This window comes from Acidovorax sp. (genome assembly GCF_016783915.1).
Taxonomy (GTDB): domain Bacteria; phylum Pseudomonadota; class Gammaproteobacteria; order Burkholderiales; family Burkholderiaceae_C; genus Acidovorax.
On record NZ_JADHVT010000009.1, the window covers coordinates 1 to 54,728 of the forward strand.

The following is a 54,728-nucleotide window of genomic DNA, read 5'->3' on the forward strand; positions in this document are numbered from 1 at the left end:
CCCTTGAAGTAGGCGCCGAAGGCCCGGTCGAACTTGTCGTAGTGCTTCTCGTCCTTGACCAGCGTGAGGCGCGAGAGGTTGTAGAAGTCGTCCAGGCTCCACGCGTCATCCGACTTGGGGCCCACCACACCGGCCTGCAGGGCTTCGAGCAGGGTGAGGTATTCCTTGACCGACACGGGCAACTTTGCCGAGCGCAGGGTGTAGAAGAAGTCGATGAGCATGATTTGGGCCTCTGGCGCTAGTGCTTATTGCGCGTGACGCTCTAAAAGATATAGCAACTGTGCCTTGGCCTCGGGCCATTCGCCGGCACGCATGCTGTACATCACCGTGTCGCGGATGGTGCCGTCGCGGCGCAGCGCGTGGCCGCGCAGCACGCCATCCTTCTTGGCGCCCAGGCGCTCGATGGCGCGTTGCGATGCAAAGTTGTAGTTGTCGGTGCGCCAGCCCACCACATGGCAGCCCAGCGTGTTGAACGCGTGGCCCATCATCAGCAGCTTGGCGGTGGTGTTGACGTGGGTGCGCTGCACACTTTGGCGGTACCAGGTCCAGCCAATTTCCACGCGCTTCACTGCGGGCACGATGTCGTGATAGCTGGTAGAGCCCAGCACCTTGCCAGTGGCATCTTCGACCACGGCAAAGGCAAAGCGGTTGCCGTCTTCGCGCATCTTGAGCGCTGCTTCGATGTACGAACGGGTGTCCTGTGGCTCTGGCACCGAGGTGATGCGCAGCTTCCAAAGCTCGCCATCGGCGGCAGCGGCCCGCAGGCCGTCTTCATGTGCCAGAGCCAGCGGCTCCAGGCGGACGCCGCGATCGCGCAGGGTGACAGGTTCTACAAAAGCCATGGGTCTCTACCCTTCAGTCATCAATCCTTGGACGGCTGGCTGCGGCGGCTGTTCTGCCAGCGCCGGGCTGCATGCAGGCCCAGGCCACCACCGAAACCCACCAGGGCGATGCCAATCAGGCTGCCGGTGCCGTAGCCGGGCGCGAAGACGTCGAACCCCAGCAGCTTGCCCAGCCAGAAACCCAGCAGCGCGCCACCCACAAAGCCCACAGCATCTGCGACGCCGTTGACCAGCAGTTGACGGGTGTCGTTGTTGCCGTCGCTCACTCAGCGGTTCCTCTGGTTCATGAACACCAGCTTTTCGAACAGGCTCACGTCCTGTTCGTTCTTGAGCAGCGCACCCACCAGAGGCGGCACCGCCACCTTGTTGTCGGCGCTTTGCAAGGCGGTGAGCGGAATGTCTTCGGCCACCAGCAGCTTGAGCCAGTCGATCAGTTCGCTGGTCGATGGCTTCTTCTTGAGGCCGGGCAGGTTGCGCACGTCATAGAACGTCTTCATCGCCACGCTGAGCAGCTCGCTCTTGAGCGTGGGGAAGTGCACGTTGATGATCTGCCGCATGGTGTCGGCTTCGGGGAACTTAATGAAATGGAAGAAGCAGCGGCGCAGAAACGCGTCGGGCAGCTCCTTTTCGTTGTTCGACGTGATGAACACCAGGGGGCGGTGCTTGGCCTTGATGAGTTCGCGTGTTTCGTAGCAGTAGAACTCCATGCGGTCGATCTCGCGCAGCAGATCGTTCGGGAATTCGATGTCGGCCTTGTCGATCTCGTCGATCAGCAGCGCCACGGGGCGGTCGGCCGTGAAGGCCTGCCACAGCACGCCCTGAATGATGTAATTGCGGATGTTCTTCACGCGCTCGGCGCTGTCACCGTCGTTGAGCTGACTGTCCCGCAGGCGACTTACCGCGTCATATTCATACAGGCCCTGCTGGGCCTTGGTGGTGGACTTGATGTGCCACTGCAACAGCGGCATGTCCAGCGCCTGGGCCACTTCCTCGGCCAGCATCGTCTTGCCCGTGCCGGGCTCGCCCTTGATCAGCAGCGGCCGCTGCAGCGTGATGGCGGCATTGACGGCGAGCATCAGGTCTTGGGTGGCGACGTAGTTCTGGGAGCCTTGGAATTTCATGGGGGAAAACACCGGATCGTTGATGAATGGGCTTGACAGGGCGCTGGCTATAATCGGCGGCTGATCAGAGCCCAGAGCTGAACTTCCACGAGATTGTGCGCGCAAAATGAACAAAACGTTGACCACGCTATTTGCCCTGGCTGTCGCTTCCGTGACCGCCTTGTCCCACGCCCAGGAAGCCAAGGGCGACGTGGAAGCCGGCAAGCAAAAGATTGCCATGTGCATTGGTTGCCACGGCATCGTTGGCTACCAAGCCAGCTTCCCTGAGATCCATAAGGTGCCCATGATCTCTGGCCAAAGCGCCAAGTACATTGCGGCAGCGCTGGTCGCCTACCAGAAGGGTGAGCGCAAGCACCCCACCATGCGCGGCATCGCCGAGTCGTTGTCCGAGAAGGACATCGCTGACGTGTCAGCCTACTACGAACAGCATGGCAAGACCGGTGCCGAGCTACCCGCCAAGCCCTCGCGTGAACCCAGCGTGCAAGTGGCCGAGCTGCTGAAGAAGGGCGCCTGCGTTTCTTGCCACGGCGACAACTTCGCCAAGCCCATCGATCCCTCTTACCCCAAGATCGCAGGCCAGCACGCTGACTACCTGTTTGTGGCGCTCAAGTCCTACAAGGTCGAGAAGAACGCCAACGTGGGTCGTGGCAACGCCATCATGGGCGGTGTGGCCAAGCAGTTCACCAACGCTGAACTGAAGGCGCTGTCTAACTACATCAGCAGCATCGACGGCGATCTGCACACGGTGCCCCAGTCGCGTTTCCGCTAAGCGGCAGTCCACCGGTGATAAAAAGCCCGCTTCGGCGGGCTTTTTGCTGGGCCATCGAATCGTCAGCGGCTGGCAGCCATGGCGCCCACTGCCAGGCACACACAGGCCGTGATCGTCAGGCGCCAACGCAGTGGCAGGTACCACGCGGGCAACGATGTGCGTGCAGCCAGCCGATGGTCTTGCACCAGGTGGGCTGCAAAGCCTGCTATCAGCAACACGGCTCCTGCTGCAGGGGGCAATAGTGTGGCAGGCCAGGCCATCAGCGATGGCACTACGCTCCACACAAAGCAGTGCGTGCGCTCTGTGGCGCTCAGCCCGCTTTGTGCCATGGCGAAGCCCCAGTGCAGCGCTCCCACAAAACTCAGAATCACCGCGCCATAGGCCAGTAGCGCCGCGCTCCACCACGGCGTGCCGGGTGCCCACAGGCCCACAGCCGCCAGCGCCACAAACGGCAGCAGGCCCCCATAGCCCAGCCAAGCCACGGGCGATGGGATCGGCGCAGGGGGCGGTGAAGACAAGGGTGGTGCGGTTGGATGATGGTGCATGGGACCTCCAAGTGGGGTGCCTCCATTGTCTGGAAAGCGAGACTCCCGAGTGGGCTGCATGGTTGTGTGCGCCGTGCGCTGCGTGCAACGCGCGCTGCGCCTACACAGGGTCGCCGTAGTGCCACGGTAAAATCACAGATGGGTGTCGGCGCCATCGTGGCTCGGCAGGTTCATGCGCTGGTCGGGCCGCCGCGCGGTTTTTTTGCGACCCATGAACTCCTCTCCCACCCTGATCCAGGGGATTGGTGCAGTCCTGTTCGGCCTGGCCATCCTCCATACCTTCTCCACCAAGTACTTCGAACGTCTGGCGCACACGCAGCCCAAGCATGCGGGCATCTGGCATTTGCTGGGCGAGGTCGAGGTGGTCTTCGGCTTCTGGGCGCTGGTGCTCATGCTGTTCATGTTCACCATCAGCGGCAAGCAGGAGGCCACCGCCTACCTGGACTCGCGCAATTTCACCGAGCCGCTGTTCGTGTTCGCGATCATGGTGATTGCGGCTACTCGGCCGATTCTTCAGATGGCTGGCTCGGCGGTGCGGGTGTTGGCACGGTGTATGCCTTTTCAGCGCGGTGTGGCGATGTACTTTGTGGTGTTGTCGGCCGTTCCGCTGCTGGGCTCCTTCATCACCGAGCCTGCTGCGATGACGCTGGCGGCGCTGATGCTGCGTGACATCCTGTTTTCGCAGCCTTTGTCGAACAAGCTCAAGTATTCGACCATTGGTGTGCTGTTCGTCAACATCTCGATCGGCGGCACCCTCACGCCGTTCGCCGCGCCGCCGGTGCTCATGGTGGCGGCGCAGTGGAACTGGGACCTGTGGTTCATGGTGTCCAACTTTGGCTGGAAGGCGGCCGTCGCGGTGGTGGTCAACGCCGGTATCGCCACACTGCTGTTTCGCCACCAGGTGGGGCACATGGGACGCAAGATCACGACGGACGAGGTGCCCGTGCCTGTGTCTGTGATGCTGGTGCATCTGGTTTTCCTGGGGCTCGTCGTGCTGTTTGCGCACCACCCAGCAGTCTTCATGGGCCTGTTCCTGTTTTTCATGGGGTTCACCACGGCCTACCAGCGCCACCAGAACCCGCTGATCCTGCGCGAGGCCTTGCTCGTGGCTTTCTTCCTGGCCGGTCTGGTGGTGCTGGGTGGCGTGCAGCAGTGGTGGTTGCAGCCGGTGCTCATGAAGATGGATGCCAACGCCGTGTTCTTTGGTGCTGCGGCGCTCACGGCCTTCACGGACAACGCAGCGCTAACTTACCTGGGTTCTTTGGTCGAAGGCCTCAGCCATGAGTTCAAGGTGGCCTTGGTGGCAGGTGCGGTGACCGGCGGTGGCCTGACCGTGATCGCGAATGCGCCCAACCCGGCAGGCGCGGCGATCCTGAAAGAGAAGTTTGCTGACAACGCCATCCACCCGCTCGGACTGCTGCTCGGGGCTTTGCCGCCCACGCTGGTGGCGGTGATGGCGTTTCGGGTGTTGTAGTTGATGGGCGGTCAGCGATCTGCCAGCACCGCCTGGCTGGTCATGGCCTCGCAGATGGCGCGGATCTGCGGGCGCATGAGCCGGGCCACCTCGTCGCGCCGGTGCGACTCCAGCCGCCCCGAGATCGCGGCCACGCTGATGGCGGCGATCGGGTTGTCTGGCGGAAAAGCGATACCGATGGCTGCTGTACCTGGTGTGACCACGCTGTCCAGAAACGCATAGCCCTTCTCGCGTCCCACCTTGATCGCCTCGCGCAGGTAGGGGGCTGTGACGAATCCGTACTTCTCGTATTTGGGCGCGTTGGCATCGATGATGGATTCGGCCTCGTCGGGGGGTAGTGCGCACAGGATCGCCAGCCCGCCCGCACCCACGCCCAGCGGGCGGCGAATGCCCACGTCCAGCGCCAGCGATTTGATGGGGTAGTCGCCCAGTGCGCGGTGGGTGCATACGGCCTCCAGGCCGCTGCGCTCGCTCAGGTAGATGGTGTCCTGGGTGACTTCGGCCAGCTTTTGCAGCGCGCTGTCGCACAGCTCCGACAGCCGGTAGCGGGGGCGCGCGAGCAATCCCAGCTCGTACAGCAGCGGGCCCAGGTAGTACTTGCGTGTGTGGGCATCCCGGTCCACCAGGCCTTCGGCCTCCAGCCGGTGAAGCATGCGAAAGCAAGTGGACTGCGGCAGGCCGCTGGTGGCGGCGATCTCGCCGATGCGCATGCCACCTTTGCCACGAGACGCCACGATACGGAGCATCTGCACGACACGTTCGATGCTTTGAGTCCCTGTTTTCGAATTTCCACTATGTGGCGGTTTATTTGTCTCTGATGGGACTGTTATGGTGTTTTTATTCATGTTGTCTTTGTAGTTTGTATCCACATAGTGGGCAATCTAGGGTTTACCCAGGCGATTGAGCTGTCGTTTGATTTTTTAATAAGTAATCAAACGATTTTTCAACTTCCACATAGTGGATAACTGGGTGAAGCCACATGTCTTACACGATGACTGAAAAGATCCTCGCCCGGGTTGCAGGGGTGCCTGCAGTCCGGGCGGGCGACGAGATCCTGGCCAGGCCGGATTTCGTGATTGCCTATGACTTTCCGGGCTACACGGATGTGTTCTTCAAGGAGGCCAAGGAGGAGTTCGGTGTGGACAAGGTGCCCAGCCCCGAGCGCTTTGTGCTGTTCATTGACCACATGGTCCCGGCCGCCGCCCCCACGGAGGAAGAGCTGCACAAGGTCACCCGCGCCTGGGGCAAGGAGCAGGGCGTGCCCGTGCACGAGCGCGAGGGCATTGGCCACCAGGTGTCGGCCGAGCTGGGCTACGCCACGCCGGGTGCGTTTGCGGTGCATTTCGACGGGCATGTGAGCCAGCTGGGTGCGTTCGGCACGTTGGCCATTGGAGCGCGCAAGAGTGTGCTGGAGACCTTTGTCTCCGAGCGCATGGCGCTTGTGGTGCCGGGCACGGTCAAGATCGAAGTCACCGGTACGGTGCAGCCCGGTGTGATGGCGCGTGACATCTTCCACCACCTGGTGCGGGTGATGGGGCCTTCTTCCTGCCGCTTCAAGGTGGTCGAGCTGTGCGGCCCTGTGATTGACGCCATGAGCATCGAGGGCCGCCAGACGATCTGCGGCCAGGCCATGTTCCTGGGCGCGACCACGATGCTGATTGCCCCCGATGCCAAAACGCTGGAACACGCCAAGGGCCGCTCCAAGATCGCCCTGGACCCGGTCTACCCCGATGCCGATGCGCACTACGACCGTGTGGTGACCGTGGATGTGAGCGACCTGGCGCCCATCGTAGTGGCGCCACCCAGCCCCGCCAATACCCGGGACCTGACCGAATACGCAGGCCTGGAAGTGCACATGGGCTACCTGGGCAGCTGCGCGAGCGGCCGCCTGGAGGACTTGCGCATTGCCGCCCAGGTGCTCAAGGGCCGCAAGATCAAGCCGGGCTTCCAGCTGCATGTGGTGCCCACCTCCCAGGCCATCATGTCGCAGGCCGCCAGTGAAGGCCTGATCTCCACCCTGGTGGATGCAGGCGCGTTCATCAGCTCATCGAGCTGTGACTATTGCTACGGCCGCATTGCCACCATGACCGATGGCCAGCGCGCTGTGTCCACCGGCACGCTCAACACGCCCGGCCGCATGGGCAGTGCCGACTCCGAAATCTTCATCTGCAACGCTGCCGTGGTGGCGGCATCGGCCCTGGAAGGCTGCATCACCGACCCCCGGCCCTATCTCGCCAACACCGAAGGGAGCGCAGCATGACATTGCCAACCTTGCATGGCCGCGCGGCCTGGGTCTTCACCGAAGACGACTATGACATCGACCTGATTGTTGGCATCAAGAACATCAAGATCACCGACATCAATGAACTGGCGGCGGTCACCATGACCAGTTACGACCCTGGCTTTGCCCAATCCGTCGCCAAAGGTGATGTGCTGGTGGGCGGCCAGAACTTTGGCTATGGCCACCCGCATTACCCGGCCATGCGCGCCATGCGCCACCTCGGGGTGGCTGGCGTGATCGCCGAGTCTTTCTCGCCCGGCTTCTTTCGGGGGGAGATCAGCATGGGCTTCCCGCTGATCACCTGCCCGGGCATCCGTGCCGCCACGCAGCGCCGGGACACGCTGCGCGTGGACTGGGAGCGTGGTGTGGTTGTCAACGAGCGCACGGGCCAGGCGCTGCCGTTCGAGCCCTGGTCGTCCACCGAGCGCGCCACCATCGAGGCGGGCGGGTTCACGCCGTATCTCAAAGCCCGGCTGGCGCGCGAGCGTGCAGCCGCTGCGGCGACATGACGGGCAGGAGCGCACCATGTTGCAGATGATTGTGAGCGGCGTCGCCCTGGGCGCCATCTACGGGCTCATCGCCCTGGGCATCGTGATGGTGTTCAAGGCGACGGGCATCCTCAACTTCGCGCATGGCGAAGCGGCCATGCTCTCGGCCTTTGTGGCCTACACACTGTTCAAGCTGGGCCTGCCGCTGTGGGCGGTGGTGCCGCTCACGCTGCTCTTTGGCGCGGCGCTGGGCATGGCGATTGAACGGTTCATCATCCGCCGCTTCATCGGCAAGGCACTGCTGTCGTCTGCGATCTGCACACTGGGCCTGTTCCTGGTGTTTGGCGACCTGGCCATCTGGGTATGGGGCAAGGACACGCAGGAGCTGCCCAGCATCTTCCCGGCTGCTCCCATCGACATCGGCGGTGTGATCGTCTCGGGCATCGACCTGGGCATCGTGGCCGTATGCGCCACGCTGGCAGGTTTGCTGTTTGCGTTCTTTCGCTTCACGCGGCTGGGCATCGCCATGCAGGCCACGATGGAAAACCCCACGGCTGCGCGCCTCATGGGCATTCCGATCAAGCGCATCTATGCGCTGGCCTGGGCGCTGTCGCACGTGATCGCCGCCACGGCGGGCTTGCTGATTGCGCCGCTGACCTTCGTGCACTTTTCGATGATGCAGCACGCCCTGCACTTCGCGTTCGCCGCCGCGGTATTGGGCGGCATTGGCAGCATGCCGGGCGCGCTGCTGGGCGGCGTGATCATCGGCGTGTCGTCGAACCTCACGGGCGCCTATGTGTCCTCGGCCTGGAAGGACGCGGTGCCCTTCATCGTGATGCTGGTCATCCTGATCCTGCGCCCCCACGGTCTGCTGGCCCGCGCCCAGATCAAGAAGGTCTAAGGAGCCGCCATGACCAAAGTCTTTGACGCATACCCCTGGCTCGGCCCGCTGCTGTTCGTGCTGGCCTTCGTGCTGGCGCCGCTTGTGCCCGGTGGCTACGTGCTGTACATCTTCACGCTTGTCATCATCTATACGCTGGCCTCGTTTGGCACCAACATCCTCACGGGCTACACCAACCTGATCTCCATGGCGGGTGCCGTGTTCTTCGGCATCGGTGCTTATGGCTCGGCCATCCTGACCACGCACTTTGGTGTGCCGCTGGTGCTCTCGATGTTCATTGCAGCCAGCATCGCCACCGTGGTGGGCTTGCTGCTGGCGCTCCCCGTCCTGCGGTTGGAAGAGGTGTTCCTGGCGATCGCCACGCTGGGTTTCGTGATGATCTCGGTGGAGATCGCCAAGTCCAGCGGCGACATGTCGGGCGGCGAGAACGGCATGGGCGCGCCCGGCCCCACGCTGTTCAGCTGGGCGCTGGACGAGCGTGCGTACCACGTGTTCACCGCGGTGGTGCTGGCGGGTGCGCTGTGGGTGGCGCGCAACCTGGCGCGCAGCCGGTTTGGGCGTGGCTTTCTGGCCATCAAGGGCAGCGAGACAGCTGCTCGCGCTCTGGGCCTGAACACCACGGCGCTCAAGCTGGTGGCGTTTGGCGTCTGCGCCTTCTACACCGGCCTGTCGGGTGCGTTGTATGCACCGCTGGTGCGCTTCATCGACCCATCGCTGTTCAGCATCATGGTGTCGATCAGCTTCGTCTCGATGGTCATCGTGGGCGGTCTGGGCTCCATCCTTGGCTCGGTGCTGGGCGCGGTGTTCGTCATCGGTGCGCCGCAGTTGCTCACCTACCTGGGGTTTGATCAGTTCCAGCGCGCGCTGTACGGCGTGGCCATGATCCTGGCGCTGATGTTCCTGCCCGACGGGCTGGCCAGCCTCTTCAAGCGCAAGCGCCTGCCCGGCGCAGATGCAGCGCAAAGCGGGGTGGCGCGATGAGAGTTTTGGACGACAAGACATTGCCGTTGCAGGCAACTGTGTCGGCAGTACCCGGTCGGGCAACCCCATTGCTCAGCATCCAGGGCGTGCGCATGGCGTTCGGCGGCATTGTGGCCGTGCAGGACGTGAGCTTCGACGTGATGCCCGGTACGGTGCACGCATTGATCGGGCCCAACGGCGCTGGCAAGACGACGATGCTCAATTGCATCAGCCGCTTCTACACGCCCCAGCAAGGCTCCATGCGGTATCGCACGGCCGCAGGTGACGTGGAATTGCTGGGCTGCAAGGCGCACCAGGTGGCGCGCCTGGGCATTGCCCGCACCTTCCAGAACCTGGAGCTGTTTGCCGAACTGACCGTGTTTGACAACGTGCTGATTGCACGGTCGATGGCCATGCGCGCCACGCTGGTGGAAGCCCTGCTGGGCCTGCCACGTCAGCGCCGTGAGGAGCGCGAGGAACGTGAGCGTGTGGAGGCCGTGCTGGAGAAGCTCAACCTGCAAGCCCATGCCCATGCGGTGGTGCGCGACTTGCCTTATGGCACGCAGAAGCTGGTGGAGCTGGCCCGTGCCATGGCGCTGGAGCCACGCCTGATGCTGCTGGACGAGCCTGCAGCGGGCATGAACAACCGTGAGATCGATGCCCTGGGCGAAACACTCAAGCGGCTGCAGGCCAGCACGCAAGCGACCCTGCTGCTCATCGAGCACAGCATGCCGCTGGTGATGTCCATCTCGGACACGATCACCGTGATGCACAACGGCGCCTTCCTGGCGCAGGGCTCCCCCAGGGAGATCGAAAACCATCCCGCCGTGGTTGAGGCGTATCTCGGAGGAGGCAAGAGTGGCAAACGGCGTTGAACCATCCAGTGCGCCCGCACTGCTGAGCGTGGACAACCTGAGCGCGGGCTACGGCAAGATCCGCGCGCTGCACGGGGTGAGCCTGCGCGTACCGCAGGCCCGCATCGTGTGTGTGCTGGGCGCCAACGGCGCGGGCAAGACCACGCTGATGCGTGCACTCTCGGGGCTGCTGCCCGTCAGTGACGGGCAAGCCATTTTTGACGGCCAGTCCATCGCCAACGTGCCCGCCGAAGCGCTGGTGCGCCGAGGGATTGCCCATGTGCCGCAAGGCCGCATGGTGTTTGCGCAACTCACCGTGCGCGACAACCTGGTGCTGGGTGGATACACCCGCCCAGCAGCCGAGGTGCGCGACGACATCGACCGGGTGCTGGGTTATTTTCCCCGGCTCAAGGAACGCATCACGTCCCGCGCCGGCACGCTGTCGGGCGGCGAGCAGCAGATGCTGGCCATTGCCCGGGGCCTGCTGGCCAAGCCGCGCCTGCTGATGCTGGATGAGCCCTCCATGGGCGTGGCACCCATCCTGAAAGACGCGATCTTCGAGACGCTGCGCGACATCCGCGACCGCGAAAACCTCACGCTGCTGATCGTGGAGCAAGACGCCGACATTGCGCTCGACATTTCCGACGAGGGCTACGTCATCGAGACCGGCCGTGTCGTGATGCAAGGCCCTGCTTCGGAGCTGGCAGGCAACGAAGACATCCGCCGTGCCTACCTGGGCGGCTGACCGCAGGCTCGGCTTTGCAAGTTCCTTCCCCCATGTTCCCTTCCCACCGATAAACACAGGAGACAAACCATGACCCACCTCACCCCCCGCCGCACCCTGCTGGCCGCAGCAGCTGCCAGTCTGATGACCGCCACCCTGGGCGCGCATGCCTTCGAAAACAAGGAAGAGGGCGTGCTGACCCAGGAGATCGTGCTGGGCTCATCACAGCCGTTGTCTGGCATACTGGCCTACATGGGCAAGGCCGTGGACGAAGGCATGCGCACCTACTTCGACATGGTCAACGAACAGGGCGGCGTCAATGGCCGCAAGATCAAGCTCATCACCTATGACGACGAACTCAAGCCCGCCAAGTCGGTGGCCAACGCCAAGCTCCTGATCGAGCGCGACAAGGTGTTTGCCATGGTGGGCAACATCGGCCACGCCACCAACATCAGCGCCTACGAATACAGCTCTACCAAGAAGGTGCCCACCATTGGCGCGCTGAGCATCTCCGACCTGACCTCCAACCCGCCACGCGACCTGCTGTACGTGCTGCCGTCGCCCCAATCCACCGAGACGGCGGCCTACATCGACCATGCGGTCGAAGTGCTCAAGGCCAAGAAGATCGCAATGCTCTACCAGAACGACGGCTGGGGCAAACCGGCCTACGACATTGCCGTGCAGCGCATGGAAAAGCATGGCATGAAGCTGGTGGAGGCGCAGACCTTTGAGCGCTTCGCGACCGACCTGACCTCGCAGGTCTTCAAGCTCAAGCAGGCTGAGCCGGACGTGGTCATCGTCTACGCGCTGGGCCAGGAGGCGGTGCAGTTCTTCCGCGGTGCCGAAAAGCTGGGCTGGAAGCCCACGGTGTTTGGTGCGGGGGGGCTCAACGACCCCAAGTTCATCGAGCTGCTGGGCAAGACGCAGTCCAAGCTGTATGTGGCCTCGTACTACGACGCGGTGGATGGCAACAACCCAGCCATCCAGTCGTTCTTCCAGCGCTACACCAAGCTGTATCCCAAGTCGGCTCCCACCTCGATGGCGCTCATGGGCTATTCGTCGGCCGCCGTGACGGTCGAGGCCTTGAAGCGCACCGGCACCGAACCGAGCCGCGCCAAGGTGGTGGCCGAGCTGGATGGCATGAAGGACTTTGACCAGAAGATCGGCCCCAAGATCACCTTCCAGCCCATCAGTGCCGGTGGCTATGCGCGGCGCGGCCAGACGGGGGTGGCGCTGATGGAGCTCAAGGACCAGAAGTTCGTGTCCATGGGCAGCTACATCGACCCCGTGAAACGTTGAGGACACCCGCCATGACAACAAGCTTGCGACAACAGCTGCGTGCGCGCATCCAGTCGGGCCCTACCTTCTGGATGGCCGGTGCGCAGGACGCCCTCTCGGCCCTGCTGGTGGACCAGTCGGACTTTGACGGCATCTTCACCACGGGGTTTGGCATCTCGGCATCGCTGCTGGGCCAGCCAGACATGGAGGTCTACACACTCAGCGAAAACGTGGGGGTGGTGCACCACATCGTCAACGTGGTGAAAAAGCCTGTGTTTGCCGATGCCGACACCGGCTACGGCAATGTCATCAACGTGGCCCGCACCGTGCGCGAGTTCGAGAAGGCGGGCGTGGCCGCGATCTCGATCGAAGACCAGATCAGTCCCAAGCGCTGCCCGGCGGCGGCGGCGGTGACGCCTGTGGTGTCCATCCCCGATGCCGTGGCGCGCATCAAGGCGGCGGTGGATGCCCGCCAGGACCCGGACTTCCTCATCGTCGCACGCACCGATGTGGCCGACCCCGAGGAGGCCATCGAGCGAGCCGTGCGCTTTGCAGAGGCGGGGGCGGACCTGATCCAGCCTATCTCGCGCACTTTCAAGGGCTATGAAGACCTGGTGCGCTTGCGCAATGCCTCGGGCCGCCGCCTGTCGCTGCAGCTCATGCAAGGGCTGTGGATGTCGCGTCTCACGCGGTCGCAGATCGAAGAGGTGGCGGCTTTTGCGACTTATCCGGTGGTCACGCTGATGAGCACGGTGCACGCCTTGCAGAAGAACCTGGCCACGCTGTCGGCCCGCCGCACGGGCGATGTGGACGGCTTGCCCTGCGGACAGACCAGCATGGCCGACTTCAAGGAAGTGATCGGCTGGAAGGCGATGGAAGAGCGCCAGGCGCACTACGAGGCGGGTTGATCGCCACACGCCCGAAAGGGCCGTGGTGTTGATGCAGGCCAGTGCCCTCGACGGGTGCTGGCCTTTTTTGTTGCCTGGACTGACTTTCGGGCGCTGGGCTGCACCTTCAGTCGCGCGCCGCGCGCCGCTGCACGCAGGCGATGTAGGCGTCGCCATCAGGCGGGCGGCCTGCGCGCTGGCTCTCCCATAGCATCTCGCCCAGGCAGTCCATGGCGGCGTGGTGGGCATCGTGCAAGGAGTCGAGCCGCGCCGTCAGCAGCTCCACCGCCTGGCGGATGCCACGGGGCTGGTCGATGCTGCACTGCTCGCTGATGGACAGGTGCATCGACAGGTGCAGGAAGGGGTTGGTCTGCCCCGGTGTTTCGTCGTAGTTGCGGGCCACGGCCGCATCGGCGTCGGACAGGTCGGCGTGGTACTCGGGGTGCTCGGCGATCCACAGGCTGGCCAGCGTCTCGATGGCTTCCATGGGGGCGCCGCTCTGGGTCTTGGCGTGCACACCACACAGAAAGCGGCGCACATCGGCTTGGGAGGGGCTGAACATGGGGCGTGAGGGTAGCACGCAGGGCAAGGGCCTGGCGTCAGAGGGGAGGCGGGGGAGGGTGATGCGGATTGCGCCCGGCCGCTACATCGCGCCGGGGCGGCGTCCTACGCGGGCTGTGCGCCGGCGCACCTACATTGGGCTGGCGCAAAGGTCGGGAGCCGGGTCCACTTTGTCGCAGTCCTCCAAACCCGGCATCGGGAGAAGTGTCATGAATGCAATGCGAATCGTTGGTGTGCTGTTGTTGGTAGTGGGTCTAGCCGGGTTCCTGACCGGGGGCTTCAGCTTTACCAAGGACACCACCCAGGCCAAGATCGGCCCGCTGGAGTTGACCGTGAAAGAAAAAGAGTCCGTGAATATCCCCCAATGGCTGAGCCTGGGCGCGATGGTTCTCGGCGGCGTGGTGCTGGTGCTCGGCTTTCGCAAGAACTGATTTCATCCACCGTGGCGAGTGATTGGTGTTGCGACTCCGGTTCTCGCCCTATCCACGTAAAACGGAAATCGGAGCCTTAGCACCGGCCGCTCGTTGCGGTGGGTGATCCTTGGTGCCGATAACCGTTATCTGTCACCCCCTCGGCGCCCCCATCATGCGCGAGATGGTCCGGGCTGCGCTCAGCAGCGCGGGCAGCAGGCTCTCCTGCATCACCGCCGCACTGGTGCGGTTGGCCTGACCGCTGATGTTGAGCGCTGCGACCGTCTGTCCCGTGCGGTTGGTCAGCGGCGCGGCAATCGATATCAAACCTTCTTCCAGTTCCTGGTTCACCAGGCACCAGCCCTGCTGGCGCGCCTGACGGATGTGGGCGATCAGCGCGTCCACATCGGTGGTGGTGTGTTCGGTAAAACGCTGCATCGAGTGGCCCTGCAGCCGGGCCTGCAGTTCGTCGTCCGGTAACCCGGCCAGCAGCATGCGGCCCATGGACGTCCAGCACGCAGGCAGGCGCGAGCCCACGCCCAGCGTGGTGCGCATGATCTTGTGCGTGGGCACACGCAGCACATAGACGATATCCAGGCCGTCGAGCACGGCGGCCGATGACGACTCGCGCACCTCTTCCACCAGGTCCTCCATCACCGGCTCGGCCAGGTTCCAGATGGGCAGGGATGAGAGATAGGCAAATCCCAAATCCAGAATGCGCGGGCTCAGGCGAAACAGCTTGCCGTCCGTCTCCACATAGCCCAGCGTCTGCAGCGTGAGCAGGATGCGGCGCGCACCGGCGCGCGTGAGGCCTGTCTGCGCGGCGACTTCACTCAAGGTTTGCTGCGGTGTGGCCGCGCTGAATGAGCGGATCACCTCCAGCCCGCGCGCGAACGACTGCACATAGCTGTCGCTCGGTTTGGGGTCTTTGGCTTCTGGGGTTTGGGAATTCATACGTATGCCAACTATAATTCTTTAAGCGAACATTTGTTCTATATGCGAACAAATTTCAAAGAGACAACAGAGAAACCAAGAAAGCGTTGCAATGATCAACAAACTGGCGGACTCGGTGGCCCAGGCCCTTGCGGGGGTGAAGGATGGTGCCACGGTGTTGATTGGCGGGTTCGGCACGGCCGGCATTCCGGGCGAGCTGATCGATGGCCTCATCGCCCAGGGTGCGCGGGACCTCACGGTGGTCAACAACAACGCAGGCAATGCGGATCAGGGCTTGGCCGCGTTGCTTAAGGCCGGGCAGGTGCGCAAGATCATCTGCAGCTTTCCGCGCCAGGTGGACAGCTATGTGTTCGATGACCTGTATCGCAGTGGCAAGCTGGAGCTGGAACTGGTGCCCCAGGGCAATCTGGCCGAGCGCCTGCGCGCTGCGGGCGCGGGCATCGGCGCCTTTTTCTGCCCCACGGCCTATGGCACCGAACTGGCTGCGGGCAAGGAAACACGCGAGATCAATGGCAAACACTACGTGCTCGAATACCCCATCCATGGCGATGTGGCCCTGGTCAAGGCCGAGAAGGGCGACCGCTGGGGCAACCTCACCTACCGCATGTCGGCGCGCAACTTTGGCCCCGTGATGGCCACGGCTGCCAAGACCACGATTGCCACCGTGCACGAGGTGGTGGAGCTGGGCGCGCTGGACCCGGAAGCCATCGTCACCCCGGGCATTTATGTGACGCACGTGGTGAAGATCGACCGCACGGCCACGCAGGCGGGCGGATTCAAGAAATCCGCGTGATATCGCCACCAAGCGCAGAAAGAACAAGCATGAGCAGCTATCAAAAGCGTAGTAAAGACGAGCTGGCGAAACGCGTGGCGCAAGACATCCACGATGGTGCCTACGTCAACCTGGGCATCGGCCAGCCGACCCTGGTGGCCAACCACATCCCGGCAGGCCGCGAGGTCATCCTGCAAAGCGAAAACGGCATCCTGGGCATGGGCCCTGCGCCCGCTGCGGGGCTGGAGGACTACGACCTGATCAACGCGGGCAAGCAGCCCGTCACGCTGCTGCCCGGCGGCGCGTACTTCCACCACGCCGACAGCTTCGCGATGATGCGCGGCGGACACCTCGACATCTGCGTGCTGGGCGCCTTCCAGGTCAGCGCCACGGGCGACCTGTCCAACTGGAGCACCGGCGAGCCCGGCGCCATCCCGGCCGTGGGCGGCGCAATGGACCTGGCCATCGGCGCCAAGCAGACCTGGGTGATGATGGATCTGCTGACCAAGCAGGGCACCAGCAAGATCGTGACGCAGTGCACCTACCCGCTCACCGGTGTCGCGTGCGTGAAGCGCATCTACACCGATCTGTGCACACTGGCCTGTACACCCGACGGGCTGCAGCTCATCGACACCGTGCCCGGCCTGTCGCACGCTGAGCTGGAGCAACTGGTGGGCCTGCCCATCCGCCCTGCCGCCTGAACGAATCCACCCCCCAAGCAACGAGGAGACAAAACCATGAGCACACAACGCCAAGCCTTCATCTGCGACGCCATCCGCACCCCCTTTGGCCGCTACGGCGGCGCGCTCTCCAGCGTGCGCACCGACGACCTGGGTGCGATCCCCATCAAGGCGCTGATGGAGCGCAACCCCGGCGTGGACTGGGCGGCAGTGACCGACGTGCTCTACGGCTGCGCCAACCAGGCCGGTGAAGACAACCGTAACGTGGCCCACATGAGCAGCCTGCTCGCAGGCCTGCCCATCGACGTGCCCGGCGCCACCATCAACCGCCTGTGCGGCTCGGGGCTCGATGCCGTGGGCACGGCCGCGCGCGCCATCAAGTCGGGCGAGGCGGGGCTGATGATTGCTGGCGGTGTGGAGAGCATGAGCCGCGCGCCCTTTGTCATGCCCAAGGCAGAGTCGGCCTTCAGCCGCAACAACGCGGTGTACGACACGACGATTGGCTGGCGCTTCGTCAACAAGCTGATGAAGGAAAAGTACGGCGTGGACTCCATGCCCGAAACCGCCGAGAACGTGGCGACGGACTTTGGCATTGAGCGCGAAGCCCAAGACCGCATGGCCCTGCGCAGCCAGCTCAACGCCGTGGCGGCCATTCAGGCGGGCCACTTGGCGCGCGAGATCGTGCCCGTGCACATCCCCCAAAAGAAGGGCGACGCCATCATCGTGAGCCAGGACGAACACCCCCGCGAGACCAGCCTGGAAGCGCTGGCCAAGCTCAAGGGCGTGGTGCGGCCCGATGGCACGGTGACGGCGGGCAACGCCAGCGGCGTGAACGACGGCGCCTGTGCGCTGCTGCTGGCCGATGAAGCCAATGCTGCCAAATATGGCCTCAAGCCCCGCGCCCGCGTGGTGGGCATGGCCGTAGCCGGTGTGGCGCCGCGCATCATGGGCTTTGGCCCCACGCCCGCCACGCTCAAGGTGCTGGCACAGACGGGCCTGACGATTGACCACATGGACGTGATCGAACTCAACGAAGCCTTTGCCGCGCAAGGCCTGGCCGTGCTGCGCGCGCTGGGCCTCAAGGACGACGATGCCCGCGTGAACGCCTGGGGCGGCGCCATCGCGCTGGGCCACCCGCTAGGCGCCAGCGGCGCGCGCCTGGTCACCACTGCCGTCAACCGCCTGCACGAACACGCCGGGAAGTACGCGCTGTGCACCATGTGCATCGGCGTGGGTCAGGGCATTGCCGTGATCCTGGAGCGCGTGTGACCGTGATTGAGCGCAACCCGACACCGGTCACTGTCATCACGGGTGCCAGCAACGGCATCGGCCGCGCGATTGCCGAAGCCGTGCTGTCCCAGGGCCACGCCGTGGTCAACCTGGACTACGTGCTGCCCACCTGGAGCCACCCGCAACTCACCTCGTACCAGGGCGACCTGACCGACGAAGCCTCGACCCGCGAACGCGCGGCCGAGATCGCGGCCAAGCACAACGTCACCGCACTGGTGAACAACGCTGGCGCCACGCGCCCTGGGACCATCGACACGGCGACCACAGCCCAACTGGATGACGTGGTAGGGCTGCACCTGCGCGCGCCCATGCTGCTGGTGCAGGCCTTTTTGCCCACGTTGCGCGCCAGCGGGCAGGGCCGCATCGTCAACATGTCGTCGCGCGCCGCACTGGGCAAGGGCGAGCGCATCGTCTACTCCGCCACCAAGGCTGGAATGATCGGCATGACACGCACGCTGGCCATGGAGCTGGGGCGTGACGGCATCACCGTCAACGCGATTGGTCCCGGGCCCATCGCCACCGAGCTGTTCCGCCAGAGCAACCCCGACGGTGCGCCGCAAACGCAGCGCATCCTGAACAGCATCGCCGTGGGCCGCATGGGCACGCCCGATGACGTGGCACGCGCGGCGCTGTTCTTCCTCTCGCCCGACAACGGTTTCGTGACCGGACAGGTGTTGTACGTGTGCGGAGGCACCACGCTGGGAGTGGCGCCTGTCTAGCAACCTGAACTGATTTTCCTTGCCGCCCCGCAAGGGGCACCCCCCGTTCTCGTCCGGAGGCCTCGGCGCCCGGTTGAGGCCACGGCGCGGCCAGACGCGGGCCCACGCGGCGCTGGTGGCACCGACCCATTCATTCATCCACCTTCTTGAAGGAGACAAACCATGACCCGTTCCATCCACGCCACCCGCCGCTTCGCGCTGTCGGCCGCTGCAGTCACCGCCCTCGCTGGTATCGGCCTGCTGGGCAGCAGTACTGCGCTCGCCCAGGCTTATCCGAGCAAGCCCGTCACCATCGTCGTGCCCTTTGCAGCAGGTGGCACCACCGACATCCTGGCCCGCATCATCGGCCAGGCGCTGACCACGGAGCTGGGCCAGTCCGTCATCGTGGACAACCGCGCGGGCGCGGGCGGCAACATCGGCGGCGCCATGGCGGCCAAGGCCCCGGCAGATGGCTACACACTCTTCATGGGCACGGTGGGCACCCACGCCATCAACGCCAGCCTGTACAAGAAGATGCCGTTCGACCCCATCAAGGACTTTGCCCCGCTCACGCGCGTGGCCAATGTGCCCAACCTGCTGGTGGCCAACCCGGCACAGCCCTACAAGAGCGTGAAGGAGCTGATCGCCTACGCCAAGGCCAACCCGGGCAAGGTCAACTTCGGTTCGTCGGGCAACGGCAGCTCCATCCACCTGTCGGGCGAGCTGTTCAAGAGCCTGGCCAAGGTGGACATGGTGCATGTGCCCTACAAGGGCAGCGCCCCGGCCGTCACCGACCTGCTGGGCAACCAGATCGGCATCATGTTCGACAACATGCCCTCGGCCATTCAACACGTGCGCAGTGGCAAGCTGGTGCCGATTGCCGTGACCACGGCCAAGCGCTCGCCCGAGCTGCCCAATGTGCCGACCATCGCCGAAGCCGGCGTGCCCGGCTATGAAGCCACCTCGTGGTTTGGCATGTTTGCGCCCGCCGGTACGCCTGCGCCGGTGCTGGCCAAGCTCAACACCGCACTGGTGAAGGTGCTGAACCAGGCCGAGGTGAAGAAGAAGATCAACGAGCAAGGCGCCGAGACGTACAGCGAAACGCCCGAGCAGTTTGCTGCCTTCATCCAGGCCGAGTCGGTGAAGTGGGGCAAGGTCGTGAAGGAGTCTGGGGCGAGCCTGGACTAAGCGCTACCAAGATTTTTTGTAGCTACCAGATTGATAGCTGCTACCGCTCATGCATCGGGCGGTAGCAGCTATTTTCGTTTCACATTCGGGTCGGCGGGATCACTGCACCCGGTACACACGCCCCGTCTGCGCGCCTTCCACGCTGCGCTGGTAGGCCAGCGCCACGCGTGCGGCGGGCACCGGCTCGAACCCCGGGAAGAACGGCCCGTAGCTGCCCATCGACTCGGTCAGTACCGTGGGGCTGATGGCGTTGATGCGCAGGCCGCGCGGCAGCTCGATGGCGGCGGCAGCCACAAAACCTTCGATGGCCGCGTTCACGGCCGTGGCGCTGGCGCCGTTGCGGATGGGCTCAATCGACAGGATGCCCGCCGTCAGCGTGATGGAGCCGCCATCGTTCAGATACTTCTGGCCGACCAGCGCCAGCTGTACCTGGCCCAGCAGCTTGTCCTGCAAGCCCAGGCTGAACTGCTCGGCCGTCATTTCCGCCAGTGGGCCAAAGTGCAGGTTGCCTGCGGTGCTCACGATGGCATCGACTTTGCCCACGGCTTCGAACAGTTGGGCAACCGCGCCTGGCTGCGAGAAGTCCGCACGGTGCGTGCCGCTGCTGCGGCCCACGGTGATCACTTCGTGGCGTGGGCCCAGGTTGGCCAGCACGGCCTGGCCGATGGTGCCGCTCGCGCCGATGAGAAGAATCTTGGACATGGTGTTTTCCTTGGGTGTCAAAAAGGGTTGATGAGGAACTGACAGCCCGATTCTTTTGCTAATCAATCGGAACATAAAGTACCTGCAAGTTATGCTTGTGCTAACCGTTGATTAGGAATTGAGGGAGTTGCCATGGACAAGCTGCGCAATATGGAAGTCATGGTGGCCGTGGTGGAGGCCGGCAGCTTTGCCGCTGCCGCGCGCCAGCTGCAGATCTCCGCCGTGATGGTGGGCAAGCACATCCAGCAGCTGGAGACGCACCTGGGCGCGCGCCTGTTCCAGCGCAGCACGCGCCAGAACAGCCTGACCGAGGTGGGCGCCGCGTTCTACGACGACAGCAAACGTGTGCTGGAGCAGGTGCGTTGGGCCGAGTCCGCCGTGGAGCGCAGCCGCGCCGTGCCGCAGGGCCTGCTGCGGGTGAGCGCGCCCTTCACGCTGGGCAACCACGTGATCGCGCCGCTGGTGGCCGACTTTCTGCAGCGCCACGACCAGGTGCGTGTGGACCTGCAACTGACCGACAGCGTGGTGGACCTGGCAGGCGAGGGCTTTGACGTGGCCGTGCGCATTGGCCAGGTGGTGAACGAGGGCCTGGTGGCGCGCCCGCTGCGCCCCTACCGCATGGTGATTGCCGCAGCACCCGCGTACCTGCAGCGCCACGGCACGCCTGAACGCGCGGCCGACCTGGCGCGCCACCAGTGCCTCAGCCACTCGGTGTGGCAGCGCCGGGTGGAATGGACATTGCGCGACGGCAACGAGGATTTCTTCTGGCCCGAGAACGCGCGCTTTGTGTGCAACCAGGGCGACGGCCTGCGCCAGGCGGCGTTGCGCGGCCTGGGCCTGATCATGCAACCCGAGGTGCTACTGGCCGACGACCTGGCCAGTGGCGTGCTGGTGCCGGTGATGCAGTACTGCCTGCCCGTGCCGCGCCCGATGCACCTGGTGTATGCGCCCGACCGGCGGCAACTGCCCAAGCTGGCGCGGTTTGTGGAGCATGTGGTGGGCGCGCTGGGCGCAGCCTGAGCGGTGCGGGTCAGGCTTGTGCGCCGGGGGCGTGCAGCTGGAGGCCTGGGGCCTTGGGCGTGACGCCCAGGGCCGCTCACTCCACGGCGTCGCGGGGCGCCACGGGCCCGATCTTGAACACGCCGCTCACCCGCGCGCAGGGCACGCCATCAGCTGTGACCAGCCCTTGCGCAAACACCAGCGAGCGTGTGATGCGCAGCGGCTCGGCCTCGCCCTCCACCCAGGCGCCCAGCGGCGCGGGGGCCAGGTAGTCGATCTGCAGGCTGATCGTGGGCAAGAAGCGGTCCGACACCTGGTCGCTTTTGCGGTGCACCGACAGCGGCACCAGCATGTCGCAAAAGGTGGCCATCATGCCGCCATGCAGGTTGCCCATGGGGTTGGTGTGGCGTGGCTCCACGCGAAAGCCGAACTTCACCACGTTGCCCTGGTGCAGCACATACAGCGGGCCGTTGTGCTGGATGTAAGGGCCCCCGGCCACCAGCGGCGTAAAACCTGCGGGGATGGGGGCGGTGGTGGCGTTCTCGGGGGCGTGCGTCATCAGCGGGCTTCCTTTTCAATGTCGTTGGCAAAACTGGCGTCCTGCAGGCTGCTGCGGGTGGCGTCACCCTGCAGCCAGCCGCCGTACACCGTGCGAAAGTCGGCCTCGATCTGCGCGAGCGGCATGTCGTCAAACGCGCCGCGCTGGTGCACGTATTCCATGTGGCGTGCGCCCGATTGGTCGAACGGGTGGTAGATGGAATCGTTCTCGCCGTCGAACTCCAGCGGCAGCAGGCCAAAGCGCTCGCACAGCTCGATGTTGAAGGCGGGTGTGGCCTTGCGCCAGGCGCCATCGAGCCAGATGTCGGTGTAGCCATGCCAGATGAAGAGGTCGGTCTTCATGGTCTCGCGCATGCGCTCGGTGCTCAGGTGGTTGCGCACATCGGCAAATCCCATGCGCGCCGGGATGCCCGCCGCACGGCATGCGGCCGTCAGCAGCGCGGCCTTGGGCACGCACCAGCCGTAGCCGTTGGCCAGCACGGTGCTGGCCGTCATGCCCTGGGGCGACAGGTCGATGCGGTAGGGGTCGTAGCGGAAACCATCGCGCACGGCCAGGTACAGGGCCACGGCGCGTTCGCGGTCGGTGGCGCCACGCGCGTGTTCGGTGGCGAAGGCCTTCACAGCAGGGGCGTCGCTGTCGATGAGGGCCGTGGCGCGCAGGTGGGCGGGCGTGGGGGCGCTGGTCATGGTGGGTTGTCTCCTGCAGTCTGACGGGAACCAGTGTGCGGGCCCCGGGCTCTGGATGCTGTCACAGGTGCGCCAGCCTTGCTGTGCCAGGGCTGGATGCCTTGGTCACACCCGCCATGCGGGCAGCTCCCAGTTGCGCCACACCGCCAGCCCGCGCAGCCCGGCGGTGAGCAGCATGCAGACCACCAGCGGCGCCCAGTCGGGAGCCTGCATCTGGCGCAGGGCCACGTCGGCCCAGCCGCCCGCAAACGCGCACAGCGCATAGGGCCGGTGGTCGCTGAAGGCCTGGGGCACCTCGTTGCACAGCACGTCGCGCAGCACACCGCCAAACACGCCGGTGGTCACGCCCATCATCACGCTGATGATGGGCGGCATGCCAATGGCGGTGGCAATGTCCACGCCCACAGCGGCAAACAGGCCCAGGCCGATGGCGTCGGGCAGCAGCATGGCGCGCTCGGTGGGCTCAAAGTGCCGCTGGCGCATGAACAGCATGGCGCCGATGCACAGCGCCAGAATGCCCCACACAAACTCGGTGTGGCGAATCCAGAAAAAGGGCCGCTGGTCCAGCAGCAAATCGCGCAGTGTGCCCCCGCCAAACGCGGCCACGAAGGCCACCACACACACGCCCACGGCATCCAGCCGCTTGCGCGCGGCGGCCATCACGCCCGACAGTGCGAAAGCCACGGTGGCGGCCACTTCCAGCACAAAGCGCAGGGTGTGCACCCAGGGGGCGTTGATGATCAGCGAATCCATGGCGACGATTGTGCCGTGGCCGCTGGCGATTCCATGGGGGGTTAGTCGCTATCTATTTGATAGCTACTGAGGCATAAATCAGTAGCGCTTGGACGTATTTTGAGCAAAAAATGTGCAGATGGGCGTTGTGTATGCCCGGTAGGCCCCGTCAGGTCCCGGTGCAGCACTTGCCTGCGTCCACTCAGCGCAGCAGGCCCTCGCCCAATGCGCAGGCCACCAGCGCCAGCACACATCCGCCCAGGCCCAGCCACCCCAACCGCAGTGCCCAGCGCTGGCTGGCCTGCGGCCACAGGTTCATGGCCAGCACCAGCAACCAGCCCAGCACCATCCATGCGGCCAGCACCAGGGCCACACCGGCGACCCAGCCAGCAGCCAGGCTGGCGGTGGTGGTCTGCAACAGCAAGGTGCCCAGCGCCACCGCCTTGGCGCGCCATCGCGCCGCCCCCGTGGGTGTGTCATCGCCCCACGCACGGGTGGGCACTGTGCGGGCCCAGCAGGCCAGTGCCACCAGCGAGGCCAAGGCGGCGGCAATGCCCAGCAGTTCGTTCATGCGGTCTCCGAGGGCTGTGGGTGGCGCGGGGTGTGACGGGCGCGGCTGCGATGGCCCAGGCTCCGGGCCCCCAGCCGGTGGTGCAGCGACCACACGCTGCTGCAGGCTGCTGCCGCGCACAGCATGGCGGCCACCCAGCCTTGCTGCAGCCCGGCCTTTGCTGCCAGGCCGGCACAAGCCAGCCCTGCCAGCAGCCACAGCAGGGCGCTGGTGCGGGGCGCCCAGGTGCGCACCGTGGCCGCAGGCAACCCGACAAAAAAGGACAGCAGCAGGCCCAGCATGCCGGCCGATCGAGCGGGCTCAACAGCCACGATGTGCGCCAGACGGAATGACTCCACCGCCAGCGCCGCGCAAAGCCAGAAGGGCAGGTGCGCCAGCTGTGCCAGGGGCCAGGGGCGGCCCGTGTGGGACACCACATGCCGTGGTGCCGCCGGGGCGATCGCAATGGAAGGGCGACTCCCCCGGCGCCGATGAGCCTGCTGCACCCGCTGCGGGCCCATGAACGCAGCCACGCCCGCGCATACCAGACCCGTGGCCGCAAGGCCCAGGGCCATGGCAGGTGCCAGGGCGCTACCGAGTGCCAGGCCGGTGAGCGCTGCCACAGCCAACAGCGCCCCGGTGCTGCCCAGCGCCACCCGCCACAGCGCCAGCGTGCGCAGCGCCCACGCGGCCAGGACCGACATCAGCAGCCACACGGCAATGAGCACCCACACCGTCCACACGGGCCGCTGCGCCAGCGGGGCCAAGCCCGCAGGTCCCCACAGGTGTACGAACACCGCCACGAGGAGCGCTGCGGGCACGGTGGCATGCAGGGCCAGAAAGAAACGTTGCATGGTGGGTGGGTGTGGTGTGGAAGGTGGGGGCTGATGCCCGTCAGCCCGCCGCGATGGCGTTGCCTGCGGACGCCGGATGTGCCGCGTCGGCCTCGCGCCTGCGCTGCTGGCGCGCATCCAGCCAGATCAGCGTGCCCGAGATCGACAAAAACGCCGGGGTCATGCCCAGAAAAAAATACAGCCACTTGAGCGCCAGCCCGCCAAAGTCGCCGAAATGCAGCGGCTCCATCAGGCTGTTGACCAGTGACCAGAAGCCCGCCGTGCGTGGGTCGTGCACCTTCTTGGGAACGCCCGTGACGGCATGGATTTCCACCCGCGCGGTGCTGGCCAGGTGGCCGCGCAGGTTGCCGGTGAAACCCGCCTCAGCGGTGCCTGTGCCCCAGCGGCGCAGGGACACATAGCGCGCCTCCAGCCCCGGCACGGCCTGCTGCGCGGTGGCATACATCGCATCCAGCGACTGCATGGGCGCAGGCTCGCTGCCCTCGGCCTTGCGCACGGGCTGAGAGGGCGCCATTGCGGCAGGGGTGGTGATGAACTTGTAGCCCTGCTCGAACAGCGGCGCCAGGCCCATCCACGCGCCGGTGGTGGCGATCAGGATGTGAAAGCCCAGCCCCCAGATGCCGGCGGACTTGTGCAGGTCCGACATCACCACGCGAAAGCTGCGGCCCCAGCGCTGGGTGAACAGCTCGGCCAGGATCTTGCGGTGGATGACGATGCCGGTGGCAATCAGTATCAGCATCGCCGCGCCGAGGAACCCCACGATCCAGCGCGGCCCGAAGAACAGGAACACATGCAGCATGCGCAGGTACTGGCCGAGCTGGCTGTCCACCGGGCCCACCACCGTGCCGGTGTCGGAGCGCAAGGCCACCTTGGTGCGCGTGTGGGCCGGGGCTCCGCGCTCGCGCACAAACGCGAAGTAGCTGGGGTTGACCGCATCGGGCAGCGCGATGGTCTCCACCGTCGCGCCCGGGTAGCGGGTCTGCAGCTGCGTGAGCACCGCGTCGAGCGAGGCCGGCTTTTCGGAGCGTGGCAGCTTGGCCAGTGAAGGGTTGGCCCAGAGGTCGATCTCGTTCTTGAACACCACCACCGAGCCCGAGAAACACACGATGAACAGCAGCAGCCCCGTGACGATGCCGGCCCAGGAATGCAGGGTGAAGAGGCGGTTGAGCGTGCGCTGGCTGGTCATGGCGTGTGGGCGGCAGGGTGGGGGCGCTGCGTCAGAAGAAGTACGTCACACCCAGGCTGAAGCTGCGGGGCAATGCGGGCGAGACCACGTTGGCGTTGATCGCGCCGTCGTAGTACGCCTTGTTGAACACGTTCTTCACGCCCGCTGTCACGCGGTAGTTCTCGCCCATGTAGCTGACGGACGCATCGGCCACAAAGTACGACGGCAGCGTGAAGGGGTACGAGCCGATCTGCTCGCTCACGTAACGTCCGCCCAGTCCCAGCGTCACCCGCTGGTACTGCGGCAGTTTGTAGGTGGCCCAGGCGGTGAGTGTGTGGCGCGGCGTGAGGTTGAGCGGCAGGCCCACAATCGCCGCGTTGTTATCGCGCGTGACCTTGCTTTGTGTGTAGGTGTAGGCGCTGGTGATCTTCCAGCCGTTCTTCAGGTCGGCGCCCAGCTCCAGCTCCAGCCCGCGCGCGCGCTGCTCGCCGGTCTGCACGCTGAAGCCGGTGTTCACCGGGTCGGCGGTGGTCACGTTCTGGCGCACCAGGTCGAACACGGCGAGCGCGCCGGTGATCTGGCCACCGGGGGCCTCGTACTTCACGCCCGCCTCCCACTGCTTGCCGGTTTCGGGCACGAAGTTCGATCCACCAAACGTCAGGCCCGACTGGGGCAGGAAGGACTCGCCATAGCTGCCATACGCGGCCCAGCCCGGCTTGAACTCGTACACCAGGCCGGCCGACAACGTGGTGGCGTTGTCCTTCTGGCGCGTCTGCGTGTTGGCCACGCGGTTGTTGGTGTCGTTGGTGGACCAGTCGCGGCGCAGGCCCACCAGGGCCGTCCAGCCCTGCCCGAACTTGATCTGGTCCTGCGCATACAGGCCCGCCACGGTGAGCTTGGAAGGCGCATCGCTGGTCAGCGCCTCGGGGCAGGTGGCCTGCATGCCGTACACGGGGGCAAACAGGTCCAGCGCGCCGATGCGGCAGGTGCGGCTGGCCAGCAGGCTGGTGCCGCTGCGCACATCCAGGCCCGTCACCAGCTGGTGCTTTACGCCCAGCGCCTCGAAACGTGACAGCAGCGAGGTGTCGGTGGCCAGCAGGTCGTAGTCCATGTACTGGCGCGAGGCCTGGCGGTTCTGCAGCCGCTGGTTGGCCTGCAGCGCCTGGTTGGAGACGAAGTTGCCCGTGCCCTTCTCGGTCTCGTAGCGCACGTTCTGGCGGAAGGTCATGGCATCCGACAGGCGATGCTCCAACGCATAGCCCACGGTGGTGCTTTCCACGTCATACACACCGAAGCTCGGATCGCCCGTGAACATCGTGCGTGACAACGTGCCATTGCGGTTGGGCAGCACCGTGCCATAGGGCGTGATGCCCTGCTGGCGCATCCACTCGCTGCGGCTGTAGGTGGCAAACAGCACCAGGTCGGTCTGCGCGCCCAGGTCGATGGAGAGCGACGTCGCAAACCACCGGTCCTTGCGATAAACGAACTGTGTGGGATCGTCGGCGTTCGAGACCTGCGCATTGATGCGCAGTGCCGTCTTGCCCGATTCGGACAGCGGCCGGTTGATGTCGGCCTGCAGCGTGCGCTGGCCGAAGCTGCCCATTTCCACGCCCACCTCGTTGATCGCCTCCTTCTTGGGCCGCTTGCTCACCGCGTTGACGACGCCGCCCGGCTGCACCTGGCCGTAGAGCACCGAGGCCGAGCCCTTGAGCACCTCGAAGCGCTCGTAGCCATAAGGCTGCAGCTTGGCCCACATGCCCGGGCTTTGCACGAGGCCATCGACCAGGATGGACTCGGTGGAGCGAAAGCCCCGGATATTCAGGTCGTCAAACCCCCGGCGCCCAAAGTTGACCGGGCTGACCCCCGCCACGGTCTGCAGCGCCTGCTGCACGTTGGTGATCTGCCGCGATTCCATCTGCTCGCGCGTGACCACGCTGACGGACTGCGGCGTCTCCAGCCGCCGCATGGGCGCCTTGCTGGCGGTTTGGGCCTCCACGGGTGCAAAGCCCATGTCTTTTTCGGTGCTGGCGTTGATGCGGACTTCCTGCAACTGAGGGGCGGTGGCTGCGGCCGGGTCGGAGTCAGGAGTGGCGACCTGCTGGGCCGCGGCGACTTGTGCCACACACAAAGCGAGGGGCGTCAGGGCGAACAAACGGGCCTTTCGGGCCGTTGATGAGCAAGTGTGGGCGGACAGCGAACAATGCGCCGCGCGCGAAGGCAGAGAAGACATGGGGGTCCCGATCAAGGTGAGCAGACAGCAGACGCTGGGGTGCTGGCTCACGTGATTTCTCGGGACGCTGGCTGGCGGAATTCGTTATTTTAATGCGAATAGTTATCGTTTGTTTCTTGGGTTTGATCGGAGTGTGTCCGTCGCCCGTAGCGCCGCAGGCGGGGGAGTGGGGGAGTGTGGGAGGTGCGGCGAAGGATCATGGTTGTAGCCCAGCCCGCAGCCGCCTTGCGCACACTGGCCAGCACTGGCTGGCGGTGCTGACCAAAAGGGATGGGAGGATAGGAGGGGGAGGATCTGGCCGTGACCGGGCAGCAAATCGATTCGCTGTTTTCCGGTTGCCGCTCGCGCTTCAGCGTGAAGAGTTGATGTGGTGCATTTACTATCAAAATAAGAGCAATTGGCGCTTTATTTGAAAGCGATATCGCCTATTTTTGATCGAGCTCCTGAGCACTGGCGGCCCCATCGCTTCTCACCGTATCGTCTCCCCCGCCATACCCCGGGTACTCCGCCCCCGCCGCATTCATCGCCGCACTCTCCTGTCGCTCTTTGGCCATCTGCTCGGCGAACTGGTTGCGCCCTTCGCGGGCCACGGCGATGAACTTGGCGCGGTCCTTGTGGTGCGGGTACATGCGGTCGGCCAGTGCGATGTTGTGGGTGCGAAAGCGTTGGGTGATGGCCGTGGCTTCTGCGGTTGGGCGGCCCATCAGCTCCAGCACGGTGTGCGCGCTTTTGAGGCTGGCTTCAAACAGCTCGCGCTGCACCAGCGTCACGCCCAGGTCGCGCAGCTTGTTCCAGTGGCTGATGTCGCGGGCGCGGGCCACGATCTGCAGTTGCGGGAAGTGTTCGCGCGCGAGCTTGGCGATCTTGAGGGATTGATCCGCATCGTCCACGGCAATGACGAGGATGCGTGCGCGTTCGGCCCCGGCGATGCGCAGCAGATCAAGCCGCGTGGCATCGCCGTAAAACACGCGGTAGCCAAAGGTGCGGGCTACTTCCAGCATGTCCACGCTGTGGTCCAGCACGGTGGTGGGGATGCCCTGGGCCAGCAGCACGCGCGAGACGATCTGCCCGTAGCGGCCGAAGCCCGCGATGATGATGGGAGCCTCTTGGGGCTCGGAGATTTCCTCGGCCTGGGGCCCGGTATTGAGCTTGGCGTAGCGGCGCAGCAGCACGCGGTCCAGCAGCACCAGCAGCAGCGGGCTGATCAGCATGGACAACGCCACCGCGCCAATCAGCAGCGAGGCGGTTTCGGCCGGGAACACGCTGGCGCCCGCAGCCGCCTGGAACACCACAAATGCAAACTCGCCGCCCTGGGCCAGCAGCAGGGTGAAGACGGGGCGCTCCTGGTAGGGGATGCCGACGATCTTGGCCAGCGTGTAGATCACCACGGCCTTGGCCGCGAGAAAGCCGACCAGAATGGCCGCCATGAGCCAGGGTGAGCGCAGGATGACGCCAAAGTCGATGCTCATGCCCACGGCAATGAAGAACAGGCCGAGCAGCAGGCCCTTGAAGGGCTCGATGTCGGCCTCCAGCTCGCGCCGGTATTCGCTGTCGGCCAGCAGCACGCCGGCGAGGAAGGCGCCCAGCGCCATCGACAGGCCCACCAGCACCATCAGGTAGGCAATGCCCACCACCAGCAGCAGCGCGGCGGCGGTGAAGATTTCGGGGGTGTTGCTCTTGGCGATCCAGCGCAGCACGGGGCGCAGCAGCAGGCGCCCGCCCAGGATGATGGCGGCGATCACGCCGACGATCTTGAGCACCTCCAAAACCATCTCGCCCGGTGTGTGGCCCGCGCCTTCGCCAGCGGCCGCGCCCAGCACGGGCAGCAAGGCCAGGATGGGGATGGCCGCCACGTCCTGGAACAGCAGGATCGAAAAGCCTGCCTGGCCGCTGCTGTTGCGCATCAGGTTGCGCTCGGCCAGCACCTGCAGCGCAATCGCCGTGGACGACAGCGCCAGGCCCAGTGCGCCCACCAGGCTCACGCGCCAGGGCAGGCCCGCCAGTGCACCCAGCGCAAACAGCAAAGCGGCGCAGCCCAGTACCTGGGCCGTGCCGGTGCCAAAGATGGGGCGACGCAGTGCCCACAGGCGGCTGGGTTGCAGCTCCAGCCCCACGAGGAACAGCATGAGCACCACGCCGAACTCGGCAAAGTGCAGGATGTCTTGCACGTTGCTGACCAGCCCCAGGCCCCAGGGCCCGATGGCGATGCCCGCCGCCAGATAGCCAATGATGGCGCCCAGGCCCAGCGCCTTGGCAATGGGCACGGCCAGCACGGCGGCAGTGAGGTACAGAAAACCGTAGGTGAGCCAGGTGGGGGCGTGTTCCATGGATGGGAGTGCGCTTGGGGGTCGTCGTGGGGTGGGCAGGAACACCGTGCGCCCAAGGGTGGGGCCGGTGTGGCCGATTCTGGCACTGCGGCAAGGCTCTGGGGCGGTCACCGGGTGAAGGGTGTTGATTGCTCTTGATTTGATAGCTGTCAAGGCATGATCGTGTAGCGCATGCGGCTGTTTTTATGCAGATCATGGTGCATGCGGCCCTGCGTTGCTAAGATGCGGGCCCTTCTTCGCACACAGGCACGGTGACCCATGGATTTGCAGACTTGGCTGGCTTTTTTTGCGGCGTCTTGCCTGATTGCGGTGTCGCCGGGCTCAGGGGCCGTGTTGTCGATGAGCCATGGCCTGTCCTTCGGGGTGCGCAAGACGGGCGCCACCATCCTGGGCCTGCAGCTGGGGCTGTTGCTGATCTTGCTGATTGCCGGTGCGGGCGTGGGCTCGCTGCTGCTGGCGTCCGAGGTGGCGTTCAGCATCGTCAAGGTGCTGGGTGCGTGCTACCTGATCTATGTGGGCTTCTGTCAGTGGCGCGCGGGCGACAAATCGCCGGTGAAAGGGGACGAGGAGACCCCGGCGGGCACCTGGCAAAAACGCTGCCTGACCGGCTTTCTGACCAACGCCACCAACCCCAAGGGCATCATCTTCATGGTGGCCGTGCTGCCCCAGTTCATGACCGACACGCGCCCGCTGTGGACGCAGCTGCTGGTGATGGCCGCCACCACGGTGACGGTGGACGTGGTGGTCATGCACGGCTACGCTGCGGGGGCGAGCGCCCTGCGCCGCCTGATGCGCAGTGCGCGGGCCGTGCGGGCGCAAAACCGTGTGTTCGGCGGCTTGCTGATGGCGGTGGGAGCCGGGCTGTTCTTTGTCAAGCGCGGCGGCCAGCACGCCTGAAACGCCTGAAGCGCGCTTGGCGCCACTGGGCTGTCTGGATGGTGCTTCGATTTTGATAGCTGCTGGCGCATATGAAATATGCGCTTGGAGCTGATTTGGCTTGTATTTTCATGGACCTGCAGATTCCAAGGAGCTTGTCATGCCAGTAGTTGTTGTCGCCAACCCGAAGGGCGGCGTGGGCAAGTCCACGCTGTCTACCAACATCGCGGGCTACTTTGCCAGCCAGGGGCATCCCGTGATCCTGGGCGACACCGACCGGCAGGAGTCCGCCAAGCTGTGGCTCGGCCTGCGCCCGCCCGCTGCCCGCCCCATAGGCAGCTGGGACACCAGCTCGGACGTGATCAGCCGCCCGCCCAAGGGCACTACGCATGCGGTGCTCGATACCCCTGCCGGGCTGCACGGCTGGCGCCTGAAAGATGTGCTCAAGCTGGCTGACAAGATCATCGTGCCGCTGCAGCCCAGCGTGTTCGACATCTTTGCCACGCGCAGTTTTCTGGACCAGCTGGCCGAGCACCGCCGGGCGGAGGGCGTGCAGATCGGTATCGTCGGCATGCGCGTGGATGCGCGCACCAAGGCGGCCGAGCAGCTGCACCACTTTGTGGACAGCCTGGGGTTTCCGGTGCTGGGCTATCTGCGCGACACGCAGAACTACATCCACCTGGCAGCACACGGCCTCACGCTGTTTGACGTGGCCCCTGGCCGCGTGGCGCGCGACCTGGAGCAGTGGCAAGGGATCTGCACGTGGCTCAATTCTTGAAGGACAGCGTGAAGCACAACGCAAAACCAAGCCCCCGGGAAAACACCTGTCACCCGGCAGACAAGGCGCGCCTGGGTGCGGGGCTACATTGCGACGATGAAAATCTTCCGCTCTTACTCCGAAGTCAGCGCCTGCGTGGGCCAGGAGGTCGCCGTGACCGACTGGATCACCATCACGCAGGAACAGGTCAACCTGTTTGCCCAGGCCACGGGCGACCACCAGTGGATCCATGTGGACCCCGAGCGTGCCAAGGCTGGGCCGTTTGGTGCGCCCATCGCGCACGGGTTTCTCACGCTGTCGCTGATCCCGCAGTTTTTCGAGACGGGGCTGACCATCGAGGGTGCGCGCATGGGCGTGAACTATGGGCTCAACAAGGTGCGCTTTACGGCTCCGGTGCCAGTGGGCAGCCGCTTGCGCGCGCGCCTCACGCTGCAGGCTGCCGAGCCCGTGGCGCCCGATGGCATGCAGATGACCTGGCTGGTGACGGTGGAGCGCGAGGGCAGCGACAAGCCGGTGTGCGTGGCCGAATCGCTGGCGCGCAATTTCGGCGCCCCGGCCTGAGCCTGGTCGCCATCGGGCAGGAGGTCTGAACCATGGACCGCTTGCAAGCCATGAAAATTTTCGAGCGCGTGGTGGAAGAGGGCGGCTTTGCCGCCGCCGCCCGCGCCATGGACATGTCACCCCCCGTGGTCACCCGCATGGTGGCCGAGCTGGAGCAGCACCTGGGCACGCGCCTGCTGCAGCGCACGACCCGCAAGCTGGCGTTGACCGATGCGGGTGAGTCGTACCTGCAGCGTGTGCGCGCCATCCTGCACGAGATCGACGATGCCGAGGCCGCCGCCGCAGCCAGCACGCGCGACCTGCGCGGCACCATCCGCATCGTGGCGGCGCCGGTGCTGGCCACCAACTTCCTGGCGCCCATGGTGGCGATGTGGCATGCCCACTACCCCAAGCTCATGCTGGACATCAGCATGGACGCCTATGCATCCAGCCGCGTGGATGAGTTCGATGTGACCATCATGGTGGCGGGCGAGGACTTTGACGCCAACATCGTCGCGCGCCCGCTGGTGCAGGGCGAGGCGATTGTGGTGGCGTCCCCCGACTACCTGGAACGCCGGGGCATTCCGCGTGAGCCGCAGGACCTGGTGCACCACGACTACCTGCGTGATTCGAGCGCGCCCGTGCGCCTGCAGTCAGGGCCTGGCCGCAAGCTGCGCCTGCAGTCGCTGCGGGCAGACGTGCCGGACGAAGAAGTGGACGCACCGGCGGTGTTGCAGTCCGTCAGCACCGAGCTGCTGATGCGTGCGGCCGTGGATGGGGCGGGAGTGGCTGTCACTTCGCGCCTGCTGGCCGAGGAGCACCTGGCCCGTGGCGAGCTGGTCCACATTCTGCCGGGCTGGATCTTTTCGCGTTACACGATTTATGCGGCATTGCCTTCAGGCCGCATGCTGCCCGCCCGCACGAGGGTGTTTCTGGATTTCCTGACCGAACACGTGCCCCGCGCAGTGGCGGAAAAGTCCGGACACCTCAGTTGAGCTGCGCAAACCCGCTGATGATCGTGCCTTCGGGCTCGACCACTACCTGCCCGTCGGGCATCGCAAAGCTGTTCTGGCGCCAGGCCTCGAAGACGGTCACCGCCACGGCGTTGGACAGATTGAGGCTGCGCTGACCCGGCACCATGGGCAGGCGCAGGCGCTGGGCGGGTGGAAAGCTCTCGCGCAGCTCAGGGGGGAGCCCCCGCGTTTCAGCGCCAAACACCATCCAGTCGCCGGGCAGGAAGCAAGTGGAATGCACGGGCTGCGAGCCGTGGGTGGTCATCGCAAACATGCGGGTGGGGTCCGGTTGGGTATCCCGCAGAAACGCGGTCCAGCCCGCATGGACCTGCACGCTGGCGTACTCGTGGTAATCCAGCCCTGCACGCCGCATCTGGCGGTCTTCCATCGAGAACCCCAGGGGCTCGATCAGGTGCAGCGTGCACCCCGTGTTGGCCGCCAGGCGAATCACATTGCCCGTGTTGGGCGGGATCTCGGGTTCGACGAGGACGATATGGAACATGCTCGCCATTGTCATCGTTGGACCTGTGAGTTGAGCAACCGCTCGTAATAAAAAGTATCCCTTTGGTACTTCCTAGCTACCTGTTGGTGTACCTGTTTGGGCTTTTCAGTCCAACCCCGTGCGCGCCAGCACGGCGGCCGTGACATGCGCAACGCCGGCCTCGCGCAGCGCCTGTGTGGCCGCGTGCAGTGTGGCGCCTGTGGTCATCACATCGTCGATCAGCACCACCCGCTGGCCGCGCAGGGCGGTAGCGCGGGCGGGTTCGAGGGCAAAGGCGCCGCGCAGGTTGCGCAGCCGCTCAGCCCTCGGCAGGCCGCTTTGTGCCTCGGTGGCGTGCAGGCGCAGCAGGGTCTGGTGGTCGGCCTTGGCGCCAGCCAGTTGCCTGGCCAGCAAGGCCGACTGGTTGAAGCCCCGCTCGCGCAAGCGCTCGGTGGATAGGGGCACTGCCAGCACGCGGTCGGCTGTCTCCAACGCCGGCTCCATCCACGGCGTGCTGCGCATGAGCGTGGCCAATGCTCTGGCCCATCCGGGGTCTCCGCGAAACTTGAACTGCGCCAGCGCATTGGCCCAGGGGTAGGCATAGTCCACGGCGGCAATGCAGGCATCGAAGCTGGGTGGGTTCTGCAGGCAGGTGCCGCAGACAGCGACCCCTGCGGGCACTCGCAGGGCGCAGCGCTGACAACGCGTGGCGGGCTGGGCGAACCGCGCCGCGCAGGCGTTGCAGATGCGCTGCGACGGCCAGGCGTGGCACACGGCGCACTGGCTGGGCACTTTGTCCGCCCAGGCGTGGAGATGGCGTGAAATCCCTGGCAAACCCAAAAAAACCATGAATCAATATACTCGCGCGTCCTTCTGCCCCGCCCATGTCCTCCGAGCGTCCCCCCACCATTGATCCTGTTGCTGCTGCCCGCTGGCATGCTGCGGCCCCGGCCACGTCCCCTTGGCTGCATGAAGAAGTGGCGCGCCGCATGGAGGACCGACTGCAGTGGATTCGCCAAGCCCCAGCCTTCTGGTGCCATTGGGACCCCGTACGTGGCGGCCTGCAGGCGCATGCCCTGGTGAGTGCTCGCTACCCACATGCGCGTTGTCAGGTGTACGAGACCAGCGCCCATTGCGAACCCGTTGCGCGGCAGGCACTGGCCAAACCGTGGTGGAGCCCAGCCCGCTGGGGCGCTGGGGCCCTGCAGGTTGGCCCACCGGCCGATGCTGGCGTGAACATGTTGTGGTCCAACATGGCGCTGCACATGGCGGCTGATCCGCAAGCCCTGATCGGCCGTTGGCACCGGGCTCTGGCGGTGGATGGCTATCTGATGTTCTCGTGTCTCGGACCGGACACGCTGCGCGAACTGCATGGCGTGTATGCCGCCATGGGCTGGCCACCTGCAGGTCATGCCTTTACCGACATGCATGACTGGGGTGACATGCTGGTACACGCAGGGTTTGCAGAGCCGGTGATGGACATGGAGCGCATCACGCTCACGTTTGCCACACCCGAGCGGCTGGTTCAAGAGCTGCGCGAGCTGGGCGTCAATTTGCACCCTGATCGCTTTCCCTCATTGCGCGGACGGCGCTGGCGCGACAAGCTCTACCAAGTGCTGTCCGAGCGTCTGGCCGATCCGGGTCAAGATGGTCAGTTGGCACTGACTTTTGAAATCATCTATGGCCATGCCTTCAAGCCAGCACCCCGGGTGCGCGTCAGTTCCAGCAGTGCGGTGTCGCTGCAGGAAATGCGCGCCATGTTGCGTAAGGGCGGCACGGAGAGCTAACCTGTAACGGCGTGTCAATGACTTGGAACAAGGCACGCTACAATTCTTGGTTATTGAGATTTCGGGCATCTTCCCGCGCAATTTGGCTGGCTGTGCCTGTTGTGCCCAAGGCGCAACGCGTGCTGCAGTCGGCAGTCTTGTGAGCACTCACGGTGACGGGCTTGGTTTTTCGTTTTGCCACGGTGTCGGGTCAGCGCATCGACTGGCGTCTGGTTCGCAATTGTTCGGTCACGCCGACGCAATTGGGCTGGATGTATTTGTCGCTGTGTGTGGTGTCCCTGGGAATCGCGACATTCTTCTGGATGCTCGGCGCCCACCTGGTGATGCCCTTCGCATGGCTTGAAATCGTGGCAGTAGGGATTGCATTCGCCATGTACGGTCGCCATGCGGCGGATGGCGAGAGGATTTCATTGCAGGGCTCACGCCTTGTGGTGGAGCTGGAGACAGCAGGCAGGCTGGAGCGCGCGGAGTTTGACCGGAGCCGGGTTCGCGTAGAGCCCAAGACGGGAGACCATTCGCTGATCACGCTGTCTGCGCAGGGCCGTTCGGTGGAAGTGGGGCGCTATGTGCGGCCCGAGCTTCGACCGGCCCTGGCATCGGAGATCCGCATGGCCTTGCGCGCTGCCTGACCCCACGCAGGCGCGCGAAAGGGATTGGTTAAATTGAGGCTTAGAAGTAAGTGAGAACTATGAAGAGCATTTCCAACAAGCTGGCTTCTCTGCTGCTGATTGCCGGTGCATGGGTGGGCTCCGCAGCCCATGCCGTTCAGGACCTGCCTGGCGGCCCTGCAGTCAACCAGCTCAACCTGGCGCCGCCCGTCACCAAGATCGCAGAAGAGCAACATTTTCTGCACTGGATGATGTTGATCATCTGCACGGTGATCTTTGTTGCAGTGTTCTCTGTGATGTTCTATTCGATCTGGAAGCATCGCCGCTCCAAGGGCGCGAAGGCTGCCAACTTCCACGAGTCGGTGACGGTGGAAGTGGTCTGGACCATTGTTCCGTTCATCATCGTGATCCTCATGGCCCTGCCTGCCACCAAGGTGCTGGTGGCCCAGAAGGACACCACCAACGCCGACCTCACGATCAAGACCACGGGTTACCAGTGGAAGTGGGGCTATGACTACATCACGGGCGAAGGCGAAGGCCTGGCGTTCATCTCCACGCTGGACAGCAGTCATCGCGTGATGTCCGACAGCGGCAACGTCAAGGACGCTCCCGCCAACTACCTGCTCAAGGTGGACAACCCCATGGTGGTGCCGGTCAACAAGAAGATCCGCATCATCACCACGGCCAACGACGTGATCCACGCCTTCATGGTGCCTGCCTTCGGTATCAAGCAGGATGCGATCCCCGGCTTCGTGCGTGACACCTGGTTCCGTGCTGAAAAAATCGGTGACTATTATGGCCAGTGCGCTGAGCTGTGCGGCAAGGAACACGCCTACATGCCCATTCATGTGAAGGTTGTCTCCGCTGAGGACTACACCGCCTGGGTGGCCGACCAAAAGAAGAAGGCTGCCGCCAAGCTGGACGACCCCACCAAGGTGTGGGCGCTGGACGACATCCTCAAGCGCGGCGAGAAGGTGTACGCTGCCAACTGCGCAGCCTGCCATCAGGCCAACGGCAAGGGCGCTGGCCCGATCAAGGCACTTGACGGCGCTGCCGTAGTGCTCGATGCCGACCATGCCAAGCAGATTCAGGTGCTGCTCAAGGGCCAGAACAATGGCGCCATGCCTGCATGGGCGCAGCTGAGCGACACCGACATCGCCGCCGTGGTCACTTATACCAAGAACAACTGGTCCAACAAGACCGGCCAGCTGGTGCAGCCAGCTGAAGTTGTGGCCCAGCGTGGCAAGTAATCATCGCCCCATCGTATTGAGGAATTCACCATGAGCGCAGTACTCGACAACCACGGGCACGCTGGCGACCACGCACACGACGGCCACGACCACCATGGCCCCACCGGCTGGCGCCGCTGGGTGTTTGCCACCAACCACAAAGACATCGGTACGCTGTACCTGTTGTTCTCGTTCACCATGCTGATGGTCGGCGGCATCCTGGCCCTGCTGATCCGTGCCGAGCTGTTCCAGCCCGGCCTGCAATTGGTGAACCCCGAGCTGTTCAACCAGCTCACTACCATGCACGGCCTGATCATGGTGTTCGGCGCGATCATGCCGGCCTTCGTGGGTTTTGCGAACTGGATGATCCCTCTGCAAATTGGCGCATCCGACATGGCCTTTGCACGCATGAACAACTTCAGCTTCTGGTTGATGATTCCTGCGGCACTCATGCTGGTCAGTTCGTTCTTCATGCCTGGCGGTGCTCCCGCTGCAGGCTGGACGCTGTATGCACCGCTGACGCTGCAGATGGGCCCTTCCATGGATGCGGGCATCTTCGCGATGCACATCCTGGGTGCCTCGTCCATCATGGGCTCGATCAACATCATCGTGACCATCCTCAACATGCGCGCTCCCGGCATGACTTTGATGAAGATGCCGATGTTCGCCTGGACCTGGCTGATCACTGCCTACCTGCTCATCGCCGTGATGCCTGTGCTGGCTGGCGCGATCACCATGACGCTGACGGACCGCCACTTCGGTACCAGCTTCTTCAACCCCGCCGGCGGCGGTGACCCAGTGATGTACCAGCACATTTTCTGGTTCTTCGGCCACCCTGAGGTGTACATCATGATCTTGCCGGCCTTCGGCATCATCAGCCAGATCGTGCCCGCGTTCAGCCGCAAGAAGCTGTTTGGCTATGCCTCCATGGTGTATGCCACCTCGTCCATCGCCATCCTGTCGTTCATTGTGTGGGCCCACCACATGTTCACGACCGGCATGCCCGTGACCGGCCAGCTGTTCTTCATGTATGCCACCATGCTGATCTCCGTGCCTACGGCCGTGAAGATCTTCAACTGGATTGCCACCATGTGGCGCGGCTCCATGACGTTTGAAACCCCCATGCTGTTTGCCGTGGGTTTCATCTTCGTGTTCACCATGGGTGGTTTCACCGGCCTGATCCTGGCCATGGCCCCCATCGATATCCAGCTGCAAGACACCTACTACGTGGTGGCCCACTTCCACTACGTGTTGGTGGCCGGTTCGCTGTTCTCCATGTTTGCAGGCGTGTACTACTGGCTGCCCAAGTGGACGGGGGTGATGTATTCCGAAACGCGTGGTCAGATTCACTTCTGGTCGTCGCTGATCTTCTTCAACATCACCTTCTTCCCGATGCACTTCCTGGGCCTGGCAGGTATGCCACGTCGCTATGCCGACTACCCCATGCAGTTCGCCGACTTCAACGCCATCGCGTCGGTGGGTGCGTTTGGTTTCGGTCTGGCGCAGGTGTATTTCTTTGTGGCAGTCATCATCCCTGCCATGCGTGGCAAGGGTGCAAAGGCCACGGCCAAGCCATGGGATGGCGCCGAAGGCCTGGAGTGGGAAGTCCCATCCCCTGCGCCTTTCCACACGTTTGAGAATCCTCCCAAGCTGGACGCTACCGCAACCCGCGTGATTGGCTGAACACCATGTCCATGACCACCGAGCAAAAAAAGAGCAACCTGCGGCTGGCGCTGATCCTGGCGTCCGTGGCGGTGGTGTTCTTTGTCGGGTTCATGGTCAAGGTGGTGTTGCTGTCCAGCTGAAGCCACCGGCCAACACCATGAGCCTGCACCGCGAAAACGCCAAGATGGTCGGCAAGCTGGTCGTGATTGCGGCTGGCATGTTTGCCTTTGGCTACGTGCTGATCCCGATCTACAAGCACATCTGCGAAATGACGGGCATCAACATCCTGTCGTTGTCCGAGCGGCAGGTGCCAGGCAACGGCGTGGCAGGCAAGGACGTGCGGGTGCCCGCCAACACGCAGGTGGACAAGTCGCGCACCATCACGGTGGAGTTTGACGCGAACTCGCGCGGTCCGTGGGACTTCAAGCCAGCGCAGCGTTCCGTGCAGGTGCATCCGGGGGAATTGACGACGGTGATGTACGAGTTTCAGAACGTACAAAACCGCCGCATGGCCGCCCAGGCCATCCCTAGTTACGCACCCCGCCAGGCCGCAGCGCACTTCAACAAGCTGGAATGTTTTTGCTTCAACCAGTACACGCTGGAGCCTGGTGAAAAGAAAGCCTGGCCCGTGGCGTTCGTGATCGATCCGAAATTGTCCAAAGACGTCACCACCATCACGCTGTCGTACACCTTTTTCGAGGTGGGCGGCAAGACACCGGCAGCGCCCGAATCGACGGCGGCGGTCGTGTTGCCCGCGCCCGGCTCTGCAGGTTTGCAAGGGTCCGGGTCATGAGTGCGCCACTGGAGCCGTCGGCATACGTCAAGCCCCTGCACCGCAAGGTATCGTTGCTGCGCACGGTGCGTGCAGTGGCATGGTCGCTGATTGGCTTGCGCAAAGGCAGCGAGTACCAGCAAGATGTCGAAAAGCTCAATCCGATTCACATCATCGTGGTGGGATTGTTCGCGGTTTTCTTGCTCGTCATTGGTCTGATCGGGCTGGTGAACTGGATTGTGTGAGTGTGTGTTGGCTGGTTCGTGCGAACAAATACTGAAAACAAAGATTTTGAGAATCAGGAGCTGAAATGAGTGCATCAACCCACGGCGGAACCCCGTACTACTATGTGCCCGCCGAGTCCCGCCACCCGGTGATGGCCGCGGCCGGTCTGTTCTTTGTGATCCTGGGCGCAGGCCAATGGATCAATGGCCATGACTGGGGCAAATATTCCCTGGCCGTGGGGCTGGTCTGGTGGCTGTTCACGCTGTACCAATGGTTTGGCGACGCAGTGCGTGAGAGCGAAGGAGGCCTGTATGGTCACAAGATCGATCTGTCGTACCGCTGGAGCATGAGCTGGTTCATCTTCTCTGAGGTGATGTTCTTTGGCGCGTTCTTCACAGCCCTGTGGTGGGCGCGCTCGCACTCGGTGCCTGCGCTGGGCAGCCTGGACAATGCGCTGCTGTGGCCCGATTTCAAGGCAGTGTGGCCCAGCATGGCGGCTGGTGTCACCGCTTCGCCTGCGGGCATCATCGAGCCCTTCCAGACCGTGGGCCCCTTCTGGTTGCCCACCATCAACACCGCTCTTCTGCTGACCTCGGGCGTGACGCTGACCATCGCCCATCACGCTCTGCGTGAAAACCACCGTGGCAAGACCATTGGCTTCATGTGGGCCACGGTGCTGCTGGGCTTCGTGTTCCTGCTGGTGCAGGGCTACGAGTATTACCACCTGTACACCGACCTGAACCTCAAGCTCAGCTCGGGTGTGTTCGGTTCCACGTTCTTCATGCTCACCGGGTTCCACGGCTTCCACGTGTTCCTGGGCATGTTGATGCTGCTGGTGATCACGCTGCGCCTGCAAAAGGGTCACTTCACGGCTGACAAGCACTTTGGCTTCGAAGGTGCCGCCTGGTACTGGCACTTTGTGGACGTGGTGTGGCTGGGTCTGTACGTGCTGGTCTACTGGATGTAAGTCAGGCCCGGACGCCATCAAAAAAAGCGCCTCGCGGCGCTTTTTTTGTTCCACCCTCTGTGCGTGCTGGCCAGTGGTGGCCTGTGATGGGCCCAAGCCTCCCAGGCTGCGGACCAAGCCCTCAGTTCAACGGGTGGCGGGCAGGCCGGTGGGCTGGATATATCCCAGCTGCCAGGCCACCAGAATGCACAGAAACAGCACGATGGACAGCCCGACACGCACCGCCAGCGCCTTGGCCATGTGGTTGCCCTTGCTCTTGTCGTCGCGCCCATTGCGCATCATGAAGAACAGGGCCGATGCCAGGCTGGCCAAAATGGCGACGAACGCCAGCACTACGAGGTATTTCATGGAGCGCATTATCCTGTGACCCCCCTTCGCCGTTCTGTGGACCTGCGTTTTTGGCTGATTACCCTGGCTGCTGTGGTGGGCATGCTGGTCACGGCCTCATTGGGGCGCTGGCAACTGTCGCGTGCTGCCCAGAAGGAGTCGCTACAGGCGATGCTGGATGCCCGTGCCACTCTGCCAGCCATCGATGGGCGAACGCTGACAGAGCCTGCCAGCGCAACGCCTGAGGCGCAACAGGCCTTGGTACACCGCGCTGTGGCGCTGCAGGGGCGCTGGTTGCCCGAACACACGGTGTATCTGGACAACCGGCAGATGCAGGGGCGTCCTGGCTTCTTTGTGCTGACTCCGCTGCAGCTCTCTGGGGCGGGCGCTGGGGTGGTGCTGGTGCAGCGTGGATGGGTGGCACGCAATTTTCAGGACCGCTCGCAGTTGCCGTTGGTGAACACGACGGCTGACGCCGAAGTGCGCATACAAGGCCGGGTGGCCCTCGCGCCTTCCCGGCTGTACGAGTTCCAGGGGGGCGATAGCCTACAGGGGTCTTCTCGCATCCGGCAAAATCTTGACTTGGCAGCGTTCCGCACCGAAACCGGTCTGGCGTTCGCCCCCCTTACGGTGTTGCAGACAGGCACAGTGGGCGACGCGGGCGATGGCCTGCAGCGCGACTGGCCTGTGGTCGGCGCAGGCGTCGAAAAACACTATGGTTACGCATTTCAATGGTTCGGGCTCTGTGGCCTGATAGCACTTCTTTATGTCTGGTTCCAAATCGTCCGACGGTTCATTCGCCCGCGCAGCCAGCCTGCCGCCTGATTCCCAGGCAGGTGCCCGTGCGGAGCACCCGCTGGGGCTGACCGTGCACACCCTGCCCGAGGCGGGGGACGCGGTCGTCAACGCGCAACGTGCGCGCCATGGGCGCTGGAAGATGCTCGGCGTGCTGCTGATCTGCGCTGCGCCGGTGGTCGCCTCGTACTTCACTTACTACGTGATCCGTCCCGAGGGACGGCGCAATTACGGCGAGCTGATCAACCCCCAGCGTACGTTGCCAGCGCTCACCGCCTCCACGCTCGGTGGCGGGGCCGCCCGGTTGGAGTCCCTCAAGGGCCAGTGGTTGCTGGTGAGCGTGGCAGGGGGCGACTGCGGCCCGGCCTGCCAGAAGCATTTGTATCTGCAGCGCCAGTTGCGCGAGAGCTTGGGGAAGGAAAAAGACCGTATGGACTGGATCTGGCTGATCAACGACAACGCCCAGCCACCAGCCGCCCTGGCGCCTGCCCTGCAACAAGCGACCGTGTTGCGGGTGGACCCTGATGCGCTCAAGGCCTGGCTGGAGCCCGCCCCAGGCCAGCAGCTGGCGGATCATCTTTACGTGGTGGACCCGATGGGCAACTGGATGATGCGCTTTCCGGCCGCCATGGACACCAGCGGCGCCGCCAGGGCCAAACGTGACGTGGAACGACTGCTGCGCGCTTCGTCGTCGTGGGATGAGCCGGGGCGTCCGGGCAAGCCATGACCGATATGCAACCGCTGTACGACCTCGCACCGGTATTGGAGCTGATGCTGCTGGGCCTGGTGATTGCGCTAGGGCCGCTCACCTGGGTGTGGGTGCGTAACCGCCGCAGTTCGCCCATGCGGCGCCTGCAGGCGCTCACCGTGCTGACGCTGTTCCTCACGTTTGATCTGGTGCTTTTCGGCGCCTTCACGCGCCTGACCGACTCGGGGCTGGGCTGCCCCGATTGGCCCGGCTGCTACGGCAGTGCCAGTCCAGTGGGTGCCCGTGCGGAAATCGCGGCCGCCCAGGAGGCCATGCCCACCGGCCCGGTGACCCATGGGAAGGCCTGGATCGAGATGATCCACCGCTATCTCGCCACGGGCGTGGGGGTCTTGATCATTGTGCTGACCATAGCCTCCTGGGTGCAACAACGCCGTGCCCGGCGCGATGGCGGACAAGAGCCACCGCTCAGCCCCTGGTGGCCCACGGTGACCTTGTTGTGGGTGTGTCTGCAGGGTGCGTTTGGTGCACTCACGGTGACCATGAAGCTCTTTCCCGCCATCGTCACCCTGCACCTGATCGGTGGCCTGGTGCTGCTGGCCCTGTTGTGTGTGCAGGCAGTACGCCATACCCACAGTGCCCAGGGGCGCATACCGGTGGGCGTTTCACCCGCGCTGCGCTGGGGGCTGGTGGGGACCGGGCTGCTGCTGGCCCTTCAGGTCGTACTGGGCGGCTGGGTCAGCACCAATTACGCGGTGTTGGCGTGCACCACCTTCCCCATGTGCCAGGGCAGTTGGTGGCCCACCATGGACTTCGCGCAAGGGTTTCAAATCTGGCGCAGGCTGGGCATGTTGCAAGATGGCAGTCACATCAGCTTTGCTGCGCTCACTGCCATTCACTATGTGCACCGCCTGATGGCCTACGTGGTGCTGTTGGCGCTGGGCCTGGTGGCCTGGCGTTTTCACCGCAGTGGCGTATTGCCCGCGCAGGCGCGTTGGCTCGCCGGGCTGGCTTTGCTGCAACTGGTGACGGGCTTGTCCAACGTGGTGCTGGACTGGCCTCTGGTTGCAGCGGTATTGCACACCGGTGGGGCTGCAGCCCTGGTGGTGGTGTTGACCTGGGCCTTGGTGTCCAGCCGCGTGGCACCCGCGCCCCGAGAGTTTTCCGCGCCCACGGGCGCATCGAGAGTATCTGCATGAGTGTTGCCCCCTCCGCTGTTGCTGCGCCGCCTTCGCGGTTTCAGCAGTTTTATGCGCTGACCAAGCCCCGCGTGGTTCAGCTCATCGTCTTTTGTGCGCTGATCGGCATGGTGCTGGCCGTGCCCGGTCTGCCCAACGCTGCGCAACTGGGCCACATGGCCCTGGCCAGCCTGGGCGTGTGGCTGGTGGCGGGGGCTGCCGCCGCGTTCAACTGCATCGTCGAGCAAGGCATCGACGCCAAGATGAAGCGTACCGCCTGGCGCCCCACGGCCAAGGGTGAGCTGTCCAACGCGCAAACCCTGCTGTTCTCGGCCGTGCTGTGTGCCGCAGGCTCCGCGCTGCTGTATGTGTGGATCAACCCGCTGACCATGTGGCTGACGTTTGCGACCTTTGTGGGTTACGCGGTGGTCTACACCGTGATCCTCAAGCCCCTGACACCCCAGAATATCGTGATTGGCGGCGCCTCCGGGGCCATGCCACCGGTACTGGGCTGGGCAGCCATGACCAACGACGTGGGGCCCGAGGCGCTCATCCTCTTCCTCATCATCTTTTTGTGGACCCCACCGCACTTCTGGGCGCTGGCCCTGTACCGGGTGGAGGACTACCGCAAGTCCGGCTTGCCTATGCTGCCCGTCACGCATGGCAATGAGTTCACGCGGTTGCAGGTCTTTCTATACACACTGATCCTGCTGGCCGGGTGCATGATGCCGTTCATTTACGGCATGAGTTCCTGGATCTATCTGGCTGCGGCCATTCTGTTGAGCCTGGGTTTTTGTGGGTACGCGTTCGCCTTGTGGCGCAACTATTCGGACGCCCTGGCCCGCAAGACCTTCCGCTTTTCCCTCATCCACCTGAGCGTGCTGTTTGCTGCACTGCTGGTGGACCACTATGTGCTGTGATCTCCATGCAGAAACGAAACGCTCTTAAATTGATAGCTGCTAGTGCAATATCTTTATGCGCTACAGGCCTCCTGGGCGCATGTTCCGAGAAAAAGGCCGAGTTTCGGGGGGTGGATGTGACCGGCGCCGAATATGCCCGCGACATTCCGCTGACCGACCACAACGGCCAGCCGCGCCACATCAAGGACTTTGCAGGCAAGGTGGTGGTGGTGTTCTTCGGCTACACCCAATGCCCCGACGTATGCCCCACGTCGATGCAGGAGCTGGCCGAGGTCAAGCAGATGCTGGGCAAGGACGGCGACCGACTGCAGGGCATTTTTGTGACGGTAGACCCGGAGCGAGATACGCCCGAGGTGCTAAAGGCCTACATGGGCAACTTCGATCCGAGTTTTTTGGCGCTGTACGGCACGCCGGAGCAGCTGGCTGCCGTCGCCAAGGACTTCAAGATCTACTACAAGAAGGTCGATGGCAAGACGCCCACGAGCTACACCATGGACCACTCGGCAGGCAGCTATGTGTACGACCCCGCAGGGCGCCTGCGGGTGTACAACCGCTACGGCAGTGGTGCTCAGGCCCTGGCCGCCGATGTGAAGGTGTTGTTGGCAGAGGCCGGGGGCTAGCCCAGCCCACTGGCGACCCGGGGCCTGTAACAGGCCGCCGCTATGCGGGGCGCCGTGCAGCCCCCGCATAATCCAGCGCCCTTGGGGCTTATTCGGCCTTGATGCCGCGCATCGCAATCACGCCGCCCAGCAGGTTGGTGTCGGCCTTGATCCGGTTGGCCAAACCTTCGGGCGATGAGCCCACTGTCTGCCATCCTTGCTGGAACAGCTTGCTGCGCACCTCCTCGCTGCGCGCTATCTCGCTGATCAGTGCGGCCAGCTTGGCCTGGACAGGCTTGGGCATGGTGGCGGGTGCTGCGAAGGCGTTCCAGATCTCCAGGTTGAAGTTGCTGATGCCTGCCTCGGCCAGGCTCGGCACCTCGGGTGCCAGCGGGCTGCGCCCGGAGGAGGTCACGCCGATCGCGCGCAGCTTGCCCGCACGCACCTGGGCTTGTGCCAACGCCGGGGGCAGCAGCGCCATCTGCAGCTGGCCGCCCAGCATCGCGTTGGCCACCTGCGGATAGCCAGGGTAGGGCACATGCACGGGGTTGATGTTGCTGCGCGCCTTGAGTAGCTCGGTGCCAATGTGGCCCACTGTGCCCACGCCAGGCGTGCCATAGCTCCATTTGTCGCCACCATTGCGTGCAGCCACGAAGAAGTCGCGGGCGCTGCTGTTGGCGGCCACGCCGGGCTGGTTGACGGGTGCGGTCAGGATCAGCGGCGAGGTGCCGATCAGGCTGAGTGGTGCCAGATCCTTGATCGGGTCATACGGCACGGCCGGGTTCAGCAGTTTGGCAATTGTCATGTTGCCGTTGATCATCAGCCCGATGGTGTGATCGTCACGGGCCTTGGCCACTGCGTCGGCACCGATGTTGCCGCCCGCACCTACCTTGTTGTCCACAATGACGGGCTGGCCCAAAGCCTTGGATAGGGGTTCCGAGAACGTGCGTGCCGTCAGGTCGGGGGAAGAGCCGGCCGGGAAGCCCACGATGATCTTCAGGGGCTTGGTGGGCCAAGCCAGCGGCGCCGGCGCTGTGGCGGGCTTGCCGGCGTTCTGCGCCAGCGCCCAGGGGGATGCAGCAGCCAGCGCAATCAGCAGCGAAGCACGGCGGGAAACACGGCCAGGAAAGGCGGAACGTGATGGCATAGGGAGCAATCTCCTTGAGAAATATTCGGGGCCCAAACGACACGGGGCCCCAGAACTGGGGCCCCGCGAGGCAACTTCTGCAGCCGGGGATATTAACCCCGCCGTCTAATGCGCTCAGGCGTATTCGGCCAGCGCCTTCTTCATCTTCTTCATGGCAGCCACCTCAATCTGGCGAATGCGCTCAGCGCTCACGCCGTAGACAGCCGCCAGGTCGTGCAACGTCATTCCGCCACTACCGTCGTCGTTGACCTTGAGCCAGCGCTCTTCCACGATGCGGCGGCTCCGGTCGTCCAAGCTGGCGAGCGCGTTGGCAATGCCGTCGGTGGCCAAGGTGTCTCGCTGGCGCGACTCGATCATGGCTGTGGGTTCGTGCGACGCATCTGCCAGGTAGGCGATGGGTCCAAATGCCTGCTCTCCATCGTCGGACGGAGCTGGGTCCAGCAGCACATCGCCGCCCGCCATGCGGGTTTCCATTTCGATGACTTCTTCGCGCTTCACGTTGAGCTGCGCGGCCACGGCGTCGATCTCATGGTCAGACAGGGTGTCGCGGTGCGTGGCGGCATCAGCGGCCGAGGCGTCTGCCTTGAAGCCCTGCTTCATGGAGCGCAGGTTGAAGAACAGCTTGCGCTGCGCTTTGGTGGTCGCTACCTTGACCATGCGCCAGTTCTTCAGGATGTATTCGTGGATCTCGGCCTTGATCCAGTGCATGGCGTAGCTCACCAGGCGCACGCCCTGATCGGGGTCGAAGCGCTTGACGGCCTTCATCAGGCCCACATTGCCTTCCTGGATCAGGTCGCCATGGGGCAGTCCGTAGCCCAGGTACTGGCGTGCAATCGAAACCACGAGGCGCAGGTGCGACATCACCAGCCGGCCGGCGGCGTCCAGATCGTTGTTTTCCTTGAGCTGGCGTGCGTAGGTCTGCTCTTCTTCGTGCGTGAGCAGAGGCAGGCGGTTGACGGCCGAAATGTAGGCGTCCAGATTGCCCAGGGGGGGCACTAGCGCCCAAGGGTTGGCGGGCGCCAGAGACATCGTCGCGGTTCCAGATTGAATGTTCATTCCGGGAATCCTTTCCTCTAAGCCATGATATTAGCACTCTCTCTGACTGAGTGCTAAGCCCGGAGTTCCCGTCAGGTTGCCCATGGACACTGTTTGACAATATTTGTTGTCGATTCCACTCGAGTTTTGTATTTTTCTCATTGAGTTTTGTATTTTTTGGGTGCGAAAAAATCGCGTAACTATTTGATTTTTAAAGGGAAAATTGTTCTTGATGACGTTTCATCAATCTTCCGTGCCTGTTTTTCGGCGGATTTCAGGAATCTGGCCCCACCCCTTTGAGCAGCGGGTCGTGCGTTGGTTGGGTCGCAATGCGGCTTAGCCAGCAGTTAAAAGCACATTGTTTGCAAGTGTGTGCTAACTATTTCTGCCTGATCAGTAGGAAGAAGTTGGTGAGATATTCGCCCCTATCAATGTGGGCCTAAGAACTGGGAGCAGCGGCGCCCCTCCAATCGGTCGCGTAGGTGAGGTCATCCCCGCAAAGGCATCTGCATGATGCCCTAGTGAGGCTGCAGGACGTTCCCTGGTCGAATAGGTCCCTATCCTGGAGTCGTTGCTCCCACCCACCTAGCAGTCACCATGGTACTGAGTAGCACCTGGTGCATCCGTCCCGGGTACAGCGCGCCCCTCAAACGCCTTTCTGCCTCTTTGCGTGCCCGGTTTATTTGCGGGTACGTACCACAGGCGTGTGCATGGCGTGGATCCTTGGAACCTGTCCATGTTCCGCCCCCCCCGGGGGGTGCAGGCTCAAGAAGACGCTCAGCGCTAAAAGCCCCGGCAGTGGATGGCTCTAGATGACGATCTGGAACGTTGGCCCGACTCCTGTCGGCAAAACCAGGTCGCATGCGATGGAACTACAGGCTTGTCCAACCCCGATGCCCAACCAGACCTGAGGGAGAAGTTGAGCTGCTGCTATGTAGCGGTGTCGCGCAACCCTCCGTAGGTCTTTGAAGCAGGCAGCTGGAGGGGACCGGGGCCAGGTGTCCATCGGCACACTGCTGCCTGTGGCTTCGCCTCAGCCAAAGGCAGTTTTGTAGCAATTGCCACCACCGATATCGGATTGACGAACTGACGCTATGAGGCGCACAGCGGCCTTTGCCCGACGCTGGTCCGATAGAAATGGCATTGCCTGCGATACCTTGGGGCTGTTACCAGCAGATGCACTGGGCTATACCGGAGCGGCGCGGCCAGTTCTGGCTCAACGGAGAACAGATCAGCGTCCAACTCATAGTCGGCTGTGCTGAAGATCGGCGCCTCTGGGGCCTTGTTGATCGCTACGATCACTTTGGAGTCCTTCATGCCTGCCAAGTGCTGGATCGCACCCGAGTTACCGGCCATCACAAATAGCCAGGACACCACGATCTTGCCCGTCTCACACCAGTGAGACGGCGTTGCACCCGGATTTACAGCCGAACTGCAAACTATTGTCAAACGCGGGGTTTGGCCGCGTCACCGCCCATCTCACCCGGTCAAGCAGCACCTGCGTCGCTATAGTTCATGGCAACCTGCGAAATGGCAGGAACCTGTTTGCCCTGATACCGTATCAACCCGAGGAGATGCGTCATGAGCAGCGTTTTGAAGCGAAACAATGTCAAAGTTCTGGGCGATGAAGGCCCTGTGCTCATGTACGCGCACGGCTTTGGGTGCAATCAAGATATGTGGGGCTTGATGACACCTGCGTTCAGAGCTACGCACCGCCAAGTGCTGTTCGACTATGTGGGCAGCGGCGGCTCGGACCGCGCGGCGTTTGACCGGCTGCGGTATGCCGATCTTCGGGGCTACGCGCTGGATGTCCTGGAAGTGTGCGATGCCCTTGGCCTCAGCGAGGGGGTGACCTTTGTAGGCCATTCCGTCAGCTGCAGCATCGGCATGCTCGCATCCATCGAGCGGCCTTCGCTGTTTGACCGGCTGATTTTGCTGGGCCCGTCTCCATGCTTTCTGAATGACCCGCCCGGCTACGCGGGGGGCTTCGAGCGTGACGACCTGGAAGGTCTGCTGGCGCTGGTGGATCAGAACTACATGGGATGGGCCAACTACCTGGCGCCGGTGGTTGCGGGGAATGCAGGAGCCGGCGACGTCACCAGCACGCTGACAAACAGTTTTTGTTCGACGGACCCGGTAGTTGCAAAGGTGTTCGCCAGGGCCACATTCTTCGCGGACAACCGGGCTGACCTTGCCAAAGTCTCGCGGCCATCACTGCTATTGCAACACCGCAGCGATACTTTGGCACCCCTTTCCGTCGGGGAGTATCTGCATGCACATCTGCCGGACAGCACACTGCAAGTGCTCGACGTTGCCGGCCATTGCGCGCATATGAGCAACCCAGCCCTCGTGATCAATGCCATGCGTGACTACCTTGATCACGCTTGCGTCGTCGCCTGAAGCAATCGCAGGCCGCTTCCATGAGTCTTCTGGACCAATTGCCCTGCGCGGTGGTCGTCACGAACGAAGCGGGTCGCCTTCTGGACGTCAACGCGGCACTTCTCGCGCTTGCAGGAGGGGCACGAAAGGATCGCATCGGGGCGTTGTTCGATGAACTGCTGCCGCCAGCCAGCAGAATCTTCTTGCAGACCCATATCTGGCCCACCTTGCTTCGGGACGGGCAGGTCAGCGAAATCCATCTTCAAGTCAGCGGTTGCGACACAAACCGCGTGCCTGTGCTGCTCAATAGTCGCCGGGGGGAATACCAGGGTGCTCCCGCCTATTTTTGGAGCCTTGTTTCCACGCACGAGCGCCACCGCTTCGAGGCTGAACTCATTGAACAGCGCAACCTGGCAGAGTCGGCGGGCCTGGCGCTCGGCGAAAGCCAGCGCTTTATTCGCGCCATCACTGACGCGATCCCAAGCATGGTGGCTTACTGGGGCAAGGATCTTCGCTGCCGCTTCGCCAACCATGCCTACGCGCAATGGTTCGGCAGGCACCCGCACGAGTTGATCGGCATGTCACGCGAAGAGCTGCTGGGCGAACGCATCGTTGAATGGAACGAGGAATACGCCCATGCGGCGCTCGCGGGACACGAACAGAATTTCGAACGTGCAGTGACCAATGTAGATGGAAGTCGCCGCCACGTCCTGGCGCACTACGTCCCCGATATCGCAGGCAGCGAGGTACTTGGCTTCTTCGTCAATGTCAGTGACGTTACGGCACTCAAGACAACGCAGTTGGCACTGGAAGAAGCCCAGAGGCTCGGCCAAACGGGCAGCTGGAGCTGGCAAGTCGAGGGAGATGTGGTCACTTGGTCCCCACAGATGTACTCGATTCTCGGCTGCGACCCGCAGGCTCCAGCCCCCAGTTTTGAAGAGCAATCTCGCATATACCAGCAGGAAGACTACGCCAAGCTCGCTGAGCGGGTACTCAATGCGCTGCGCACTGGCGAGGACTACATCCTGGATCTGCGCTACTGGCGACCCGATGGCCGCCCAGGCTGGGTGGAGGCGCGCGGCGAAGCTGTGCGCGAGGCGTCAGGGAGCATCGGTGGCCTGCGCGGTACGATTCAGGAAACCACGCAGCGGCGAGAGCAAGAGCTGGCACTAGTGGTTGCGCAGGGTCGGCTGCAGGCGATGTACGAGACCACGCCTGCCATGCTGCACTCGATTGATGCCCAAGGCCGACTTCTGCACGTGAGCGATGCGTGGCTTGCTTGCCTTGGATACCGTCGGGACAACGTCATTGGCAGACTGTCTTCAGACTTCCTCACCGAAGAATCCCGTAGACGCGCCAAAGAGGAAGTACTTCCGGGCTTTTTCGCGACGGGCCGATGTGACGCAGTGCCCTACCAAATGATCACGAGCAGCGGAGAAATCATCGACGTGCTGCTCTCAGCAATTCTGGAGCGAGACGCACAAGGCCAGCCAGCGCGCAGTCTGGCCGTCTTCGAGGATGTGACGCTTCGCAGGCGCGCAGAACGCGAGCTCCAGAGGGAGCATGAGCGTTTGCGCAATCTGATAGAGGGTACCAATGCAGGCACCTGGGAATGGAACGTCCGAACCGGCGAGGTGATCGTCAACCCTCGCTGGGCGGAGATCATCGGCTGGACCATCGAAGAACTGGGGGTCATAACGAATCAGTACCGCGCGGATATCGCCCACCCGGACGAACTGCCCCAGACTCAGCAGCTGCTGCGAGAGCATTTCGCAGGGCGCAGCGATGCCTACGTGTCCGAACTGCGCTTGCGCCATCGGGACGGCTCCTGGATTTGGGTCGAAGACCGAGGGCGTCTCATCACACGCACAGCCGACGGCAGGCCCGAGTGGGTGTTCGGTATCCACATCGACATTTCAGAGAGAAAACGCCGTGACGATGCCATGCTGCGGCTCAGCGCCGAACTGGCGCAGCAGCATGAACTGATGAGGGTCACACTCCAGTCGATTGGAGACGCCGTCATCACCACGAATGCCGATGGGCTGGTCAGCTGGCTCAATCCGGTGGCCGAGCGAATGACTGGGTGGCTGTCTTCGGAGTCGATCGGACGCCCCTTGCCGCAGGTATTTCACATCATCAATGAAGAAACGCGCGAGCTCGCACCAGACCCGGTTGCAGCGTGCCTGGCCGAAGGCAGGACGGTAGGCCTGGCACCCAAAACCATGCTCATAGCGCGAGACGGCACTGAATACGGAATCCAGGACTCTGCGGCGCCGATACGCGGCCCACAGGGCGAAATGCTAGGCGTCGTTCTCGTCTTCCATGATGTCAGTGAGCAGCGTAGGCTCAGTGGCGAGATGACATATCGGGCCACGCACGATTCGCTGACAGGTCTTGTGAACCGCGCGGAATTCGAGTCGCGATTGCTCAGAACGCTGCGCCATGCTGAGGAAAACGACAGCAGCCATGCGCTGTTTTACATTGATCTGGACCAGTTCAAAGTGGTGAATGACGCGTGCGGTCACGCCATCGGTGATCAGTTGTTGCAGCAGGTCAGCAAGCTGCTGGCGGAATCGATCCGAGCGCGCGACACCCTTGCACGCCTGGGGGGTGACGAATTTGCCATCATTCTTGAAAACTGCACCATGGAGCAGGCTAGTCGGGTTGCCCAGAAGATCTGCGATCGCATGAATGATTTTCGGTTCGTTCATGGGGAGAGACGTTTCCGCATCGGTACCAGCATTGGCCTCGTTCCGCTGGACAAGCGGTGGGCCAATGCATCCGTTGTACAACAGGCCGCCGATGCATCGTGCTATGCAGCCAAAGAGGCGGGTAGAAATCGCGTCCACGCCTGGTTTGAGACTGACGTCACCATGCGCGAAAGAAATCATGAAATGCAGTGGACAACCCGGATTCAGCACGCGCTGGACAACGATTGCTTTGTGCTGTTTGCGCAGCGCATCCATTGCCTAAAAAAACAACCACCGGGCATTCACGCCGAGGTTTTGCTGCGCCTGAGAAACGATGATGGATCGTTGGTGCAGCCCGGAGTGTTCCTTCCTGCAGCCGAACGCTTTCATCTGGCGTCGCGCATTGACCGCTGGGTTCTACAAAACGCGGTCCGGTGGCTGCAAGGCTTGGAGGAGCCCGAGGCCATCGACAGCCTCAGCGTCAACCTCTCGGGCCAGTCCGTGGGCGACAGGGCCTTTCATGCATGGGCACTCGAATTATTTTCTGCATCAGGTGCAACGGCATGTTCCAGGCTTTGCCTCGAAATCACCGAAACGGCAGCTGTCACTAACCTTGCGGACGCGGCAATCTTCATCGGCCATGTTCGTTCAGCTGGAGTGAAAGTCGCGCTTGACGACTTCGGTGCTGGCGCATCGTCGTTCGGGTATCTCAAAGCCCTGCCCGTTGACTACCTCAAGATCGACGGGCAGTTCATTCGAACTCTCCTCAGCAATCCCCTGGACGAAGCGGCGGTTCGCTGCTTCGCCGATGTCGCGAGACTGATGGGATTGGAAACAGTGGCTGAATTTGTTGAAAGCCCAGAAGTGCTGGAGCGCCTGAAGGAGATGGGGGTGGACTACGCGCAGGGATACCTAGAGCACCGTCCCGAGCCCATCAACCGCTTGACAGAGATGGCGACCAGGGCCGGGGCGACTGCCTTGTAAGGCATCCATCGCCCAACCGCCACAAGCCCGTGGACAGCGACCAGCGCTTAGCCGCCAATGCGGGGATGACGATTGATGCAAAACGCCCCCAGGCACCCCATATATCCCGCACAGAGCGCGGGCGGATTCTTCTTTAACCTAGTCGCCCCTGTCAGATCTTGCTCTGAGAGACTCGTGCTGACTCGAAGATCAATGCTGCTCTCTTCATGAGAAGACTTCTGCCGACGACGGGATAAGCGACTGCTTTCAGCCTGTAGCCGCCGCTTGGCCAAAACGCTGTTCTTTGCGTCAAGCGTTTAAGTGCGGCCCTGAGTAGAAAGATCCTGAGCTGATGGCGCGCCAAGCAGCCCGGCTGGAAAAAATACAAGACTCAGTGAGAAACGCCCGGGAAAGTGCAACACTGAAGGAATAAAAAGTACAAAGGTAGGCCCCCCGTGTTGTTCCAAGTCGTTGATTTCTCGAGTTCGGCAGTACAACACCCAGCGCATATCGACATGTGTGTCGATTCCACCCGGGTTTTGAATTTATTGGGTACGGCAATGTCGC

At 63.6% G+C, this 54,728-nt stretch carries 58 protein-coding genes and 2 pseudogenes; 37 read left to right on the top strand and 23 right to left on the bottom strand.

The window, feature by feature from the left end; translation table 11 throughout:
* From ISS20_RS03505 to ISS20_RS03520, 4 genes and pseudogenes are all read right to left on the bottom strand, one after another.
* Positions 1-221, bottom strand: a pseudogene (locus ISS20_RS03505) (hypothetical protein); the annotation flags it as partial.
* A 24-nt stretch (positions 222-245) separates the two neighbouring features.
* Positions 246-842: a GNAT family protein gene (locus ISS20_RS03510; RefSeq protein ID WP_291433746.1), complete on the bottom strand. Its 597-nt coding sequence runs from the start codon at positions 840-842 to the stop codon at positions 246-248.
* A gap of 20 nt (positions 843-862) precedes the next feature.
* Positions 863-1,108, bottom strand: coding sequence for a hypothetical protein (locus tag ISS20_RS03515; RefSeq protein ID WP_291433748.1), 246 nt, complete (start codon positions 1,106-1,108; stop codon positions 863-865).
* Entirely contained in the window at positions 1,109-1,963 is an 855-nt protein-coding gene (locus ISS20_RS03520; protein WP_055401588.1) for a MoxR family ATPase, read from the bottom strand. It lies immediately after the preceding gene.
* Between the two features lie 106 nt (positions 1,964-2,069).
* On the opposite strand from ISS20_RS03520, the gene ISS20_RS03525 reads away from it, so the two are divergent.
* Positions 2,070-2,732 carry a c-type cytochrome gene (locus ISS20_RS03525; protein ID WP_291433756.1) on the top strand — a complete coding sequence of 221 codons (663 nt, stop codon included), beginning with the start codon at positions 2,070-2,072 and terminating at the stop codon, positions 2,730-2,732.
* A gap of 62 nt (positions 2,733-2,794) precedes the next feature.
* Here ISS20_RS03525 and ISS20_RS03530 read toward each other — a convergent pair whose 3' ends face one another.
* Positions 2,795-3,277 (bottom strand): DUF3429 domain-containing protein, encoded by a 483-nt coding sequence (locus ISS20_RS03530; RefSeq protein WP_291433758.1) that lies wholly within the window; start codon positions 3,275-3,277, stop codon positions 2,795-2,797.
* Between the two features lie 211 nt (positions 3,278-3,488).
* Here ISS20_RS03530 and ISS20_RS03535 point away from each other — a divergent pair, with 211 nt between their 5' ends.
* A complete protein-coding gene (locus ISS20_RS03535) occupies positions 3,489-4,751 on the top strand; it encodes a putative Na+/H+ antiporter (RefSeq protein ID WP_291433760.1) in 1,263 nt (420 codons plus the stop codon).
* A gap of 11 nt (positions 4,752-4,762) precedes the next feature.
* Here the strand turns inward: ISS20_RS03535 and ISS20_RS03540 are convergent, their stop codons facing one another.
* A complete protein-coding gene (locus ISS20_RS03540) occupies positions 4,763-5,596 on the bottom strand; it encodes an IclR family transcriptional regulator (RefSeq protein WP_291433762.1) in 834 nt (277 codons plus the stop codon).
* Between the two features lie 146 nt (positions 5,597-5,742).
* On the opposite strand from ISS20_RS03540, the gene ISS20_RS03545 reads away from it, so the two are divergent.
* The 8 genes from ISS20_RS03545 (at position 5,743) to ISS20_RS03580 (ending at position 13,145) form a co-directional block, all read left to right on the top strand.
* Complete coding sequence (locus tag ISS20_RS03545; RefSeq protein ID WP_291433763.1) at positions 5,743-7,011, top strand: aconitase family protein; 1,269 nt, start codon at positions 5,743-5,745, stop codon at positions 7,009-7,011.
* Entirely contained in the window at positions 7,008-7,541 is a 534-nt protein-coding gene (locus ISS20_RS03550) for a 3-isopropylmalate dehydratase (RefSeq protein WP_291433764.1), read from the top strand. Before ISS20_RS03545 ends, ISS20_RS03550 begins: the two co-directional genes overlap by 4 nt.
* 16 nt (positions 7,542-7,557) lie before the next feature.
* The gene (locus ISS20_RS03555) at positions 7,558-8,421 is read left to right on the top strand and encodes a branched-chain amino acid ABC transporter permease (protein ID WP_056066095.1); all 864 of its coding nucleotides are present in this window, start codon (positions 7,558-7,560) and stop codon (positions 8,419-8,421) included.
* Between the two features lie 9 nt (positions 8,422-8,430).
* Positions 8,431-9,402, top strand: coding sequence for a branched-chain amino acid ABC transporter permease (locus ISS20_RS03560; protein WP_291433769.1), 972 nt, complete (start codon positions 8,431-8,433; stop codon positions 9,400-9,402).
* Positions 9,399-10,256, top strand: coding sequence for an ABC transporter ATP-binding protein (locus tag ISS20_RS03565; RefSeq protein ID WP_291433771.1), 858 nt, complete (start codon positions 9,399-9,401; stop codon positions 10,254-10,256). Before ISS20_RS03560 ends, ISS20_RS03565 begins: the two co-directional genes overlap by 4 nt.
* Entirely contained in the window at positions 10,240-10,980 is a 741-nt protein-coding gene (locus ISS20_RS03570) for an ABC transporter ATP-binding protein (protein WP_056066088.1), read from the top strand. The genes ISS20_RS03565 and ISS20_RS03570 overlap by 17 nt, the downstream gene beginning before the upstream one ends.
* Before the next feature lie 69 nt (positions 10,981-11,049).
* Positions 11,050-12,258 (top strand): ABC transporter substrate-binding protein, encoded by a 1,209-nt coding sequence (locus ISS20_RS03575; RefSeq protein ID WP_291433775.1) that lies wholly within the window; start codon positions 11,050-11,052, stop codon positions 12,256-12,258.
* 11 nt (positions 12,259-12,269) lie between these two features.
* A complete protein-coding gene (locus tag ISS20_RS03580; protein ID WP_056746831.1) occupies positions 12,270-13,145 on the top strand; it encodes an isocitrate lyase/PEP mutase family protein in 876 nt (291 codons plus the stop codon).
* A gap of 106 nt (positions 13,146-13,251) precedes the next feature.
* Here ISS20_RS03580 and ISS20_RS03585 read toward each other — a convergent pair whose 3' ends face one another.
* Positions 13,252-13,686, bottom strand: coding sequence for a DUF1841 family protein (locus ISS20_RS03585; protein ID WP_291433777.1), 435 nt, complete (start codon positions 13,684-13,686; stop codon positions 13,252-13,254).
* 208 nt (positions 13,687-13,894) lie between these two features.
* On the opposite strand from ISS20_RS03585, the gene ISS20_RS03590 reads away from it, so the two are divergent.
* On the top strand, positions 13,895-14,116 hold the full coding sequence (locus ISS20_RS03590; RefSeq protein WP_199170782.1) for a hypothetical protein: 222 nt from the start codon (positions 13,895-13,897) through the stop codon (positions 14,114-14,116).
* A gap of 132 nt (positions 14,117-14,248) precedes the next feature.
* Here ISS20_RS03590 and ISS20_RS03595 read toward each other — a convergent pair whose 3' ends face one another.
* A complete protein-coding gene (locus ISS20_RS03595; RefSeq protein WP_291433780.1) occupies positions 14,249-15,049 on the bottom strand; it encodes an IclR family transcriptional regulator C-terminal domain-containing protein in 801 nt (266 codons plus the stop codon).
* A gap of 91 nt (positions 15,050-15,140) precedes the next feature.
* On the opposite strand from ISS20_RS03595, the gene ISS20_RS03600 reads away from it, so the two are divergent.
* From ISS20_RS03600 to ISS20_RS03620, 5 genes are all read left to right on the top strand, one after another.
* The gene (locus ISS20_RS03600) at positions 15,141-15,842 is read left to right on the top strand and encodes a 3-oxoacid CoA-transferase subunit A (protein ID WP_099729378.1); all 702 of its coding nucleotides are present in this window, start codon (positions 15,141-15,143) and stop codon (positions 15,840-15,842) included.
* Positions 15,843-15,871: 29 nt separating this feature from the next.
* Positions 15,872-16,522, top strand: coding sequence for a 3-oxoacid CoA-transferase subunit B (locus ISS20_RS03605; RefSeq protein WP_291433782.1), 651 nt, complete (start codon positions 15,872-15,874; stop codon positions 16,520-16,522).
* 36 nt (positions 16,523-16,558) lie between these two features.
* The gene (gene pcaF, locus ISS20_RS03610; protein WP_291433784.1) at positions 16,559-17,770 is read left to right on the top strand and encodes a 3-oxoadipyl-CoA thiolase; all 1,212 of its coding nucleotides are present in this window, start codon (positions 16,559-16,561) and stop codon (positions 17,768-17,770) included.
* On the top strand, positions 17,767-18,510 hold the full coding sequence (locus ISS20_RS03615) for an SDR family oxidoreductase (protein WP_291433786.1): 744 nt from the start codon (positions 17,767-17,769) through the stop codon (positions 18,508-18,510). Before pcaF ends, ISS20_RS03615 begins: the two co-directional genes overlap by 4 nt.
* Positions 18,511-18,672: 162 nt before the next feature.
* Complete coding sequence (locus ISS20_RS03620) at positions 18,673-19,677, top strand: tripartite tricarboxylate transporter substrate binding protein (RefSeq protein ID WP_291433788.1); 1,005 nt, start codon at positions 18,673-18,675, stop codon at positions 19,675-19,677.
* 99 nt (positions 19,678-19,776) lie between these two features.
* On the opposite strand, the gene ISS20_RS03625 is transcribed toward ISS20_RS03620, so the two are convergent.
* Positions 19,777-20,379 carry a short chain dehydrogenase gene (locus tag ISS20_RS03625; RefSeq protein WP_291433789.1) on the bottom strand — a complete coding sequence of 201 codons (603 nt, stop codon included), beginning with the start codon at positions 20,377-20,379 and terminating at the stop codon, positions 19,777-19,779.
* 132 nt (positions 20,380-20,511) lie between these two features.
* Between ISS20_RS03625 and ISS20_RS03630 the strand changes: the two genes are divergently transcribed.
* Positions 20,512-21,399, top strand: coding sequence for a LysR family transcriptional regulator (locus tag ISS20_RS03630; RefSeq protein ID WP_291433791.1), 888 nt, complete (start codon positions 20,512-20,514; stop codon positions 21,397-21,399).
* A gap of 76 nt (positions 21,400-21,475) precedes the next feature.
* On the opposite strand, the gene ISS20_RS03635 is transcribed toward ISS20_RS03630, so the two are convergent.
* The 8 genes from ISS20_RS03635 to kefC form a co-directional block, all read right to left on the bottom strand.
* Positions 21,476-21,937, bottom strand: coding sequence for a PaaI family thioesterase (locus tag ISS20_RS03635; protein ID WP_291433793.1), 462 nt, complete (start codon positions 21,935-21,937; stop codon positions 21,476-21,478).
* The gene (locus ISS20_RS03640) at positions 21,937-22,623 is read right to left on the bottom strand and encodes a transglutaminase family protein (RefSeq protein ID WP_291433795.1); all 687 of its coding nucleotides are present in this window, start codon (positions 22,621-22,623) and stop codon (positions 21,937-21,939) included. The genes ISS20_RS03635 and ISS20_RS03640 overlap by 1 nt, the downstream gene beginning before the upstream one ends.
* Before the next feature lie 105 nt (positions 22,624-22,728).
* Positions 22,729-23,376, bottom strand: coding sequence for a trimeric intracellular cation channel family protein (locus ISS20_RS03645; protein ID WP_291433797.1), 648 nt, complete (start codon positions 23,374-23,376; stop codon positions 22,729-22,731).
* Positions 23,377-23,557: 181 nt separating this feature from the next.
* Positions 23,558-23,926 (bottom strand): hypothetical protein, encoded by a 369-nt coding sequence (locus tag ISS20_RS03650; protein ID WP_056066043.1) that lies wholly within the window; start codon positions 23,924-23,926, stop codon positions 23,558-23,560.
* Entirely contained in the window at positions 23,923-24,759 is an 837-nt protein-coding gene (locus ISS20_RS03655; RefSeq protein ID WP_291433800.1) for a hypothetical protein, read from the bottom strand. The genes ISS20_RS03650 and ISS20_RS03655 overlap by 4 nt, the downstream gene beginning before the upstream one ends.
* Positions 24,760-24,799: 40 nt before the next feature.
* A complete protein-coding gene (locus tag ISS20_RS03660) occupies positions 24,800-25,945 on the bottom strand; it encodes a PepSY-associated TM helix domain-containing protein (RefSeq protein WP_291433802.1) in 1,146 nt (381 codons plus the stop codon).
* A 31-nt stretch (positions 25,946-25,976) separates the two neighbouring features.
* Positions 25,977-28,154: a TonB-dependent siderophore receptor gene (locus ISS20_RS03665; protein ID WP_291433803.1), complete on the bottom strand. Its 2,178-nt coding sequence runs from the start codon at positions 28,152-28,154 to the stop codon at positions 25,977-25,979.
* A gap of 425 nt (positions 28,155-28,579) precedes the next feature.
* Complete coding sequence (gene kefC / locus ISS20_RS03670) at positions 28,580-30,481, bottom strand: glutathione-regulated potassium-efflux system protein KefC (RefSeq protein WP_291433804.1); 1,902 nt, start codon at positions 30,479-30,481, stop codon at positions 28,580-28,582.
* 258 nt (positions 30,482-30,739) lie between these two features.
* On the opposite strand from kefC, the gene ISS20_RS03675 reads away from it, so the two are divergent.
* From ISS20_RS03675 to ISS20_RS03690, 4 genes are all read left to right on the top strand, one after another.
* Positions 30,740-31,378: a LysE family transporter gene (locus ISS20_RS03675; RefSeq protein WP_291433805.1), complete on the top strand. Its 639-nt coding sequence runs from the start codon at positions 30,740-30,742 to the stop codon at positions 31,376-31,378.
* A 139-nt stretch (positions 31,379-31,517) separates the two neighbouring features.
* Positions 31,518-32,135, top strand: coding sequence for a ParA family protein (locus ISS20_RS03680; RefSeq protein ID WP_291433807.1), 618 nt, complete (start codon positions 31,518-31,520; stop codon positions 32,133-32,135).
* A 96-nt stretch (positions 32,136-32,231) separates the two neighbouring features.
* On the top strand, positions 32,232-32,696 hold the full coding sequence (locus ISS20_RS03685; protein ID WP_056066019.1) for a MaoC family dehydratase: 465 nt from the start codon (positions 32,232-32,234) through the stop codon (positions 32,694-32,696).
* Between the two features lie 32 nt (positions 32,697-32,728).
* A complete protein-coding gene (locus ISS20_RS03690) occupies positions 32,729-33,670 on the top strand; it encodes a LysR family transcriptional regulator (RefSeq protein WP_291433811.1) in 942 nt (313 codons plus the stop codon).
* Here the strand turns inward: ISS20_RS03690 and ISS20_RS03695 are convergent.
* Positions 33,663-34,190 (bottom strand): tRNA (cytidine(34)-2'-O)-methyltransferase, encoded by a 528-nt coding sequence (locus ISS20_RS03695; protein WP_291433813.1) that lies wholly within the window; start codon positions 34,188-34,190, stop codon positions 33,663-33,665. The genes ISS20_RS03690 and ISS20_RS03695 overlap by 8 nt on opposite strands.
* Before the next feature lie 105 nt (positions 34,191-34,295).
* Positions 34,296-35,018 carry a ComF family protein gene (locus ISS20_RS03700; RefSeq protein ID WP_291433815.1) on the bottom strand — a complete coding sequence of 241 codons (723 nt, stop codon included), beginning with the start codon at positions 35,016-35,018 and terminating at the stop codon, positions 34,296-34,298.
* 35 nt (positions 35,019-35,053) lie between these two features.
* On the opposite strand from ISS20_RS03700, the gene ISS20_RS03705 reads away from it, so the two are divergent.
* The 8 genes from ISS20_RS03705 to ISS20_RS03740 all read left to right on the top strand — a co-directional run bounded on the left by ISS20_RS03705 (position 35,054) and on the right by ISS20_RS03740 (position 41,422).
* Complete coding sequence (locus ISS20_RS03705; protein ID WP_291433817.1) at positions 35,054-35,956, top strand: biotin synthase; 903 nt, start codon at positions 35,054-35,056, stop codon at positions 35,954-35,956.
* A 152-nt stretch (positions 35,957-36,108) separates the two neighbouring features.
* On the top strand, positions 36,109-36,585 hold the full coding sequence (locus ISS20_RS03710) for a DUF2244 domain-containing protein (protein ID WP_056066007.1): 477 nt from the start codon (positions 36,109-36,111) through the stop codon (positions 36,583-36,585).
* 59 nt (positions 36,586-36,644) lie between these two features.
* The gene (gene coxB, locus ISS20_RS03715) at positions 36,645-37,814 is read left to right on the top strand and encodes a cytochrome c oxidase subunit II (protein ID WP_291433822.1); all 1,170 of its coding nucleotides are present in this window, start codon (positions 36,645-36,647) and stop codon (positions 37,812-37,814) included.
* 30 nt (positions 37,815-37,844) lie between these two features.
* The gene (ctaD, locus tag ISS20_RS03720; protein ID WP_099731038.1) at positions 37,845-39,476 is read left to right on the top strand and encodes a cytochrome c oxidase subunit I; all 1,632 of its coding nucleotides are present in this window, start codon (positions 37,845-37,847) and stop codon (positions 39,474-39,476) included.
* A gap of 11 nt (positions 39,477-39,487) precedes the next feature.
* Complete coding sequence (locus ISS20_RS03725; RefSeq protein WP_291433859.1) at positions 39,488-39,598, top strand: cytochrome oxidase small assembly protein; 111 nt, start codon at positions 39,488-39,490, stop codon at positions 39,596-39,598.
* A 17-nt stretch (positions 39,599-39,615) separates the two neighbouring features.
* The gene (locus ISS20_RS03730; RefSeq protein ID WP_291433826.1) at positions 39,616-40,251 is read left to right on the top strand and encodes a cytochrome c oxidase assembly protein; all 636 of its coding nucleotides are present in this window, start codon (positions 39,616-39,618) and stop codon (positions 40,249-40,251) included.
* Positions 40,248-40,475 carry a DUF2970 domain-containing protein gene (locus ISS20_RS03735; protein ID WP_291433828.1) on the top strand — a complete coding sequence of 76 codons (228 nt, stop codon included), beginning with the start codon at positions 40,248-40,250 and terminating at the stop codon, positions 40,473-40,475. Before ISS20_RS03730 ends, ISS20_RS03735 begins: the two co-directional genes overlap by 4 nt.
* A gap of 65 nt (positions 40,476-40,540) precedes the next feature.
* On the top strand, positions 40,541-41,422 hold the full coding sequence (locus ISS20_RS03740; RefSeq protein ID WP_291433829.1) for a cytochrome c oxidase subunit 3: 882 nt from the start codon (positions 40,541-40,543) through the stop codon (positions 41,420-41,422).
* A gap of 126 nt (positions 41,423-41,548) precedes the next feature.
* Here ISS20_RS03740 and ISS20_RS03745 read toward each other — a convergent pair whose 3' ends face one another.
* The gene (locus ISS20_RS03745; protein WP_291433831.1) at positions 41,549-41,770 is read right to left on the bottom strand and encodes a twin transmembrane helix small protein; all 222 of its coding nucleotides are present in this window, start codon (positions 41,768-41,770) and stop codon (positions 41,549-41,551) included.
* A gap of 15 nt (positions 41,771-41,785) precedes the next feature.
* Here ISS20_RS03745 and ISS20_RS03750 point away from each other — a divergent pair, with 15 nt between their 5' ends.
* Genes ISS20_RS03750 through ISS20_RS03770 form a run of 5 tightly spaced genes read left to right on the top strand, consistent with a single transcriptional unit; the run spans position 41,786 to position 45,968 of the window.
* Complete coding sequence (locus ISS20_RS03750; RefSeq protein ID WP_291433833.1) at positions 41,786-42,574, top strand: SURF1 family protein; 789 nt, start codon at positions 41,786-41,788, stop codon at positions 42,572-42,574.
* Positions 42,516-43,271, top strand: a complete 756-nt coding sequence (locus tag ISS20_RS03755; RefSeq protein WP_291433835.1) for a hypothetical protein — start codon at positions 42,516-42,518, stop codon at positions 43,269-43,271. Before ISS20_RS03750 ends, ISS20_RS03755 begins: the two co-directional genes overlap by 59 nt.
* Complete coding sequence (locus tag ISS20_RS03760) at positions 43,268-44,449, top strand: heme A synthase (protein ID WP_291433837.1); 1,182 nt, start codon at positions 43,268-43,270, stop codon at positions 44,447-44,449. The genes ISS20_RS03755 and ISS20_RS03760 overlap by 4 nt, the downstream gene beginning before the upstream one ends.
* Entirely contained in the window at positions 44,446-45,348 is a 903-nt protein-coding gene (cyoE, locus tag ISS20_RS03765; protein WP_291433839.1) for a heme o synthase, read from the top strand. Before ISS20_RS03760 ends, cyoE begins: the two co-directional genes overlap by 4 nt.
* A gap of 5 nt (positions 45,349-45,353) precedes the next feature.
* Positions 45,354-45,968 (top strand): SCO family protein, encoded by a 615-nt coding sequence (locus ISS20_RS03770; protein WP_291433841.1) that lies wholly within the window; start codon positions 45,354-45,356, stop codon positions 45,966-45,968.
* Between the two features lie 88 nt (positions 45,969-46,056).
* On the opposite strand, the gene ISS20_RS03775 is transcribed toward ISS20_RS03770, so the two are convergent.
* Complete coding sequence (locus tag ISS20_RS03775; RefSeq protein ID WP_291433843.1) at positions 46,057-47,094, bottom strand: tripartite tricarboxylate transporter substrate binding protein; 1,038 nt, start codon at positions 47,092-47,094, stop codon at positions 46,057-46,059.
* Positions 47,095-47,208: 114 nt separating this feature from the next.
* Entirely contained in the window at positions 47,209-48,150 is a 942-nt protein-coding gene (rpoH, locus tag ISS20_RS03780; protein ID WP_291433845.1) for an RNA polymerase sigma factor RpoH, read from the bottom strand.
* Between the two features lie 781 nt (positions 48,151-48,931).
* Here rpoH and ISS20_RS23640 point away from each other — a divergent pair.
* The gene (locus tag ISS20_RS23640) at positions 48,932-49,090 is read left to right on the top strand and encodes a hypothetical protein (RefSeq protein ID WP_366827576.1); all 159 of its coding nucleotides are present in this window, start codon (positions 48,932-48,934) and stop codon (positions 49,088-49,090) included.
* Between the two features lie 233 nt (positions 49,091-49,323).
* Here the strand turns inward: ISS20_RS23640 and ISS20_RS03785 are convergent.
* Positions 49,324-49,560, bottom strand: a pseudogene (locus ISS20_RS03785) (electron transfer flavoprotein subunit alpha/FixB family protein); the annotation flags it as partial.
* 150 nt (positions 49,561-49,710) lie between these two features.
* Here ISS20_RS03785 and ISS20_RS03790 point away from each other — a divergent pair.
* Positions 49,711-50,529 (top strand): alpha/beta hydrolase, encoded by an 819-nt coding sequence (locus tag ISS20_RS03790; RefSeq protein WP_291433846.1) that lies wholly within the window; start codon positions 49,711-49,713, stop codon positions 50,527-50,529.
* 20 nt (positions 50,530-50,549) lie between these two features.
* Complete coding sequence (locus tag ISS20_RS03795) at positions 50,550-54,182, top strand: bifunctional diguanylate cyclase/phosphodiesterase (protein WP_291433848.1); 3,633 nt, start codon at positions 50,550-50,552, stop codon at positions 54,180-54,182.
* Positions 54,183-54,728: the final 546 nt, after the last annotated feature.

Excerpts from the sequence above, each read along its gene's own strand:
- ISS20_RS03790 (WP_291433846.1), top strand. The coding sequence starts at position 49,711 with ATGAGCAGCGTTTTGAAGCGAAACAATGTCAAAGTTCTGGGCGATGAA.
- kefC (WP_291433804.1), bottom strand. The coding sequence starts at position 30,481 with ATGGAACACGCCCCCACCTGGCTCACCTACGGTTTTCTGTACCTCACT.
- ISS20_RS03685 (WP_056066019.1), top strand. The coding sequence starts at position 32,232 with ATGAAAATCTTCCGCTCTTACTCCGAAGTCAGCGCCTGCGTGGGCCAG.
- ISS20_RS03585 (WP_291433777.1), bottom strand. The coding sequence starts at position 13,686 with ATGTTCAGCCCCTCCCAAGCCGATGTGCGCCGCTTTCTGTGTGGTGTG.
- ISS20_RS03565 (WP_291433771.1), top strand. The coding sequence starts at position 9,399 with ATGAGAGTTTTGGACGACAAGACATTGCCGTTGCAGGCAACTGTGTCG.
- ISS20_RS03520 (WP_055401588.1), bottom strand. The coding sequence starts at position 1,963 with ATGAAATTCCAAGGCTCCCAGAACTACGTCGCCACCCAAGACCTGATG.
- ISS20_RS03705 (WP_291433817.1), top strand. The coding sequence starts at position 35,054 with ATGTCCTCCGAGCGTCCCCCCACCATTGATCCTGTTGCTGCTGCCCGC.
- ISS20_RS03660 (WP_291433802.1), bottom strand. The coding sequence starts at position 25,945 with ATGACCAGCCAGCGCACGCTCAACCGCCTCTTCACCCTGCATTCCTGG.
- ISS20_RS03690 (WP_291433811.1), top strand. The coding sequence starts at position 32,729 with ATGGACCGCTTGCAAGCCATGAAAATTTTCGAGCGCGTGGTGGAAGAG.
- ISS20_RS03735 (WP_291433828.1), top strand. The coding sequence starts at position 40,248 with ATGAGTGCGCCACTGGAGCCGTCGGCATACGTCAAGCCCCTGCACCGC.
- ISS20_RS03650 (WP_056066043.1), bottom strand. The coding sequence starts at position 23,926 with ATGAACGAACTGCTGGGCATTGCCGCCGCCTTGGCCTCGCTGGTGGCA.
- ISS20_RS03760 (WP_291433837.1), top strand. The coding sequence starts at position 43,268 with ATGACCGATATGCAACCGCTGTACGACCTCGCACCGGTATTGGAGCTG.
- rpoH (WP_291433845.1), bottom strand. The coding sequence starts at position 48,150 with ATGAACATTCAATCTGGAACCGCGACGATGTCTCTGGCGCCCGCCAAC.
- ISS20_RS03640 (WP_291433795.1), bottom strand. The coding sequence starts at position 22,623 with ATGACCAGCGCCCCCACGCCCGCCCACCTGCGCGCCACGGCCCTCATC.
- ISS20_RS03625 (WP_291433789.1), bottom strand. The coding sequence starts at position 20,379 with ATGTCCAAGATTCTTCTCATCGGCGCGAGCGGCACCATCGGCCAGGCC.
- ISS20_RS03635 (WP_291433793.1), bottom strand. The coding sequence starts at position 21,937 with ATGACGCACGCCCCCGAGAACGCCACCACCGCCCCCATCCCCGCAGGT.
- ISS20_RS03580 (WP_056746831.1), top strand. The coding sequence starts at position 12,270 with ATGACAACAAGCTTGCGACAACAGCTGCGTGCGCGCATCCAGTCGGGC.
- ISS20_RS03630 (WP_291433791.1), top strand. The coding sequence starts at position 20,512 with ATGGACAAGCTGCGCAATATGGAAGTCATGGTGGCCGTGGTGGAGGCC.
- ISS20_RS03700 (WP_291433815.1), bottom strand. The coding sequence starts at position 35,018 with ATGGTTTTTTTGGGTTTGCCAGGGATTTCACGCCATCTCCACGCCTGG.
- ISS20_RS03530 (WP_291433758.1), bottom strand. The coding sequence starts at position 3,277 with ATGCACCATCATCCAACCGCACCACCCTTGTCTTCACCGCCCCCTGCG.
- ISS20_RS03725 (WP_291433859.1), top strand. The coding sequence starts at position 39,488 with ATGACCACCGAGCAAAAAAAGAGCAACCTGCGGCTGGCGCTGATCCTG.
- ISS20_RS03740 (WP_291433829.1), top strand. The coding sequence starts at position 40,541 with ATGAGTGCATCAACCCACGGCGGAACCCCGTACTACTATGTGCCCGCC.
- ISS20_RS03730 (WP_291433826.1), top strand. The coding sequence starts at position 39,616 with ATGAGCCTGCACCGCGAAAACGCCAAGATGGTCGGCAAGCTGGTCGTG.
- ISS20_RS03555 (WP_056066095.1), top strand. The coding sequence starts at position 7,558 with ATGTTGCAGATGATTGTGAGCGGCGTCGCCCTGGGCGCCATCTACGGG.
- ISS20_RS03695 (WP_291433813.1), bottom strand. The coding sequence starts at position 34,190 with ATGTTCCATATCGTCCTCGTCGAACCCGAGATCCCGCCCAACACGGGC.
- cyoE (WP_291433839.1), top strand. The coding sequence starts at position 44,446 with ATGAGTGTTGCCCCCTCCGCTGTTGCTGCGCCGCCTTCGCGGTTTCAG.
- ISS20_RS03605 (WP_291433782.1), top strand. The coding sequence starts at position 15,872 with ATGAGCAGCTATCAAAAGCGTAGTAAAGACGAGCTGGCGAAACGCGTG.
- ISS20_RS03665 (WP_291433803.1), bottom strand. The coding sequence starts at position 28,154 with ATGTCTTCTCTGCCTTCGCGCGCGGCGCATTGTTCGCTGTCCGCCCAC.
- ISS20_RS03795 (WP_291433848.1), top strand. The coding sequence starts at position 50,550 with ATGAGTCTTCTGGACCAATTGCCCTGCGCGGTGGTCGTCACGAACGAA.
- ISS20_RS03590 (WP_199170782.1), top strand. The coding sequence starts at position 13,895 with ATGAATGCAATGCGAATCGTTGGTGTGCTGTTGTTGGTAGTGGGTCTA.
- ISS20_RS03620 (WP_291433788.1), top strand. The coding sequence starts at position 18,673 with ATGACCCGTTCCATCCACGCCACCCGCCGCTTCGCGCTGTCGGCCGCT.
- ISS20_RS03540 (WP_291433762.1), bottom strand. The coding sequence starts at position 5,596 with ATGAATAAAAACACCATAACAGTCCCATCAGAGACAAATAAACCGCCA.
- ctaD (WP_099731038.1), top strand. The coding sequence starts at position 37,845 with ATGAGCGCAGTACTCGACAACCACGGGCACGCTGGCGACCACGCACAC.
- ISS20_RS03745 (WP_291433831.1), bottom strand. The coding sequence starts at position 41,770 with ATGAAATACCTCGTAGTGCTGGCGTTCGTCGCCATTTTGGCCAGCCTG.
- ISS20_RS03545 (WP_291433763.1), top strand. The coding sequence starts at position 5,743 with ATGACTGAAAAGATCCTCGCCCGGGTTGCAGGGGTGCCTGCAGTCCGG.
- ISS20_RS03645 (WP_291433797.1), bottom strand. The coding sequence starts at position 23,376 with ATGGATTCGCTGATCATCAACGCCCCCTGGGTGCACACCCTGCGCTTT.
- ISS20_RS03560 (WP_291433769.1), top strand. The coding sequence starts at position 8,431 with ATGACCAAAGTCTTTGACGCATACCCCTGGCTCGGCCCGCTGCTGTTC.
- ISS20_RS03675 (WP_291433805.1), top strand. The coding sequence starts at position 30,740 with ATGGATTTGCAGACTTGGCTGGCTTTTTTTGCGGCGTCTTGCCTGATT.
- ISS20_RS03510 (WP_291433746.1), bottom strand. The coding sequence starts at position 842 with ATGGCTTTTGTAGAACCTGTCACCCTGCGCGATCGCGGCGTCCGCCTG.
- ISS20_RS03770 (WP_291433841.1), top strand. The coding sequence starts at position 45,354 with ATGCAGAAACGAAACGCTCTTAAATTGATAGCTGCTAGTGCAATATCT.
- ISS20_RS03595 (WP_291433780.1), bottom strand. The coding sequence starts at position 15,049 with ATGAATTCCCAAACCCCAGAAGCCAAAGACCCCAAACCGAGCGACAGC.
- ISS20_RS03525 (WP_291433756.1), top strand. The coding sequence starts at position 2,070 with ATGAACAAAACGTTGACCACGCTATTTGCCCTGGCTGTCGCTTCCGTG.
- ISS20_RS03535 (WP_291433760.1), top strand. The coding sequence starts at position 3,489 with ATGAACTCCTCTCCCACCCTGATCCAGGGGATTGGTGCAGTCCTGTTC.
- ISS20_RS23640 (WP_366827576.1), top strand. The coding sequence starts at position 48,932 with ATGGCTCTAGATGACGATCTGGAACGTTGGCCCGACTCCTGTCGGCAA.
- pcaF (WP_291433784.1), top strand. The coding sequence starts at position 16,559 with ATGAGCACACAACGCCAAGCCTTCATCTGCGACGCCATCCGCACCCCC.
- ISS20_RS03775 (WP_291433843.1), bottom strand. The coding sequence starts at position 47,094 with ATGCCATCACGTTCCGCCTTTCCTGGCCGTGTTTCCCGCCGTGCTTCG.
- coxB (WP_291433822.1), top strand. The coding sequence starts at position 36,645 with ATGAAGAGCATTTCCAACAAGCTGGCTTCTCTGCTGCTGATTGCCGGT.
- ISS20_RS03680 (WP_291433807.1), top strand. The coding sequence starts at position 31,518 with ATGCCAGTAGTTGTTGTCGCCAACCCGAAGGGCGGCGTGGGCAAGTCC.
- ISS20_RS03600 (WP_099729378.1), top strand. The coding sequence starts at position 15,141 with ATGATCAACAAACTGGCGGACTCGGTGGCCCAGGCCCTTGCGGGGGTG.
- ISS20_RS03575 (WP_291433775.1), top strand. The coding sequence starts at position 11,050 with ATGACCCACCTCACCCCCCGCCGCACCCTGCTGGCCGCAGCAGCTGCC.
- ISS20_RS03550 (WP_291433764.1), top strand. The coding sequence starts at position 7,008 with ATGACATTGCCAACCTTGCATGGCCGCGCGGCCTGGGTCTTCACCGAA.
- ISS20_RS03755 (WP_291433835.1), top strand. The coding sequence starts at position 42,516 with ATGTCTGGTTCCAAATCGTCCGACGGTTCATTCGCCCGCGCAGCCAGC.
- ISS20_RS03655 (WP_291433800.1), bottom strand. The coding sequence starts at position 24,759 with ATGCAACGTTTCTTTCTGGCCCTGCATGCCACCGTGCCCGCAGCGCTC.